Origin of the sequence: Streptomyces sp. NPDC001222 (assembly GCF_042896945.1) — a bacterium.
GTDB lineage: Bacteria > Actinomycetota > Actinomycetes > Streptomycetales > Streptomycetaceae > Streptomyces > Streptomyces gibsoniae.
Genome location: NZ_JBIAXT010000027.1, coordinates 57,672 through 115,342 on the forward strand (window position 1 = coordinate 57,672; position 57,671 = coordinate 115,342).

Genomic DNA, 57,671 nt, shown 5'->3' on the forward strand with positions numbered 1-57,671 from the left:
TGGTAGCAGGTTTCGGCGCCGACCAGGACGACGGCGAGGCGGGTGTCTTCGTCGTCCCAGAGCTCGCGGATGAATTCGAAGGCCCGGGTGTCGAGCCACTGGGCTTCGTCGACGACCAGGACGCGCGGGGTTTCCGACAGGGCTTCCTTGAGGATGGTTTCGCAGCGGGTGCTGTTAAGGGGGGTCTCGCCGGGCAGGTCGAGCTTTTTGTACAGGGCGGCGCGCAGGGCCTGGATTTTGGCGGAGCCGACTTTGATGCGCAGGGTGGTGTGGGGGGCGAGGTCGTCGAGGTGGCTGTTGACGGCGAAGGTCTTGCCCAGGCCGACGCCGCCGTGGACGCACATGATGGCGCCCTTGCCGGCGTCGGCGTTGAGGGTGGTGACAAGGTTGGCGTAGGTCTCTGCGCTGGCCTGGGTCAGCATGGCGCGGGCGCCGGGTAGACCCATGTAGTGGTAGTTGGGGCCGGCGGTCGGCTGGTTCTCGGGTGTGGTCGTCGGGTGGGTCACTCGGTGTCCTGGGGTTTGGGGCCGGGCCGGGGCTTGGTCCAGCGGGCGGAGTCGGGCTGGGGCCGGTTGAGGAGGTCGGGCCGGGCCTCGGCGTGCAGGTGACCTTCCGGTGTCTGCAACTGGCGTAGCTGGGCGGCTGCCTGGCTGGCGGTGAGCCGGTTGAGGGGTTCGGGCGCGGCGGCGACGCTGGTGGCGGCGTAGCGGGGTGTGGCGTTTTTGCGTGCTCGGCGGGCTTTGGCGGCGTAGCGGTCGGCTTCACGTCGGCGGGCGTTGTGCAGTGCACGGGCTTGGCGGGGGCTCATTTCGTCGCTGCGGAAGGCGGGGCCGCGGTAGGTGAGGGTGTCGGCGTCGTAGAGCTCGACGCGGTGGTAGTGGTGGGGTTCGTGGCGCAGGCGGACCATCTCGCCGGCGCTTGAGTGGCCGTGCATCCAGTCGCCGACGTAGTAGGCGCTTTTCCAGCGGACGCCCTTGCTGGTGATCTTCCGGGGTGGGCCGGCGTCGGTGACGGTGTAGGTGTGCAGGTCTGCGGGGTCGAGGGTGTCGATGGGGGTGAGGTCGGCGTGCCAGGCCTGGGCGGGGGTGCGCCGGTGGAGGCGGGCGATGGTGTGGTCGTTGTTCCACCAGTCCACCCAGTCGAGGACGATGGTGATGAAGGTTTCGTAGTCGAGGAGTTCGTGAAGGGCCCACAGGGGCTGGCCGCGGCGGTCGCGGCGGCTTCGGGGGGTGTGGGCGTAGCCGGGCAGTCCTTTGAACAGCATGTGCTTGGCGGCGCCGTTGATGGCTTCGACTGTGCCTTTGAGGTGGGGGCTGTAGGGCGGCAGGACGATCAGTTCGGTGCCGAACTTTTTGAACGCCTCGTCCACGCACTTGCCCAGGAAGTCGCGGCCGCGGTCGGTGCGGATCTTGCGGGGGATGCCGCCGAAGGGCCGGTGATGATCCGTGCAGAGGATGGCGTCGCGGGCGGCGGCCAGGATGGCGTCCTGGCTGGGCTGGTGGGGGGTGATGGCCAGCCCGCAGATGACGGCGGTGGTGTGGTCGATGAACCAGGTGATCCAGGGTTTGCGGCGGCGGCCGTCGACGTTGACGAAGACGCTGGCTTCGACGTGGTCCGTCTCCCAGACGTCGTTGCGGTTGCCGTGCGGGCGCAAGGCGTGCACGTCGTGTCGGCGGCGGGCGGCTTCGCCCCCTCTGAGGGCGGCGCGCTGGCCAGGCGTGAGTTCCCGGTCTACAGCGCGGTAGAAGGTTGCCTGGGATACGCGGGGTGGGCTTCCGAAAATGCCGTCGTCGACGAGTTCGCGGTAGGTGGCTGCCGCGTTGCCGTTCCATCGGGCCAGGGCTTCGTGCATGGCCGGGGTGAGGGTGAAGTGGCGGCGGCCTTGGGGGGTGTAGGTGCCGTTGTGGGTGGTGGCGTTGTCCATCCAGCGGCGCACGGTGCGCCAGTGGACGGTGAAGGCGGCGGCGACGGTACGCACGTCGTAGTGGGTCAGGCGTTCGGCATTACGCAGGCGCAGTAGGCGGCGTACGGCGGCGGCGCGCAGGGAGGTGGTGTCGTAGGGGCCGTCGGGTGGTGGTGTGGCGGGCACGCGTCGGGGTCTTTCTGGGGTGGTGGACGTCGGGGCGCGGGTGGGTCAGGCGGGGGCGAGGGTGAGCAAGCCGGCGCCGTAGGGCTTGCCGCGGCCGATGCCGGTGAGCAGGGCGTGGCTGAGTTGGTCGGGGTCGGTGATGGTGGCCAGGCCGTCGAAGCGGGTCAGTGCGTGCATGGGGCCGGGAGAGTGGGCTTGTTCGCCGGGCTTGTCGGCGCGGCGGCGTGCGCGGGGGAAGCGGGCAGGGGTGATGTCGGTGCTGGCCAGGGTGAGGCCGGCTTGGTGGGCGCGGCGCTGCCACCAGGCGAGGGCGTCGTCGCCGTAGAGCGCGACGATTTTCCGGCCGTGCTTGTTGTCGACGGGGTGGTGGTCGTCCAGGACGCGGCGGGCGGCGCTGGCGTTGGCGGTGATGCGGTAGCGCACCGCTCGGCCGGGGGTCAGGGCCTGGAACATGGGGTGCAGGGGTCGGGTTTCGGCCGTGCCGTAGTGGTGGGGCAGGCGGGTGAGGTCGGGCGGCTGGTGGGACTGGACGAGCAGGGTGGGTGGGGTGTCGTCGGTGGCGTCTTCCAGGCGGAAGAGCAGGCCGGCCTGCTGCCGGGGGTTTTCGCCGAGGTCGTCGGGGGCCAGGAGCATCACGCTCTTGTGCAGGCTGACGGCGTCGGCCAGGTCACGGCGGGCGGCCGGGCTACGGCGGTTGAGGCGGATGCGGGTCAGTGTCGCTGTGGTGGCGAGGGCGTCGGTTGGGGTGCTGGTCACGGGGTGGCGTCCTGGTGGATGTAGGCGGTCAGTTCGGTGAGTACGGGGGGTGGGGCGTACAGGGCGGCGGGCAGTTCTTCGGTGGTGTGCCAGGTACGGCGGGTCTTGTGGAAGCGTCGTGTGGGAGTGAAGTCGTGGGGGACGTCGGCGACTTCGCGTTCGCTGTGCGCGGCGGGTACGTGGGAGGGCGGGTGTTCCCAGACGAAGGCGACAGGCACGGTGGCGGTGCTCGGTGGTGTGGTGAGGCTGAGCGGGACGTGGTGAAGGAGTTCGCCGATGGGATCGGGGTGCGGGCCGCCGAGGACGAGGGGTTCATTGGGGAGGCAGGCGCGCCGGCCGAGGTAGGGGCCGAAGGCGGGTTGTTCGAGCCGCTTCAGGAGGTGTTCCAGGAGCGGGTCGGGTCCTTGGACGGCGAGGGTGAAGACGGCGTCGGCGAGGTAGACCCGTTCGGTGATGAGGGTGGACTTCTCGCGGGGGCGGTAGGCGCCGCTGCTGGTGCGCAGGCCCTGGCGGTGCGGGCGGCCGCCGCCGACGGTGTGGTAGTCGGTGTGCCGGGTGCCGGGGCGGTCGATGCGGACGGTGAACGTCAGGTCGGTGTAGGGGGTTTGGCCGGCGTCCGGGTCGGGGGCGAGGGCTTCGTTGCGGGGGCGTGCGTCGGCGGCGGCGAACAGGCCGATGAGGGCTGAGCGGGAGGGGAAGGGGAGGGTGTCGCGGTAGTGGAAGGCGGCGTGTTCTCCGAACGACATCAGCGGTGCGGCCAGGCGCAGCAGGATGCCGTTCATACGAGGGTCCCGGTGGGCAGGGCCGCGTTTTTGGTGAGGGCGTCGATGAAGTCGTCGAGGCCGGCGTGCGCGATGCCGAGGTGGTCGACGGGGCCGGGGTGCAGGGTGGCGTAGCCGCAGCCGACAAGGCGGCGGGTGCCCAGCAGCCGGTTCAGGGCGCCAGCATGCTCGGACAGGGCTGTGATGGCGGGAGCGGTGTAGCCGCCGCCGGGCGCGTGCTTGACGGGCTGTTCGAAAGCGCCGGCGTAGGAGACGGGGCGGCGGTCACGGATCGTGTAGTGGACCAGGTGGGGGTAGGTGTGCGGGGCGGTGGAGGTCTTCTTCGCGCCGGGCATGACGTCGATGAAGGCGTCGGCGAACAGGCCCAGCAGGTGCAGGGCCTGTTCGTGGTCGCCGTTTAGGTTGCGGGTCAGTTCGGTGAGGTTGACCGTGGCGTAGCGGTAGAGCAGGCCGGTGGTGAAGAACGCGGTCTGCAGGTGGGCGCTGCCGGCCTCGTTCGGGGCTGCCCAGTCCTCGACGGCGGTGAAGTAGTCGGGCTGGGGTGAGCTGGGATGGACGGTGAAGGCGGGCGCCATCTGTACGGCGCCGTCGACGTGGGCGTCGGGCACCTCGGCGAGCATGCGGCCGAAGAGGTTAATGGTCGCGGTGCGCCGGCGGATCACGGAAGCAACCCTGGGCGTGGGCAGGACGGCCTCCGCCTTGGGCTTCTTGCGGGTGCCCTTGGCCGGGGCGGTCTGTGCGGCGGTTTCCTTAACGAGGGCTTCTTCGAGGTGCGGGCGGTGTTCGGTGCACAGGTCGGTGAGGTCGTTGAGGACGTCGCGCGGCAGGTAGAGGGTGGCCGAGGTGATGCCGCGCTGGTTTTCCTCGGTCTTGAGGCCTTCCGTGGTGGCCGAGCGCACGATCTGGGTTCCGGCGAAGGCGGCCAGGTCGGTGGGCCAGCCGGCAGCGCGCAGGGCGTCGGCCACCCGCAGGGGCAGCATGCGGGTGCGGGCGGCGTGCTCGTCCAGGACGTCCTCCAGACGCAGGCGCACGGCCCGCTTCCAGGACTGCGAGGACACCAGGGCGCGGACCACGCCGCCCAGGTTCAGGGTCTTGGGCAGGTCGTCCTCTCCTCGGTTGAGGAGGGAGGCGGGCAACGGGTGCAGGATGTGGAAGTCGGCGTAGCGGGCGGGGGCGTAGGCGGTCATGTCACTGCTCCTTGGACGTCAGGGTGTGCAGGGTGAGGAAGTAGTTCTCGCGCCAGCGGGCCGCTATCTCGAGCTGGTCGTCGTCCCACCAGGCCAGGTCCTCCAGCAGGACGGCGAAGTCGAGGCGGGCGGCGCCGCGGCTGTTCAGGTGGCTGGTCAGCGTCCACAGCCGCGGGTGCAGCAGCGATGTGTCGAGCCGGGTGAGGGCTTTGACGCGGTTGGTCATGGTGGCCTCTTTGAAGCCGTAGCGGGCCACGGCGATGGCGAGGTGGGTGCCGAGATCGGGACGGCGGCGCCAGGGCCGCTCAGCCGTGCTCGCCGCCGGTGCCGAACTCGACGGGTCGGATGCTGGAGCCGTGTTCGCGGCCGGTGTGGTGGCGGCGTCCTGTTCCTTGCCGGGGGCGGGCTGCTCCGGCTGGTAGGGGCCTTCTTCGTGGGGCAGGTCGCGGTGCAGGGCGATGAGTGAAGCCACGGTGTAGTGGGCGCGGCGTGCTCCGAAGCCGGCGATGTGCCGGGTGAGGTGCTCTGGCATCCGGGAGCACTCTGCGACGGGCCGTCCGAAGCCCGAGTTGAGGTCGGCGCGGATGCCGTTGACCGCGCAGAGGGTGATGACCTGGCGGACGAAGTCGTCGTAGTGGGCGCGGCGTTGCGCGGTGGTGACGGGCATAGGGGCGGCAGCCTCCGATAAGGCGGCAAGAAAGAGTGGGCAGAGGGATGTGGTGAGGGAGGATCAGCGGCTGCGCAGGCACAGCTGGGCCAGGGCCGTGGCGACGGCTTCGGCGGCGCGGAAGTGCTGGGCTATCGCCGGGCGGGTGGCGGTGCGCAGGGCGTCGATGGCGTCCGCGGCGAACGCCGCGCGGGCGCTGCGGGCGGGTTCGTTCAGCAAATTCCAGAAGGTGGCCTCGGCGCGGGGCCAGTACAGGGTGCGGGCGCTGCGGGTCCAGGGCGGCAGGTGCCGGGGGCTGCCGGAGTTGGTGGTCTGCTTCCAGGCGTCCTGGGAGAGTCGGTCGAGGTGGGCGCCGATCTCTTCGGCGGCCTTGCGGCATGCGGCGATCCGCTCGGCCGCGGCCGGGTCGCATTCCTGCATCCAGGGCCAGATCGGCGGGGTCAGGGCCGTGTACCAGGTGCGGTTGGTGGTCTTGCCGTCCTGGTCGAATCCGTAGACCCGCACCCGCAGGGCGGCGCGCAGGTCGGGGGGCAGGTCGTTGAGGGTCGTGAAGGCGTCGGGTCGCTGGACGGTGTAGCGGCCTTTTCCGCTCTTTGCCTGGGTGCCCTTGCGGTCGTCCTCATCGCCCGCCAGCAGCAGCGCGTCCAGGTCGCGCCACAGGGCCCGGTCGGCGTCCGCGCGGCGTGGTCGGTGGCGTCGGGTGACCGGTTCGTCCGCATGGACGTGATGGATGAGGTACGGGTCGAGGGCCGGGAGTTTTTTCTGGGTGGCCCAGGTCAGGTAGGCGTCAGTCACGTGGCGTCCGTCCGGTGCCGGGATGAGAAGGACGGCATGTCGTGAGCGGCCGGTCAGCAGACGGCCCGGTGAGGACACCGGCGGCGGCGCGGTATCGGGGTCCGGGCCCTCGACGGGGTCACCGTCGTCGGGGTCGGGGTGGGGCAGCGGTTCCTCCCACGGGCAGTGGTCCACTGCGTCCGGCCAGGACGGGTCGGGCTTGGGGATGCCGGCCAGGAGGGTCTCGTACAGGGTCCGGCCCAGGGGGTGGAAGGACAGACTCGAGCGCAGTGGGCCGGCTTTGGCCCGGTTGAGGGAGCGGCCGCCTACGGTGCGCACGGACCATTGTCCGGCCGCGCCGTAGTAGTGGTGGATGAGCATGTGCCATAGCGCCTGGGCGCTGGGCACGGGCTGTGGGTCGCTGTCGGAGTGCGGGCTGAGCCAGGAAAGGTTGTTGCCCTCGGGGCGGCCGAAGACCAGCTTGTTGACGCCGGCGCGTTGCGGGCACTGGCTGGCCAGTCTCGGGTCTTGCAGGAACGGCCGCTCCGGGTGGAACAGGTCCCAGATGTAGTTGTCGAAGTAGGCGTGGACGGCGTCGGGGTCGAACCCGGCGGGATGCGTTAGTAACTCGCGGCGGCGGGCCGCCCACTGACGTGCCGTCACGCGTCGCTCTCTCCGTGCGTCCAGGCCGCTGATCCGTGCGGCCATCACAACGAGCAGGCGCAGGACGGCGGATGCCGCCGGCGGCACCGGCAGTGCCAGGTCCTTGATGAGGTGGGCGCGCAGCAGCACGTCCCGCCACCCCAACTCCTCCTGGCGCCCGTCCGGGAAGAGGACGGGAATACACGGTTCTTTGTCGGTCTCAAAATGCGGGGAAGACACACAGGATCCATTGCCGGGTGCGAACAAGAGAGGGATTTCGGGAAGGCTCGCGCGCCGGAGCGGGATTCTGCACAGGCCAAGACACCAGGGGCGCACCAGGGCGGCAGGAAAGGAAAGGAAGGGGCAGACGGTGCGGGCGCGGGCCGGGTCAGGCCACGCCGACGTGCCGCCCCTGCACCACGGGGGCACCAAGGGTGCGGTGCACACAGCGCAGCAGGCAGGGCGCGCGAGACCGGACTCGAACCTCAGTCCGGCTCCGCGTTTCCATATTAGCTATAGACGAGCAGCTTCCGAACCACATAGTCCAGCCGACAATTACCGGTCGGTGCCCCTTTTTTGAACGTAAGTCATTTCCGGACCGCACTCCTCAATCCGTGCCGACGGTGCGACAGCTGTCACTTCTCATTTCGATGTCACTGCCGGTTCTCGCTCAGATGTCAGGCATTCCTGTCTGATCCCAGCCGCGGCAGGGGGCATCGGATGAGAAGCCCTGGCGGCCTGGGATGAGAATTCGCGGGCCTTCTGTCTTCTGGCACCGCGCAGCTGCGTGCCCCGGGCAGGAAGGTCCGGCCTTCCTGCAACGGCGATGCCCGTGAAGGGGTTCGGGCAGGCGGCGGGAAGCGGGAAGCGGTTCAGTCTTCGGTGTGGACCAGTCCCAGGGCGCCGTCGAGGTGCAGACGGTGCCGGCCAAAGCGCACCGGCCGGGAAGGGTCGCCGGCGTCCTGCGGGAGCAGGACGAGGTCGGCGAGGAGGGCGTGGCTGCGCCAGGAGGCGGGGATGTGGTGGTCTCTTGTGCGGCCGGCGACCCAGGCGGCGGGGACGGGCAGGGTGTGCTGGAGGATCGTACGGATCTGGGCGGTGGTGGGTTTGCGGTGCTCGGGCAGTGGCCGGGTGCCGGCCGCGTCCAGAGTGAGGCGGCCGCCGGTCATGCGGTAGACGGGCAGGAGGCGGCGGGGCATGGCGCCCAGGCGGGTGGCGGCCTCGCGGGGGTGCAGGTTCTGGCGGTGCAGATCGGACAGCGAGAGGGTGTCGTGCCAGGCCGGGACCAGGTGCAGCAGGCTGTGGTGTTCCTCGGTGCGGGTGCGGGCCTGGTGCAGGGTGTGGCTGCGGCGCAGGGCGGCGTCGGTGCGGGCCAGGGCGTCGGCGTCTCCGTGTACGGCTTCCACGAGCTGCTGCACGTCGTCGGGCAGGGTGAGCGGCTGCTCGGGCCGTCGGGCGAGGTAGGCGGCGGTGGCGAGCGGCAGGAACGGGGAGTCCAGGGGGCGCCAGGCGGACGGCAGGAGGGTGCGGCCGCGATGGTCGGTGGGCTCCAGGACGATCAGGCGGGGGCGATCGCCGGACAGCCAGTCGGGCCGCTTGATGTGGTCGAAGCGCCACAGGCGGCCCAGGCGTTGCAGGAGGGTGTGCAGGGGCGCCAGGTCGCTGACCATGACGTCGACGTCGATGTCGAGGCTCATGTCCAGCAGACTGGTGGTGACGACCACCAGCCGCCCGGGGCGCTCGCCGGCTGAGGCCAGGGCGGTGCGGATACGACGGGTAAGAGCCTCGCGTTGGTGGCCGGGCAGGCGGGCGTGCAGCAGGAGCAGCTGGCCGTCAGGGCCGCCGTCCGGCCAGTCGAGGGCGGTACGCAGATGCGTGTAGGTGGTCTGGGCGTCGGCCATGGTGGCGCAGTACACCGCGGCGCAGCCGCCGGAGCGGGCGACGGGGGCGATCTCCTGAGTGATCCGCTCCAGGCGGCTCTCCCGGGCGGGTGTGTCTTCGGGGTCGGTGCAGGAGGGGTGGCGCACGGGGTGGAGACGGATGTCGGCGCGGCGGCGGTGGCGGTCGGCGTGGGCTTCGGCCGCGGCCGGGTCGATGCGGGTGATGGAGGCGTCCGAGGCTGCGGCGTAGAGCCAGCCCGGGTAGGGGGGCCGGCAGTCCAGGTGGGCTGTTTCGGGGTGCGGGTGGCCGGCGCCGTCGAGATAGCTGCGGACGAGTTGGCTGCTGATGTGGCCGGGCAGGGTCGCGGACAGCAGCACCACGGGGCAGCCCAGGGCGCCGAGCCAGTGCAGCAGCCGGGACAGTGTTTGCCGCATGTACGGGGGCAGGGCGTGGACTTCGTCGACGATGACGGTCCGACCGCACAGGGCCAGCAGGCGCAGGGCGCTGAAGCGGACCGGCAGGGCGGCCATGAGGGCCTGGTCGTGGGTGGCGACGGTGAACTGGGCCAGCAGGGCCCTGTCCCAGCCGCGCAGCCAGCCGTCGGGCACCGTGACGCGTTCTTCGGGCCGCTCCCCCGCAGTCGGCCTGCCCTCGTCGTCGTCGCCGTCGTCGCTGTCGGGCCAGTAGGCGTCGCTGGTGGAGGGTTCGTGGGCGGCCAGGCGGTGGTCGTGGTAGGCGGTGTTGTCGTAGCTGTGGCTGTGGACCAGGGAGACCGGGGCGTGCTCGGGATGGTGGGCCGCGACGTAGGCCTCGAGGAGGTCGTATGCGGCGTCGGTGGTGGCGATGGTCGGCAGCAGCCACAGGATGCCGGCCGTGTCACCGGAGGCGTTGAAGATCCGTGCTGCTTCCAGCGCGGTGACGCTCTTTCCTCCGCCGGTGGCGTCGGTGACCACCAGGATGCCGAGCCCCTTCTCGCCCACCGCGGCGGTGAGTTGCTCGATCACCGAGGCCTGCAGGTCGTTCGGCCGCTCCAGGCCGCCGTGGGCCTGGGTGAATGGCACCTGCGGCAGGGTGATGCGGGTCAGCCCGGACTCCTCGACCACGGCGGGGGCGTCCCGGACGGCCTGGGCGTAGTGCTCGTCGGCGCCGAAGGCGGGCGCCTGGGCCTTGGGCAGCCAGTAGTGGCGCTGGCTGGCCAGCCGGTCCGCGATGATGCCGATTCCGGTGATCAGCACGGCCGCCGGCACCGACACGTCCGAGGGCACCGCGGTGGCGCCGGTCAGGTGGCGCAGCAGGGCGAAGTAGCGGCGGCGCAGATCCTGCCAGGCCGGCCCGCCCAGGGCGAGGTTGACCCGGGAGGCTTTGGCCGCACCGTCGATGTCGACCTGCAGGAACCGGCCGTGGTGGCCGCCCAGGATCTGCGCGACGAGCACTCCGGGGCTGTCGGAGGTGTCCGCCGGATAGCCGGCCTCGGCGAGCAGATGCAGCGCACTGTGCATGGACGCCCGTTCATGCGGCAGACGCCGCCAGTTGCAGGTGTCCGCGTGCAGGGTGTCGCTGACCCGGGCCCAGGGATACGCCTCCTGTTCCTGGAACGCCGACAACTTGCCCAGATCGTGCAGGCCGGCGATGAACATCACCAGACAGCGCGCCTCGGCCAGGGTGAGCCCCAGCCCGGCGGCGATCAGCCGACGCTGACCGCGGGTCAAATACCGGTCCCAGACCACACCCGCGAGCGCCGCGACATCCAGCAGATGAAACAGCAGTGGATACACCGCCCACGCGCCGCGGTCGAACTTGCCCCACGGGGTCAGATCGATCCCGCCGCGCCGGGCATCCTCCCGCACTCCCACCGAATGCTCCCGCTCCGCTCTACGTCAACCCGCCCTGGAATCAGGGGTGTTGCACCTATCCTGCCGCATGCAGAGCATCTCCCCCGGTACGCATGCCTGGGAGGGCAGGGTGTAGCCTGCGATTCAGGTCTCACCGGTTTCCTCCTCTCGTGAGGGTGCGCCCCTGCTGGTCATCACGGGCCGCTCAGGAACCTGTGTTTCCCCACACGCGTGGGGATCAGCCGTACAGCAGGGCGGCCAGCTGGGCGATACGTGGCCCTCCCCACAAGGGTAGGGGTGTGCCTTTCTGGATCATGATGACGACGACGAGGCCGACGCCCTCCCCACACGCGTGGGGGTCGTTCCCACGACGTCGCTCTCAAGACCGTCCCGGTAAGGTCTCCCCCGCACGGGTGGGGGTCTGGCGACCTTTCCCCGGTCGACAACGATCGTCTTGGGATGCTCTCCCCACACACACGGGGGCTTCTCTCAGGCCTGGGATGCCGACCATGTGCAGCCGTCTTTCCTACACATGTGGGGGTCGTTCGTTCTCGTACATGCGTCGAGCCTTGATTCGGTCGCCCTCCCCACACACGTGGGGGTCTGTCCAGCACGCGGGGAAAGACGGGATACCAGCGGGCTGCCTCCCCACGTGCGTGGGGGTCAGCCGTCGGTGGTGAGAGTCTTTGCAGTGGCGGCAGGCTTCTCCTCCCGTACGGATGCCCAGCCGGGCTGTGGAGCGAGTCTCCCCGCATGCGTGGGGGGCCGTCGCCCCACTCCCACGACCAAGGACGTGAACGCGCGTCTTCCCCACATACATGGGGGTCTGTCGCGGATCGCCCTGGACGAGAACCGGCCCATGCTGTTTTCCCCACACTCGTGGGGGTTCATCGTTCCGGGGCTGGGCGCGCCTGACCGCCCAAGGGAATCCTCCCCACTCACATGGGGGTCTGTCCGGCCCAGACGACACCGCACCGACGCACCGACACTCTTCCCAACACGCGTGGGGGTCTACCTCCCGTCGTCGAACAGATTTTCCTGGGCCAGCGGTCTCTTCCCCACGTGCGTGAGGGTCTGTCCAGGGTGTTGATACTGCCGAAGGTCCGCTCGACGTCTTCCCCATACCCGTGGGGGTCTGTCGAACCCTTGACCGCGCACGGCGTCACGGGCGTGCAAAGCGCCCGCTCCAGGTCGGCGATGACCGGCAGAGTTGAGGTTGGCGGATGGTGACGAATTGCCGGTCGGGCAGGTCGGTAATGGGTGACGCAGGCCGGAGCGAACCCCGACGGAGGATCACGTGGGAGGCAGGGCACGGGCCGGGGCGACCTGGGACGACGCCACCCGCACGAGGACGCCAGGGCTTCCAGGGCCCCGACGGCTACGTTGCTGAGCTGAACGCCAATGACCTGCCTGGCAGCCACGGCGTCTGGTCGGTCTCCGCGTGGCTCATCCACCGGCTCGACTGGGCGCGGCATCACGACGGCCCGCACGGCTGACCGCGTCAGGGCGCTCCCACGATGACGACCGCCGTAGTGGATCCTGCCGCACAGGGCATCCCGCAGCTGCGGGACGGCGTGCTGTACATCCTCACCAAGAACGGCAGCCTTCACGCGATCCGCCTCGATGCTCCGCAACCCCATCAGCAGCAACCGCTGCCACAGAGCTGCCCCAACCAGCACCGCCAGCTCAGGTAAAGTGGTCAAATATGGTCCGCTGATCTTCAGACACGCAGGTCGCCAAGGGTCTTCCCCACACGCGTGGGGGTCAGTCCGCGAGGGACATCTCGATCCTCCACTGGCTGAAGTCTTCCCCACACGCGTGGGGGTCTGTCGACCTTTCCCCGGTCGACAACGATCGTCTTGGGATGCTCCCCCCACACGTGGGGGTCGTTCCCTTCGCCTCACCGGTAGGGATCCCAACAGCCCGGCTTCGCCACGCGCGTGGGGTCGTCCTACCCCGTAGGCCTTCTGCATCTTCTTCGCGATGCCTTCCACAAACGTGGGTTCACCCCGGTTTCCTCCCCCCGGCATACGGAGAAGAGTCGGTGAGGTCGTGGCTGGTACAGGCCTGGCGTTCTGCGCACACCGCGTTGCACGGACCCTTACTCTTCGTTTTCGTGTACCGGCTCGCCTGGGTGCTGCGGGAGCCCGTGGCTGCAGGGGCGGCTGCGGCGAGGCCGTCACGACTGCGGTAGGCGGGATGATGGGCGGCCGCTGGGGCCGGTCACGATCGCTTTTGCTCAGTTGCCGGTGTCACCCGTTTGACCGGCCTGTTCGATCCAGGCTTGCGGGATGAGTTTGCGGCCGCCGCGCCAGTTATGGCGTACCGATTCCTGGAACCACGGCTCGTCCAGGTTTGCGTGGTCGGAGACGATGATCTGGAGGTCGGGGGCGAGTTCGCGGGCCACATCGTGGATGAGGCGGAACAGGCGCGTGACGGCTGCCCGGTCCGTGTCGTCCTCGAGGGTTCCGGTGGCCTGGTCGACTTCCGAGCGGTACCAGACCTGAGTGGGCTGATCCAGCATCAGGATGCGCGGGACCGGACGGCCTTGCCGGGTGAAGAAGCGGTGCAGGGCGAGGTGAACGATGACGTGGTAACCGACCCAGTTCTCTCCGCTGCCGATACGGAAGAGGGGAGCTGGTCCCTGTTCCGTGTCGGTGACGACGGTCAGGCGGCTGAGGTCCAGTCGTACGCTCTGCCCGCTGTGTTCGAGCTGGAGCCGGTCGGCCCAGTCGGTCATGTCCTGGCTGATCGCAACGAGACGTGAGGTGAGCTGCTCACGTTCCTCGTTGGGGTCGAGTTCGGCCGTCAGCGCCTCGATCCGGGCCTGCGCGGTATCCAGCAGTTGCTTCAGCCGGGCAACTTCGTCGGCCGTGCTGGCGGGAAGCGCGGCGAGGCTTGCATGGATGCGGCCGCGCATGAAGTCGCGGCGGGAGGCGTCAGCAAGTTCCTCGGTAACGGCGCGAGCGGAGACGAGGGACTGCAGGGTGCTGTCGACGGTGCGCAGAGACGCCCGTAGTTCGTCGGCTCTTTCGTCCAGCTCGGTCAGAGCGGCACGTCGGGCTGGCCGGGCGGCCTCGACGCCCTGCAGCTGAGCGTCGAGTCGCTCAAGGCTGTGGTGGAGTTCTTGGGCCGTCGGATCAGGTTCGCTCATCGCTGACCCGCACAGGGCACAGACCGCGGAGGGGTCCTGGTCGCCTTCCGGTCGCACGCCGAGCAGGTTGAGGCTCGCCAGGCGTGCCGTCTGGGTGCGGACGGCGCCAGCGTAGTCGCTGGCTGAGTTGTCTTGTTGCAGGAGCAGTTCGCGTTCCGCGGCCACGCTTTTGAGGCGGGTGCGCAGTTGGTCGCGTTCTTGTTCGAGTGCGGTGCGGCGGGCGGCCGTCTGCGGATCGGCGGCCGCCGGCACGGGGCCGGCGGTCACCGCGGCGTGCAGGGCTGCCAGGGCTGCGATGCGCTCGGGCTGCTCCTCGGTTTCGACCATGCCGAGCGTGAAGGCTTCTCGCCACAGCGCGGCGAGTCCGGCCTGTGCCCGTTGCGCGCTCTGGAAGGCCTGCTGGTAGGCCGTGTCGGCGGCGCGCACCTCGCGCCGGGCCGCCGCGAGCTGGGCTCGCCTGAGTGCCTGGTCGCGGGGGACGGCACCAAGAAAGTAAGGGATGGTGTCTTTCAAGGTCTGGGCCATGAACTGCTCGCCCTGGCGGTGGAAGAGGAAGCCGGGGTCGGCGATCTCGCTCTGGCGCTGCAGGCAGAGCAGGGCGGCATGACCGATGTGGGCTTCCAGTGCCTGGCGGCTGGATCCGGCTGCAGGCTCGTGCAGATTCTCCTCGATGCCGATGCGGCGGCCGAGCTGCTCGCGGACCGCATTGGTGTCGGAGTTGACCTCGAGCTGCTCGTAGTCGAACGGTGCGAGGTCTGCGCCGAAGGCGAGCATGGCCTGCTGGGTGGAGGCTTTGCCGGCCTTGGGGGCGGGGCGGGCAACGAAGGCTCGGCCGCTGTCCAGTTGGAACAGAGCGGCGTACCAGGACACGGTGCTGGTGATGGGTCCCACCGGCATCTGCAGGGTGTCGCGTCCCAGGCAGGATTCGACGATCTCGAGCAGGGCGCTCTTGCCGGTTTTGGACTCGCCCGTCACGACGTTCAGGGCGCCTGGGGTGAATTCCAGGATCTGCCGGTCGCCTGTCTTGCTGTAGAGGATGATCGCGAGCAGTTGCACCCGGTCAGGGTGCCACGCCAAGGACGGCAAAAACAGTCGCCGGGCTGTCAGCTTTGGCGAGCCAGCGCCCTACCAGGCTGGCCTTGCGCAGCATGTGGTCGAGTTCGTCGGGCGTCTTGAATCCGCGTGGTCTGCGGTAGAGGGACCTCACACGGCCGTCGGGCTCGAGGGTCAGGGCGTGGTGGGCCAGGCCGAACCGGGTGCCTTCCTTGACGGGTTCGGCCAGGGCCTGGGCCCGGGCGGGGAACCCGGCCCGCAGGACGGGGTTCTTGCCGATCCAGGCGCCGAGGTGGGTTCTGGTCGAGGTGGGCAGGGCGTTGCGGGTGGGCTGGTGCAGGACCATGGGTGCGGTCACGAACCCCAGCACCCAGGGCATGGCCTGCTGCGTCTCTTTCTCGTGGCCCTGGGCGGCGCTGGCCAGGATGGCCGCCATCAGGGCCGGGTTGAGCATGACGGCGGAGATCGGGGAGCGATCACTCCATGCGGTCATGCTCATCTCCTCGTCGCGGTGGCAGAAGGAGGCGGCAGCGTCACGTGCCCACCTTCAGCAGGTTGGCGATGCGGGTCTCGAAGTCGGCGTGCCAGCCGATCTTGCCAGTGTCGGCGAGCATGTGTCGCTGACCGCGGGCGAAGAAAGGGTCGTTGTAGCGCGAGCGCACCGCGAGGCTGGTCTGGCCCAGGAGTTGCCGTAGCAATTCCTTGCCGGCGATCTTCTTCGCGTCGTCGTCCGCGTCGTCGTCTAGGGAGTCGAGCATCCACTCGAACTCACGCTCCCACTCGTCGACGAGCTCGTTCTCGAACCGGGTCAGCTCGGCTGCCCCGATGAGGTCTTCTTCGAGCCAGCGCACCGAGTGGGTGTAGGCGCGGTAGTAGTCCACGATCGCTTTTTGCAGGTTGCGCGGCGGGTAGGCCACCCAGTGCATCTGCTGCACGAACGGGTGCATGCGGTACTTCTGTTCGAGTTCTGGCGCATTGACGTCCGCGAGTTCCACCAGGGTGGGCAGGTTGTCGCGGGTGAACTGGTCTCGGATGTCGGCGATAGCCACCTTGGCGTCGCCGACGTCGATGCCGCGTTGCCGGCCCTGCAGCAGGGCGAGCGCCGTCTCGTCCCACCACTGCCAGACCATGGCCAGGAAGAGGTCCTCGTGCCCTGGTGGCAAGGCCCAGTGCAGACGTTCCTTGACCTGGGCGGCGACGTCCTGGATGTGGGGTGAGCGGTCGATCACCCGGATGCGGGAGATGAACGTCAATCTCTCCGCATCGCCCAGACTGAGGAACTGGGTACGGGCGGCCTCGGTCAGCTGGGCCGTGGACGTGCGGGCGACATGTTCCAGCAGGCGCGTGGCCTCTGCTTCATTGCGGCTGCGCGGGCACAGGGCTGCGACGGCCGTTCCCTCCGCAGCCGTCTCGGTCGTCACCAGAGCAAGCGCTGGGCCAGCGGGGTCGGACGGACAGGCTTCGTCCATCCACACCTTCAGCGTGCGCCACACGTCCGTTGCCGTATCGGTGAGCGAACGGTGCTGCCCGATGTGGTGCTTGACCTGGAGGAGTTCCGTGGCCGTCCCTTTTTGTTCCCACGCCACGTCGTCGTAAAGCTCCAGACTCAGCGCGGCATCGGGTCTGCTGGCCCCGTTCTGCAGCAGCTCGACCAGGGCCCACCAGGTCTGGTGCTGGTAACCGATGGCATTCGGAGCAGCGCTGTGAGAACCCTTTCCCATGACGTGCAGTCTCCCCCTGGCCCGGCACAGCGTCCACATGCCGCGCCAGCCCACCTATCGAATACATGTACGATATTGGGTGGGGTTGGCCCCGTCAATCCGGTCCGAGTTTCGGGTTGCTGTGGATGCGCAGCGACTGTTCGACGGGGCCCCTGGAGCCAACGGTCGTCTCTCGCGAAAGTGGCCGCAGTGGCCTGCTCTGGCGACAGGGCGCATGTCTCGCATCCGCTGAAGTGCCACCGAGAGCACGTATCTTCGCCTCCCCGGCCCTGCCCGCGGCAGGGCCGGGGCCGTCGTTTTCGACGCCAGTGTGCACAGCAAGGCCCGTCCGGACTCGGCCGCTTGCGACGCGTAGCAGAGCGTCTCGCTGAGATCAACTTCGAGACGTACGACGGCGAGGCCGACGCGCGAGGTCGCGATGTCCCGGTAGGCGAACAGGTGTCGTCGTCGATGTCCTGCCAGGTGGCGCCGGGGTAGGCGTGACCGCTGGGCCGATCGCCTGGGTCTGGTCGGCGATGATGCACGCATAGGCGGTGACTTTCGGTGTACTCGTCGGGGTATCCGGCTGGGACCGGCTTGCTGGGGAGAAACTGCGCCCGGAGACCCTCGGTAATGGCGCGGGCTTCGGGATTGACCAGCGTGAGCGGTCGGCCGCGCTCGTCACACGGGGGGGGCAATCTCCGAACCAGCTGCGGTGGTCGGTGCCGGAGACGAATAGGTCTCTGCTGACGGTCACCCGACAAATCCGATAACTCACCCACGTCCGCAGACACCCGCACCACCCCCGGGAGCACTGCAAAGCAGCGTACGCCCACGAGCTATCGCAACGGCATTTGGTCTAGACCGTTCTGTCACCCGAACGCCGGAGGATAGTATCCGGCGGCGCATGGGGAGGCTGCTGCAGCTTGTTCTGGGCGAGCAGCCGGCCCCCGCGCCTCTGGTGCCGTAACGCGTCGGCCTTCTGGCTAGCGTCCTCTCATGCCACGAACTGCACCGAGCCGAGCAGACCGCGCGCTCATGGCCTTGGCGGCACAGTCCGGTTTCCCGGTAAGCGCCAGTCAACTGGAGCGCTGGCGCCATCACGGCTTGATCCCGCGCCCTGTTGTCCGCCGCACGGCACGCGGAGGAAGTGAAGCGGACTACCCGGAGGGCACGGGTGAACTGGTCTGCGCTCTGGCACGGCATGCCGGCCCTGGACGCTCGCATGACGATCTGGCCCTGCTTGCCTTTTTCTCCGGAGCCGTCGTCCCAGAGATGGCGCTCAAGCCTGCCCTGGCCCGAGCCTTTTTCCAAAGCCGGGTGCGCCACGAGGAGCAGGTAGGGCAGGTTCAGGCGCAGGTTCCGCCGCAGTGGGCTGCCGAGATGGACAGCGAATACGAAGAGGCCGAGGCGGAAGCCAAGATCTCGCTGGCCGAGAACGGCAGGGCCGTACGCCAGATGCGGAACAATCTTCGTCGTCTGTCCGATCTCACCCACGCGACGCGGGAAGAGGTGGACGCGCGGTTGCTGGGCGTGCTGGTTGGCTTGGAGATGCGGGAACTGCCGGAGTCGGACCTGGCGTTCATGGCAGATTTGGCAGCAGCCTTGCACCTCGACTGTGATGTCGACGAGGACTGTCTTGCTGTGTGGGACTACGCGGCCGTCTGCCACGTCGCTCAAATGGGCCGTCAGGAGAGGACGTCGCCCGAGGAACGGGTCGAGAAGCTGGTACGCATCAGCCTTGGGGAACTGGCAGCCTTGCGAAAGGAAGTGTGCGACGACAGGGACCAGATATGGGCCCGGGCAACCGGCGGCCGCCAGACCCGCGCTTCGATGGACCAGCCGTGGCAGGCACGGGGCGCCGCTAGCGTCCTGATGGAGTGGATGAGTGCGCGGGAGGCTCATCCGCCAGGCTCCGTCCTGGCCGACCGATACTTCATCGAGAGCCTCTCGGACCTGGCGCTGCGCTGCTGGATCTCACAGGCCCGTGCACAGCTCGACGACAAGCCAGGAGAGGGACGTGCGGCATTCATTGCGCGGACCAGCCAGTGACGCCCTCCGGTACGGCAACGCAACCGTCAGGATCCGCACCGCAAGCGCGTATCCTGCCCAGGAGTCCCGTATCGGGTGGTTGGCGACTCGTGGTGATGACGAAAGCGTTTGCTCGGATGTAGCGGCGTGCCTCGGATAAGGTGAGCGCGTAACAGCCTGCCGATCCGCAATTGTGTCGCTTGCCTCACGCATGTGGGGGTCAGTCCGTCGGGTACAGCAGCTCAAACCAGCCCGGCCGGCTCTCCCACTGGTCACGAAGAACCTTCCCCACAGGCGTGGGGGTCTTTCCCTGTTCTGCTCCAGCAGGGACCGGCGGATACGGTCTTGAGCTTGTTCCGTTTTGACGGACACCCTCAGTGTGGTGGTCAGGCCACGAGGGCGGTCTCATAGTCGGCGGGGCTGCGGTAGCCGAGGCTGCTGTGCAGCCGGTGCAAGTTGTACCAGCCCTCGATGAAGTCGAAGATCGCGGTGCGGGCAGAGGCCCGACTGTGCCAGGCGTCGGTGCCGAGCAACTCGCGTTTGATGGTGGCAAAGAAGGACTCGGCGAGGGCGTTGTCCCAGCATTGCCCGGTGCGTCCGACCGATAGACGGATGCCCAACTCATCGGCCAGGGAGGCGAATTGCTGACTGGTGTACTGGCAGCCGCGATCCGAGTGGAAGATCACCGGATAGGCAGGGCGACGCCGCAGACAGGCCGATCGCAGAGCGTCGGCGACCAGGTCGGTCCGCAGGTGGTCGGCGGTGGCCCAGCCGACCACCCGCCGGGAGGCGATGTCGATGACCGTGGCCAGATAGAGCCAGCCCTCGTCGGTCGGAACGTAGGTGATGTCGCCGCACCAGCGGGTATTGAGTCCCGCGGCGTCGGGAGCGAAGTTGCGGACCACGAGGTCGGGCCGGAGGCTGGCTCGTGGATCAGGAACCGTGGTCACATGCCGTCGTCTGCGGTGCCGGCCCTCCAGACCGGCCGCTCGCATCAGCCGGGCAACCCGGCGGCGGCCACAGTCAGCACCGTCCTGCTTGAGCACGGCATGGACGCGCGGGGCTCCATAGGTTCCGCGTGAACGCTCGTGGACTGCGGCGATCTGCAGGGTCAGCTCGGCGTCCTGGACCGCACGGGGACCAGGCTTGCCGCTGCGGCGCGCGTAGAAGGCGGTGCGGGAGACCTTGAGCAGTTCACATGCGCGCTTGACGTTGTGACCGCCCTGCTTCTCCGCCTCGATGAACGGGTGCACCGTCACCGGGTCTCCTTCGCGAAGAAAGCCGTGGCCCGCTTGAGGATGTCGACGTCCTCGCGCAGTCGGCGGTTCTCCCGCCGCAAAGCTGCCAATTCCTCGCGTTCGCTGCTGGTCAGCCCATCCTTCTCGCCAGCGTCGACCTCAGCTTGGCTGACCCACAGCCGCACCGCGGTCTCGGTCAGGTCGAAGTCCTTGGCGACCTGACCGACCGAGCGGTCACCGCGTCGGCACAGTTCGACGATCTCGGCCTTGAACTCAGGCGTGAACGAGCGGCGAGGGCGTGGCTTCTTCTTCCCCATGCTCTCCATGATGGACATCCTTCCGGGGCAGGGCCCCTGATCTCGGATGTCCGTCAAAGCGGATCAAGCCCAGTCTTTCCTCACACACGTGGGGGTCTGTCCACCTTGCGGCAACGACTCATCCTGGCCCACGCGTCCTCCGACGCACGTGGGGTGCGTCCAGGGACATCCAGAGCACGGTGCGCCGGATGACGTCTTCCCCGCACGCGTGGGGGTCTGTCGTCGCTCTGGTCATCCTCGGTGGAAGTCCAACTGTCTTCCCCACCCGCGTGGGGGTCTGCCCACGCTACCGGTGTCCTGCCGGTCCTGCAGGTGGTCTTTCCCCACACGCGTGGGGGTCTTTCACTACAGACGAGCCGGAGCACTGTGCGTACGGGCTCCCACTCGGTGCCGACCCGTGCACTCGTCCCGACCCAAAACATGAGGTCAGGTACCTACTCCTATGGCCTTCTCACTTCAGTGCGCTGGGGATTCGCACACGATGTCACCAACATTTCTCATTCGATGTCACCGCTTCCGTGCTCTCGCCAGTAGAGATGCATGACATGCAAATGAGAACAAGCCGTGACACCGAAATGAGAAGTCGCACCTCTACGTACCGCGCCGCAAGACCGGCTCAGACCCCTACCGGCTCGCTGCTGGTGTGCGCTGCGACTGGACCCGCTTCCTCCAACTCGTCGAACACGCACTGCCACTGGGCCCCTCAGGCCTCGCCGACTTGGAGAAGGCGCTGACTCTGGTGCGCGGAAGGCCGTTCGGCGGCCGGCCGCTGCCCTGGGCCGAGCCCCACCAGCAAGAGATGACCACGCGGATCATCGACATCGCCCACACCGTGGCCACCTACCGCACCCCCCAAGGCCCCCACCACGACCTCACCGCCGCACGCCACGCCGTCACCACCGGACTCGACGCCGACGACACAGCAGAACTCCTCTACCGCGACTGGATGCGCATCGAACACACCGCCGGCAACCGCTCCGGACTACACACCGCCATCACCCGGGTCCAACACATCAACCAGGCGCTGGACTGCTCGCCGGAGATGGAGACCGAGCAGCTCATCAACGAGCTCCTCAACGGCTCGGGCACGGCGCCGCACAAGACTCTGTAGACACTGATACACAGAGCCGCACAGTGCGCACTACGGGCCGGGGACAACGTCCCGGGCCAAGTAGGCGAGCAGTTCGCTCAGAGCCGCCTCTGTCCCGCCTCAGTTGACCTGGTCCGAATCTCAGATGATCTACTCCGGTTCGCTCGTCGTGTCAGGTGATCTGGTTCCAGGTGTGGGAGCAGGCCACTGGGGGAAGCCGAGGGCCCGTCGGCGTCCCACCCCCACCGCGAGTGAACACCCGAAGAAGACGCCTGGACCAGTCACGGCTATGATCCGCATCTTCGAGCGAATGAGGACCTGGTGGGTATATTTCGGCGCGGAGAGCGTCGTGACGGGGCCGACCTGCCGCGCGATGGGGAGTTCACGTTCCTCTCCGAGGCGGAGGCTGCCCGATTGCGTACCTTCGTCCACGAGGCCTTCGCGGAGCGCGGCATCGAGGTAACGGTCGAACCGGGACGCGTGACCACAGACTCGGGTTGGCACTTCGGCCTCTCCAATCTCGCGGCGGTGTGCCACAACGACAGCCGCGGCCCCCGGAGCTGGCGGGCGCTGGCAGACGAACATGTCGACCGGGTCATCCGTTCAATGGATGGACCGCAGGCCCTCAGGGCCCTGCCGTGTGTTCGACCACGACTGTGGTCACCGCCGGGTCGGCCAGCAGCCGCCTTGCCTTCGCGCGGCAGCCGTTCATGCCCGAGGCGATCTCGGATTCGATCCGCACGACCTTCTGCCCGGCCTTCGCCGCCCATGCCGACAGGCGAGCGGTCTGCCGCTCCAGGTCCGGCCTCTGATCGTGCGAGGAAACACGGGCATACAGACCTACACCACCGGTCACGGAGGGTGAGGTGTTCGCGTCGATGTTCACCAGGATCGTGCGCGGTCCCACGCGTTCCGCAGGTACCGGCAATGTGCCCTCACGGAACCATCGATACGCGGTACGCGGGGCAATTCCCTGCGCACGTGCCCATTCCGTCAGGTTCATGCACAAGATCGTACAACACTCATGACATCATGGACACTTACCCGAGAGCAGGTTCTGACCCTCCCGGATGGCCTGCCGGCGGCTGACCACCACCCCCAGCACACGGTCTTGATCGTCGACACGCTCTACCAGTTCATCCACGACGCACACCCTGGCAGAGCCCACCGACAACGCCGCTTCCCGGCGACCCGTGGAGGGCGTTCCGAGAGCACCTGCACCAGGAGGTCGGACGCGGATGACGACAGTTGTCGTGCAAATACGACACCTATCGTGCTCAGGCTCAAGATGTTCACCACTTCGGGAGGCAGCAGGCACATTGAGGATTCGAACGGTGATGCTTCACGCCGTGGCGGTGCTCGGCCCCGCAGCGGATGAAAAACACGTTGGCCGGTCCGCCGCGGAGCTGCGACGATGCCCTCTGTTTCTCTAGCGGAGGACGTTTGTTCGTTTTCGTGTGTGCAGGATGCGGCGCCAGGCTGACCATCCCGCTGTCCCAGGTCGCACTGCCGGCCCATGCCCATCAGAAGTACGGGAACGGGATTCAGCTCCCGGTGCTCATGGAGTCGGGCACATTCGCCGTGGACCCGGAGCCCTGGGGGCCGCCGTGGCGGAGGTGGGATGAGATCGATCCAGACGAGGCGGCGGCCCGCGGTATCTACGCGCCGGTCCACGCCTTGTCCGAGGGCGCGCCCGGCCCCATCGTCATCGCACCTGGGGATACCCGCGGCACCACGCTCATACCGGAGAAAGCTGGCGGCTACTGCTGCGGCCTCGACTGGGGTGACGGCCCCAACATGGCCTGCGAGGCGTGCGGCCTGCCCGTGGCGAACCGGATCGACGACTGCTCACTCTGGCAGGCGGTCTGGCTCGCTCCGGACGCCGTGCGCCGCCTCCCCGTCGACAACACCGACACCACAACACTCTCCTGGGCGGAACTGTTGGTGGAGGGGAAAGGCACGCCCCCGTTCGAGCCGATCACCCGATGGGGCTCGCTGCTCGGGCTGGACCACTGGTGGTCATGGAGCCCGCAGTGGGAGGCGGCAGCCGGCCGGGCGCTCGCCCACCTGCTGGCAGCCTCGGATGGTCGGCCGGTGACGGTCCCGCACGGCCTGATCGCGGAAGTGTTCCAACGCGCCCTCGATGCCTTGCTGCCCGCGGGCCCGCCAGCGCGGCGCGCCGTCCTGGCCGGACCGGGACTGTCCGCCCCCGACCCGGACGCCGACATACTCCTCCTGCCGACCCACCCGCAGACCGCGCAGCCCTGGAGCCCGACCGGCCCGGCCGCATCGGCATACCCGGTGCCGCTGCCGTTCGGCGTGTGGATGTGGCTGGCCTTCCCCGAGCCACACCTACACCTCCCCGCGTCGGGCACCATGCCCGAGGGCGTTCTCCGCGACGACCCGCCCGTGCCGCGCCCCCATCACCTGTTCCGGGCCGACCCGGGAACCTTCCAGTACACCCTGGTCCGGCTGCCGGCCGTCCGCAGTCCGTGGCTGCGCGAGATCCTCGAGAACCTCACGCAGTACATGCGCACCGGTCTCTTCTAGTCGACGGGCAGGGGGGCGCCCGTACTCACTCTCCGAAACTGCCGTAATCGAACAGCGCCGGGCAGTGCTGCCTCCCGAAGTGGTGAACGGACGGCTGCACCTGGCAGCCGGGATCGTCTGGACGGTGGTGTGGTCGCGGGAACATCCCGCGGACCCCTCCAGCGTGCGCGTGTACCAGGACAGCCTCGGCCACTGGCACGCGTCCTTCGTCGTCCCGGCTCAGGTTGAGCCGCTCTCTGCGACCGGCCGCGTCCTGGGCGTAGAACTGGGGTGTGAAGGAGACCGCGACCACCACGGACGACACTTACGACCTCCCGCATGGCGAGCACGGCAGGCAGGCCGCGCAGCGGCTGGCGAGGTACCAGCGGATGAAGCGATCCCACTGCACTGCCAGAACAACGCCCCCACCTGGTGGCGCATGCGCCTCCACGCTCGAATTCAGGACACCGAACCCGCCACCGAAGCACACCTGCTGACGTTCTGGCCCGCACCCCAGACGCCACCAGTGGTTCACAAGGCAGCCAGCAAGATCTGACACAGAAGGGGTCCCCCGGCCGCGGCCGCATCGGCGCCCTTCCGGGCCGGTCAGTTCAGGCCCAGCGTGGACAGGGCGGTGGTCCAGTCGGTGACGATGGCCTGCTGCGCGCCTTCGAGGGTGACCTTGCCGGAGCAGACGGCGGTGTGCAGCTTCGTCTCCACCGGGTCCTTCTTGTTGTTGATCCCGCCGCCCTGCCTGTGGCCCGGGTCAGCCGGCTCCACCCAGAGGTTGCGGGCGTCGTTCGGGTCACCCCCGAGCTGCAGGGAGATCAGGTGGTCGTACTCGGCGTCTCCGAGGCTGCCCTTGTAGCCGTACGAGGCGGCATTCGCCCGCTTCTCCTTGCCGGTGATCGACTCCGGCGGCCGGATGTTCTTGGTGTAGCCGCCCTTGCGGCAGATCGTCGTGGCCAGGTTCGCCTGCGTCACCGCCGGAGAGATCGCGCCCGGGGTGCAGGTCAGGTCCTCGAGGGGCTCGCCGTGCTCGTAACGGTAGTGACAGCTGCCCGCGGGCGGCTGCTGCTGCACCGTGTACGTCCTCTGCGGCCCCGCACCCACCGGGATCTTCACCGCTCCCGCAGGTCCAGCAGTCTCGCGGGGCCTCTGCGCCGACGCTCCGCCTTTCCCCGAAGTGTCCGACGCGGACTGCGAACCGGACGAACAGCCTGCCAACAGCAGACAGGAGAGCAGCACCGGCGGCACCGCGCGACAGATGGAGCCCATGACAACCCCTCACGAACGAGCGACAACTGCGCACATGCTCCCACCACTCGAACGCCCTCCTACCGCACACCGCCGGGCGCACAGGTGCACGCCCGGCCACCCGAACACGCGCGCACCGCTGCGCGGCCGTGCTGGACGCTTCGACGACACCACCGTCACCGGCGTCGCCCAGGCCACCATCGACCACATGGTCCCCCTCGCCGAAGCCTGGCGCTCCGGCGCCGACACCTGGACCACGGACCAGCGCAAAGCCTTCGGCAACGATCTCGAAGACCCCCAGCTCCTGATCGCCTCGGAGTCGTCGAACTCGTCGAAGTCCGACAGCGGGCCCGCCACGGCGCCGCCGTCGCCGTGGGTATGCACTTCGCCGCCGAACTCGGGCGGCTGGCGGGCCGCTTGGACGACGCCACGGCCGATCGCCACCGTACGGTCCTCGAGGCCGTCGGGCTGCCGCTGCACTACCGCTACGACCAGTGGCCCAGGCTGCTGGAGGCCATGAAGGTCGACAAGAAGTCCCGCGGCGATCTGCTCCGCTTCATCGTGCTGGACGGCCTGGCCAGAGCAGGAGGGCCGTACCGTCTGCGCCTTGAGCGTGGTCAGCCACACCAGCCGCCACACCGCCGCGGGACTGCGCGACTTCGCCCCTGGACCGGATGCTCGCACGGCCGAACACATGGGCCAGGCGCTCACCGAACTCCGCTTGCGCCGCTGGCCACAGCCTCCGCAGCGGGAGTTCTCCCTCGACGCAAAAAGGGAGTTGGGACCGGAGTACCTGCGGTCGCCGGCGCGCGGACTGTCCGTACTCGCCGCGCTCGGCACCCCGGGCGGGATGACGCTCTCCGCCGTCGCCGAGGCGACCGCCCCGCCCTGCCGCCGGTCTACCGGGGCGCCGCGGACCGCAACGGGTCCCCCGAACAGCGGCCCCCTGTCGTTACTGAAGCCATTGGGCCGTTCGAAGGAGTTGAGGCAGCGAGACAGCCAAGAGTGTCACGGACCGTCAGCTGCATTTTTTCCTGCTCTCAGCGTGATTCCACGTTGGGACGGGGACGGCGTCCAGGCGCCCTCCCAGCATCAATGGCCCATACAAGGGAGAGTTACGGATATATCCGCGCTTTGTAACGCGAATCCTTTCCTCGGTCTGGTGTCGCCGTGGAGGGCCACAGTGTGGGGCCTCGGCACCGAGCCGGGAATTGCGGATAGCACGCCTGGCCCCGACCAGGGGCGGTGTGCACGAACGTGAGGTGACAGATTCATGTCTGTTTCTCGTACGACGGTCCGCCTGATCGCCACCTGTGTGGCTTCGGGCGCACTCGTCGGCGCGGCCGCCATGCCGGCCCTGGCCGCCGGAGCCGGCCATGACCGCGTCAACGGGAGGTACTCGCACAGCCACAGGAGCGACCACGACCACGACGGCCACTTCGGTGACCGGAACCGGGGCTGGGACCACGACCGGGACCGGGACCGGGGCTGGCACCACGACCGGGACCGGGGCTGGGGCCGGGGCTGGGACCGGGACCGCGACTGGCACCACGGCTGGGGCCAGGACCGGGGCTGGGACCGGGGCTGGCACCACGACCGGGACCGGGGCTGGGACCGGGACCGCGACCGGGGTGAGCGCCACGGCTGGGACCGGGACCGCGACCGGGGTGAGCGCCACGGCTGGGACCGGGACCGGGATCACGACCGCCTCCTCGGCCACCGCTAAGAAGCCGTTGTCGTACCGATCACGGTGAGCATGGGTTCGAGTGCAGCGACTCGACCAGGTGATCTTCCGGCTTGCTGGGCATGAAGGCAGGGCCTCCTGCACAGCTCGTGGGTGTCGAAGTCCATGAGTAACAGGAGGCCCTGGTGCCGCAGTCTTCCGTGCCGTTGCCCGCTGCGTCCAACTCGCCCGCCCGGTCGTGTGATTGCCTCGCGCACGTGTACGGCAACGCGGCCGATCGTGGCGAGCGTGTGCGACGCTACCCGTCGGACATGACCGACGCGGAGTGGACGGTGGTCCGGAACCTGCTTCCGGTGCCGGCCTGGATAAACGGCAAGGGCGGCCAGCCGGAGGGATACTGCCACCGGCAGATGATCGACGCGATCCGCTATCTCGTGGACAACGGGATCAAGTGGCGGGCGATGCCAGCGGACTTCCCCGCCTGGGACCGCGTCTACGCGTTCTTCCGCCGCTGGCGCGACCACCGCCTGATCGCCGAGTTCCACGACCGGCTGCGCGGCCGGGTCCGCCAGAGCGAGGGCCGGGACACCGAACCGACGGCCGCGATCGTCGACTCGCAGTCGGTCAAGGCAGCCGCGTCCGTCCCGGGCGCCTCCCGGGGCTTCGACGGGGCCAAAAGCATCAACGGCCGCAAGCGGCACCTGATCGTGGACTGCCTCGGTCTACTACTTATGGTGATGGTCACCCCGGCCGACGTCACCGACCGGGACGCCGCCTGCGGCATGCTGCCCCGCCTGCTGGCCCGCCACCGCACGATCCGGCTCGTGTGGGCCGACGGCGGCTACGCCGGCCGCCTCGTCGACTGGGCCAGGCAGACACTCCGCCTCACCCTGGAGATCGTCAAGCGCAGCGACGACATGTGCGGCTTCGTCGTACTGCCCCGACGCTGGTGCGTGGAGCGCACCCTGGGCTGGCTGATGCGCTCGCGGCGCCTGGCCCGCGACTACGAGACCCGGCCCGCCACCAGCGAAGCCGTCGTGCAGTGGTCGATGGCCATGCTCATGGGACGGCGCCTCGCCCGCCGCCGCACCTGATCACTCACTCCTGAGGGCATCGGAGGGTGAACAGACCCGGCCCGTGTTCAGCCAGCCAGCCCCGTTCGACCAGCCGCTTCGCCTTGACCCGCACACCCTCCACCTTCGCGGGCACCAACTCCAGGCCCAACCGAGAAGCCAGGTCCTTGGCCCGCAGTCCCTCCCCGTCACCGTCGGCCTTCAGCACCGCCAATAGCCTCCGGTACTCCGGAGCAAGCACCTGAACCGTGACACCCTCGCGCCACTCGGGGACCACCGACCCGGCTACAGGCTCCTTCACCACGACCGGAACCGGTGTCGCCCGGACCGGCTCCTGCGACACAGCACCCGCGGCCAGGGCCTCAGCCAGTTCCGCGAGCGCGACGACCCGCCGTTCCAGCACGACCTCCGCCTCCGCCAGCTCGGCCAGAACCCGATCCGCCTCGGCGCGCAGCTCCCCCACCCGGACCCGGGCAGCCGACTCCCGAGCCTCCAACAGCCCCATCACCGAAGGCACCTGCCTACCTCCCCGACAAAACAACACGACGTGTCGTTCCTGCCGCAGAACCGTCGACATCATGCCTGAGCAGGGAAAACGCAGCGATCACATTCGGAAAGACAACAGCTTCTGATAGGACTCCGTCAGGTCTGTCTCCCATCTACAGCGCCGAAGACCGCGACCACGCCGAGGCGGCGATCAAGACTGTTCACTCAGCTCTACGGGGCGAAGTTCCCCAAGGCCGTCAAGAAGATCACCGACGATCGGGACGAGCTGCTGGCGTTCTATGCCTTCCCGGCCGAGCACTGGATCCATTTGCGGACCACGAACCCGATCAAGTCGACTTTCGCCACGGTCCGGCTGCGGACCAAGGTCACTCGCGGCGCAGGCTCCCGCGCCGCTGCCCTGGCCATGGTCTTCAAGCTCGTCGAGTCCGCCCAGGCCCGGTGGCGGGCCGTGAACGCGCCCCACCTCGTCGCTCTCGTCCGCGCCGGCGCCCGCTTCGAACGCGGTCAACTCGTCGAACGCCCCGAACAACTCGCAGCATGACAGGCCCGCTAGCCAGGGCCTCCCTTGGCCGCAGGCCGTCGATCCGTCTTCAGGCGTAGCGCGCGAAAAGGGCCCGGAGGTATCCCTCCAGGCGCCTGGTCAGCAGGGTGGGGGTCAGATCGGCACGGCCCACCTCGCGCCACGGAACGGCGACCTTCTCGGCGTCCGGAGCGAAGGCCAGGGCGTCCAGCAGGCGCCAGTAGAGATGGGCGTCGCGATCTTCGGCCAGCGTCCCTCCCGCCGCTACGTAGCGGTCGGCGAAGCGCATGCCCGCGGAAGCCCCGTGCAGCAGAGCCAGGGCCGTCGAACAGTGGGCCACGTCCAGGTCGGCCGGCCCCCAGGAGGTCTCCACCCAGTCGACGACGCCGCTGATCCGCAGATCGTCGCCCTCGCCCATAAAGAGGACATTGCCGGGATGGAAGTCCCGGTGCAGGAAGCAGGCCCGGTACTCCGGGGGCTCGCGGCGGATCACGTCCATCGCCCGTTGCCACAGTTCAGGCTGATCGGTGTCTTCGGGCGGGCTCACCCGCTCGGGAGAGGTCCACGCCTGATACGCGCGCGGCCGTGCCTCGGCGGTCACTGGCAGCCGGTGGATGCGCAGCAACTGGTTGGCCAGCAGTTCGGCACGCCGGTCGGCCCCCTCATCGCCCAGGGGCACGGTCCCGGGCAAGAGGGACATCAGCAAGGACGGATGGTCGCAGTACTGCGCTGTCGCGTCCACGGCCACCAGCCTGGCCGCAGGCACATCCGTGCCGCCGAGCAGGCGCAGCACGGCTGCCTCGCGGGTCAGCAGTCCCTCCGCGTGCCGAACGTAGAAGGGCTTGACGAAAGACCGCAGGACCAGCGACCGTCGACCGCCCCGCCCGCAGATGTCCAGACGGTGCATTTCCGACGTCCATCCGCCACGCAACCGTACGACATTCTCGATGCGTTCTGCCTCGAACAGCCCCTTCTCCACCCAGGCACGCGTCGCGCCCCAACCCTGGTCCTCAAGATAGGTACTGATGTGCTCGGCTCCCTCGTCCGCAACCATGGAGGCAGGCTATCGATCTCATCGACGGACGCATTTAGCCCCCACCCACAACTCTTGACAATTGCTCTCTCCAATGAACGTGGGCGAGAGCGCCCGCAGGGATACTTACTTTTTTCACCTCCATACGGGGGCGCAGTATTCTGAGGGCATGACGGTCGAGCAGAGCCACGACCCCGGCGCCTGCAAGCAGGTGGACGAGGGCATCACCCGGGTCTTCCAGTTGCTCGGCAAGCGCTGGACCGGCCCGATCGTGGCCGTACTCGTCGAGCAGCCGGCCAACTTCGCGGCCCTGCGCCGCGCCGTTCCCGGCCTCAGCGAGCGGATGCTCTCCGACCGCCTCACCGAACTCGGCGCCGCGGGACTCGTGGTGCGCGAGGTCGACGAGGGCCCGCCGCTGCGGGTCTCCTACCGCCTCACCCAGGCGGGGGCCGCGCTGGAGCCCGCGCTGAAGGAACTCGGGCAGTGGGCGAGCGAGCATCTGCCGGGCGGCGGGCCCTGTACGGAGCCGTGCGTGGAGTGACGCCTCAGGCCGGCGGGGACGGCCCCGGCCGGGCCCGTCGGGCGCTTTTTGTCTCGTCACGCTGACACATCCCCACATCGCCCGGCGAGCCGGAACCAGCCCGCCGGCATCAGTCCTTGCCGGCGGCCACGCCGTCGTCTCGGTCTTCGCCGTGTACCTGCCGGGCATCAGTGCCTACCGCTGAAGGTCATGAGCAACGACCTACGTGACAGTCGAGCGCCGTACAGCGTCACGGCATGTCCGTGTGGCCGAACGCTCGTTGAGGGAGTGCGAGATGTACGCGGGGTGGGGCCGAGTCCGCGCTGCGTCTGGACGGGCAGATGTCCCCGCCCCGGTGAAGATGCCGAGGTCCGGGCGTCTCGCTCAGCATGAGACACCTTGAGCAGATACCTCGGATTGAGTGGGTCGACCCCGCCTGTGGCGAGACCGGACACGCTTGTTGTCCGCGGACGACAAGCGACACGACCCGGTCTCCTGCCGCGGACTACGAGACGGTGCAGGGCCGGATCGTGGACAATCGTGCGGAGGTCGGCACGACAGGTTCCGCGGCGGTGCCGCCGGCCCTGGACGCGGGCTGGACGTCGGACCGGATCCGGCCGGGCCAGCGGGTGCTGCTCCTCGGCATCGAGGCGAGCCGGTACGGCCCAAGGCGACGACATCGTCGCGATCCCCGGCGCCCGGCGCGCCAAGAGCCTCGAGGAGAACCTGGCCGCGGCGGAGTTGAGCCTGTCCCCCGAGGTACTCGTGCGGATCGACGCCATCGCCCCGCACGGGATCGCCGTCGGCGAGCGCTACCCCGTGCCCGCCACGGCCCAGGTCGACGGCTGACGTCACGGCCCCGCAGGGCCCTTTGAACTCTTCCCTGAACCGGGTTCGTACCCACCCCGGTCCGTGCGTCCTCGCCCCCCTCGCGTGCGCCATTCGGCTGAGCAATATCGGAGATGGATGAACGGCCCGGATCCAACATTCTTGTAGGCATGTATGACAGGAGCACCGACAATCCGGCGGGCCTGGCGGTTGGTCCATGACGGCCAAGCGGTTCGCCGCGACCGTCGTGGGTGGTGGCATCGGCGGGCTGGCCACAGCGGCCGCACTCGCACGTTGTGGCTTCGAGGTAACGGTCGTCGAACGCGCACCGAGCTTCGAGCCCGCGGGCTCAGGCCTGATGCTCTACCCGAACGGCGTTGCCGCCGCGGACGCCATCAGCGGTCGGCTCGGCCGGCGCATCCGCGAATCCGGGCATGTGATAAGGCCGGATGAGGAGCGGGTGCTGCTCAGCGCCTCCGGCCGGATCCTCGCGCGAGAGAAGATCGGCCGACTGGGTTGGCCCGACGGAACTCCGTCGATCTCCATCCTGCGCACAGCCGTACAGGAATCGCTGATCGACGACGTCTCCTCCGCCGGTGTCGAGGTCCGGATGGGTGCGGTGGTGTCCGACTACGCGACGGATGGCGGCCCGGTCTCCTTGCGATTGTCCGACGGCAGCACCCACTTCACGGACCTGCTGGTGGCCGCGGACGGGATCTGGTCGGCGGTGCGCGAGCAGATGCTCGCGGACGGACCGCCCCGGTACTGCGGTTACACATCGGTGCGCAGCCACACGCCGGGCAGTTGGCCATGGCCCCAGGGCTTCGTGGCCAACGGGAACGGCGTTCAGATATTTGCCGCTCCGGTTGCCGATGGCACGCTTTACTGGACGGCCAAGATCACCGCTCCACCCGGAACCTGGCGGCAGCTCGGCGCGGAAGCGGCGCAACGACGGTTGGCGGAGCTGATCGGCGGATGGCCCGCCCCGATCGTGCGGCTGATCACCAGCAGCGACCCCGCCGATGTCGCGGTCACGGACGTCCACGATCGTGACCCCGTATCTCGGTGGGTGGACGGCCGCGTGGTCCTGCTTGGCGACGCGGCGCATCCCATGGCCCCGGCCCTCGGACAAGCGGCGAACATGGCGCTCGAAGACGCCGTCGTCCTCGCGTCAGAGCTGCGCACGCACGTCGTGAGCGGCGGTCGCGGCGACTTCGACACCGCGCTCCGCGCTTACCAGCGGCAGCGCGTGGAACGCACCGCTCGGGTGGCGCTCCTTTCCCGCCGCCAGGGCCTACTGGACCAGGGAACGGGCAAAGTCCGGTCGCTTGTACGCAATACCGCCATGAGCCTGCGCGGGCGCAAAGATGCAGCGCTCCACGAGGTCACTCGGTGGGCCGTCCCCGCTTCCGCGGCGTAACCCCGTCGACGTTTCCAGACACACGGCCGGGAGGACACGATGAACTGGCCACGACGATCCGACCGGGATCCGGCCCGGCACGATGCCGACTCACAGGAGGGCTATGTCCTCGCCACCAGGCTCATGGCCGAACGCAGGCGGCCGGATCCGACCCGGAAGCCCGACCTGCCAGAACCATACGCGCCGGCGGATCTGATCCGCCTTTTCACCGAGGACATCCGCACCGTCATCGAGCGCGACCCGTCCATACAAACGTTCGCGGAAGCTCTCCTGCATCCGGCACTGCCCGCCCTGTGCGTCCACCGCGTGGCGCACCTGTTCCATAAACGAGGCGCTCGGCTGACCGCGCGCGCCCTGATGCTGTGTGCCCGGGCGCTCACCGGTACGGAGATCCATCCGGGTGCCACGTTGGGCCGCAGAGTACTTATTGATCACGGTGCGGCCGTTGTGATCGGCGAAACGGCGGTGGTGGGCGATGACGTCACCATTTATCACCAGGTCACCCTCGGAGCGGTCGGCTGGTGGCGGGATAACCGTAGGCTGCCCGGAGAACGGCGCCACCCGGCAATCGGCAGTGGTTCCGTGCTGGGCGCCGGCGCCACCGTCCTCGGACCGGTGGATATCGGCGACAGAGCGGTAATCGGGGCGCAAGCCCTCGTCCTCACGGATGTGCCCGCTGACACTCATGTGGTAACAGCGAAAGCGCCGCCAAAATCGCATGAGGCACTACCCAAGATGGCCTGGATGCCCTGATCGGGCGGCCTGTCCCTCGCCCTCTCGTCCTCGCCCCGGAAGAAGCGGAGGAAGCGTGCAAGCGGATTCGACGGTTCTTCTCGTGGGCGCCACTGACAGTACGGTGAGAAAGGCAAAGGAGCTGGGGCTGCATGTCGTCGTGCTCCAGCATCCCCAGAAACTTGCGGAGGCACCGTGCGAACTGGCCGACGTTGTCCGGGCCGTGGACTATACGGATTTGACCGCGCTGGAAACGACGGCCCGTGAGCTGTGGAACACAACAGGATTCAGCGCCGTTGTCTCCCTCACAGAGCCTGGCCTGGAAGGCGCGGGCTTGCTCAATGATCTCTTCGGTCTGGGCGGAACTGGGCTCGAGGTGGCCAGGCGCTTCAGGGACAAACTGGCCATGCGCCGTCGCCTGGTCGCGGCCGGCAACGGAGCGGCCACCGCTGCCGCGGCGCCGCTGGCGAAGCGACGTGACATCGATGAGTTCGCCGGCCAGCACGGTTATCCGTTCATTGTCAAGCCGACGAACGGCACGGGAAGTTACGGGGTGTTCCGGGTTACCGGCCCCGAAGCAGCGGACACGGCGTGGGGCACGGTGAGCGCGCTGAACGGGCATCCCATGGCCCGCACAACCATGCCATTTTCTGTCGATGGCTTCATGTTGGAAGAATACATCGACGGACCTCAATTCAGTGCGGAATCCTTCAGCTTCGACGGCCGTCATGTGCTGATCGGCATCACCGAGACGCATCTCGCCGCCGACAGTTTCGCGGCCTTCTCCCACGTCATGCCCAGCCGGCTGGATGACGCCGCCCAGGCCGGCGTGCTTGACGCCATGAGCCGTTTCCTCGATGCCATGGGGCTGCGAGACGGGCCCGCGCACACCGAGTTCAGGCTCAGTGAGCGAGGGCCGGTGGTAATAGAGTCGCACAACCGTTTCGGCGGCGGCGCCATCCATCAACTCGTGCGCGGTGCCTACGGAATCGATCTCGAAACCTACGCGCTCGGCCGGCCGTTCAGGCTGGTACCCGAGATTCCCCGGCCACCGCGGGCGCACAGCGCTGCCGCCGTTCGCTTCCTTGTCAGCGGCCCGGGACAGGTGGAATCCATAACGGGAGTAGAGGATGCGCGATCGGAGCCGGGTGTCCTGACGGCCCAAATGTGGGTGAAGCCGGGCGACACGGTCCGCCCGGTCGAGGATTCCTGGGACCGTCTGGGGCTGGTGGCCGCTACTGCGGTTACCACCGAAATGGCGGTCCGCCTTGCCGACGAAGTCCTCCGGGACACCATCCGGATCCAGGTGCGAGGTGAGGACGGCGTTCTGCGGCCCGCACGTATTGCCCTCCCGGACCACCTTCAGCTTGATCGAGCGCGGAACCCCGGGTGTTCACGCCCGGGAGGAAGCGCTTCTCCGGATCGCTCTGACCCGCGGGTGTCCACGGGTCTGCACTGTTGACCTCAGCCAGGTCGCCTCGGTTCTCGATGTAGTCCTTGATGATCTCCAAGGGTGCACCGCCGCACGAGGCGGCGAAGTACGAAGGCGACCAGAAGTGGTCACCCCACAGGTACTTTCGGATACGGGCCGGGAACTCCTGACGGAGCCGCCGGGCGGAGACGCCCACTACCTCCAAGCCCGGCCCCTCAGAACCGGGTCGAGTTGACCGTCATCCGGCACACGGTGAGTCCGCCGTCCGCATGGCCACAGCGGACTGATGCAGGCGACCGCCGAACGCGCGGACCCAGGACGGCCCGCCTCCTCCTTACGGGCCCAAGGAGATTTCAACGTTCCGGCGATCCAGTAGGTGTGCTGGTCGCAGCAGCCTCACGATGCCCCGACGTCTCGATACCAACGCAACGAAGCTCCGGTTGGCCGGGTGACCTCGACAAGTCGCCCTGAAGCACCGGAGCTTCGATGTGCCGCCCGTCTGCCACCGCCTGCCTGATCAAGTCGCCGGCGTTGGGAGGGCCGAGGCAGGCCGGCGCTGGAGGAACGGCTGCTCAGCCTGCCAGATCCGCGCTGCCGGCGGGGCGGCGTCACCCGCTCGTGACGGTGCTGCTGATCGCTTGCGCGGCCGTGGCGACGGGGGCGAGGCCGTTCGCGGCCATCGGGCAGTGGGCCGGCGAGGCGCCGCAGGATGTTCTGGCCCGGCTCGGGTCCCGCACCGCCACGGCATTCGCTCCGATAGATCTTCCCGGCGCTGACGTAGGCGCTGTCCACGACGTGCTCGCGCGGGAGCATCCCGCCGGGTCGTCGTGGATACGTGCGGTCAACTCGGCGTCCTGCACCGTGGAGACGGTGGTGGTGACATGGACGGCCACGTCGGGGCGTTCCGGAACACAGGTTTCCGTGAAGTGGACCCGATAGCCCCGCCACGCTGCCCCTCTTGACGCCGTAGCGCGCGTCGGGGTGATAGGCGAGGCGAACCGCAGCGAGGCCGGCGGGAGCGCCTTTTCCTCACGCCACCGCAGCGTTCCCCAGCCTTCACCGCAAGGGAACTGCACCCGTCTTAATCCGCGCCGGCCGAAAGATAGCGTTCACCGGAATCGGGAAACACCGCGACGATCGTCGCCTCAGACCATTGTGGCTGCCTGGACAGGATGCGGGCGGCATGTGCCGCCGCCCCCGACGATATTCCAGCGAGCAGTCCGGTGGCCTGGGTGATCTCCCGGCTCGTGCTGGCCGCTTCCTCGTCCGATACCGCGATCACCTCGTCGATAAGCGCCAGGTCCGTGATTTCCGAGACGTAGCCCGCCCCGATCCCGGGGATGCCATGTGGTCCCGCCTCGCCTCCCGAAAGGACGGCCGACCTGGTGGGTTCGACCGCGACCACGTGAACATCGCGTCGTTCCTTGAGGAAACGTGCGATCCCGGTCAGCGTTCCGCCAGTGCCGACGCCGCATACCAGCACATCCATTTCTCCCGCGGTATCCCGCCATAGCTCGGGGCCGGTGGTTTCATAATGGGCCAGCACGTTGGCGGGGTTGGTGTCCTGGTGTGGAAGCCAGGAGCCGGGTATGGATTTCTGCAGCTGCTCCGCGTATGCCCATGCGGCCAGCAGTCCGTCACCATGGGGCACGAACTTGATCTCAGCCCCTAGCTTGCGCAGTATCAGCTGCCGTTCCACGGTGGCGTTGTCCGGCATGACGATGATGCAGCGGTGACCATGCAGTCGGCAGAGCGCGGCGAGGGAGATGCCGGTGCTCCCGGACGAGCACTCGATGACCGTCCCCTCTGGCGGCAGCTCCCCCGATTGCTGGGCGGCACGGAACATGTAGAGCACCGCCCGGTCCTTGACGTTGGCGAGCGGGTTCAGCATCTCGAGCTTCGCCAGTGTCCGTACACCCACCGGGACGCCCGGCAGCCGATACTGAAGCAATGGAGTGCCGCCGACCAATTCCTCCATGGACTGGTAGATCCGGCCTTCCGGGCTCATGAGGCTCCCGCCCCCCGGGCTGCTGCCAGGTGCGCGGCCGCGGCCTGTTCCAGGTGGGTGATATCGCTGGAAATCGTGGCGAAGGTGTAACCACCCGTCAGCCACCGGGCCGCGCTCTCCCCGTCCAGGCAGTGGATGCCGCCGGCGATACCTGCGTGTCGTGCGGCTTCGGCAATGGCGGTCGCCGCTTCCAGCAGCGCCGGTTGCACCGCGGGATCACCGAAGTATCGTCCGCCAAGTGCTACGGAGAGGTCGGCCGGTCCCAGGTAGACGGCGTCCAGGCCCGGAGTCGCGCAGATCTTCTCCAGGTTGCTCATGGCTGCCATCGTCTCGATCATGACGATGCAGACCACGCCCTCGTCGATCTCGGCCGGGACATCACCGAGCCGGAACTGTGCCCGCACGGGGCCGGCCAGGCTGCGGGTTCCAGCAGGCCAGTGCCTAGTTGCCCGCACTGCGATCTCGGCCTGCTCCGGCGATTCGACCATGGGCACGATCACGCCACGCGCTCCGGTGTCCAGAGCGGCACCGATGGCAACAGGATCCACGGAAGGGACCCGGATCAGGCCCGCCGCGCGTTGTCCCGCGTCCACCGCCAGCATCGCGGCGCTCCACCCCGGCTGCGACAGCACCCCATGCTGGCCGTCGACCCCGATGTAGTCATAGCCGAGCCGGGCTATGCGTTCGACCGCGACAGGGTTGTCACACGCCATCCAGTAGCCGGCAAGCTGCTCGCGGGCGCGCAGCCGCCGCGCAAACGACTCTGGCGTCGCCATGTCTATTGCCCTCCCTCATCCCCGTCGTCGGCATGGATCGTGTAGCTGCGTTTGCCGTCCAGGCCGACAGGCACATCGCCGGTGACCGAGACCCGGTGCAGCAGCCGCCTGTGGCCGTCGTAGTCATCGACGCCGTAATGCTGCGTGCAGCGATTGTCAAAGATGAGCACGTCTCCCGGCCGCCAATTCCAGCGAACCTGGTTTTCCGGGCGCAGTGCGTAGGACTGCAGCACATCGATGATCGGCCGCGACTCCCGTAGAGTCATTCCCACCAGGCGCTGGGCGAAGCCGCCGAGGAACAGGGAGGGTTCGCCCGTCTCCGGGTGGATCCGGACGACCGGGTGCGCGGTCTCGAACCGCTTGGCAAGGAAGGCTCGGCGCACTTCGTCACCACGCTCGGTGCCCAGGCGCGGCTGTTCCGCCCGGTTGGTGTGCACTGCCCACAGCCGATCGGCGATCTCCCGCAACTCGGCGGGCAGATCCCGGTAGCCGGCCTCGCCGCTTGCTACCAGCGTGTCTCCGCCGTAAGGCGGCAGCACCACACTCCGCAGCGTGGTTCCCAGTGACGGGGTCTCGGTGAAGCTGATGTCGCAATGCCAGTGGTTGGCCCGTTGATCCTCCCCGTCCACGACGAGGACCTGCGGGCTTTGCTCGGCGGTCCGCATCAGCGGGTGCCGGTGGGTGAGCGGGCCGAATCGGCCGGCGAAGGCCAACTGCTGCTCGTCACTGATTTCTTGATCACGGAAGAACAGCACTTTGTAATCAAGGAACGCCTTCTTGATCTCGGAAAACAGCTGATCTGAGATCGTGGCACTCAAGTCGATACCGGTGATCTCGGCGCCTATTCGGCCGCCGATGCGCCGGATGTCGATGCCGCTCATTTTCTTAACCCCCGTTTCCTTCTCGAACCACGGGCCTGACGTTCAGGTCACGAGACTTCAACCGTCGCGCCGCATCTGAGATGAACTGCCGGCCGGGACCGCGGTCTGCTCATGCCATCCCCGCGCCAACGCATCCTCCAGGCCGTTCAGAACCGCGTACGCGTCGTGCACGAGCGTTCCGGAATCCGCCGACGTCATGTAGAGAACTCCGCCGAGCCCCATCTTCCCGCCGCTGTGCTCGTATTTCGGCATGGGCGTCCCGTCCGGGATCGTGAGTGCCGGCACGGTCTCAACGCTCGTGCCGGGAGTCACCAAAGACGGCCAATCGACCACGCGACTGTCCCAGACCAGGTCCTTCGACCACGGCTCCCCCACGGCGTTCGTGGCGAGAAGGGACAGCGTGCACGCGGCCCCCGTGGCGTCATGATGGGTGAACATGGAATCCGGCAGGTCGGCCGGGAGCCCGAGCAGCGCATCAGCCAGAATCCCGACCAGGTCACAGCCGTATACATGCTCTATTTGCGCAAGGATCGCGGCGCCGCCGAATCGCGCAGCGGACTCGATCAGCGCGAGCCCCCCGTCCTCCATCAGCTTGATCTCCGTGTGCGTACCACATGTCCGCAGCCCGAGAGCATCGACCGAGGCGCGAGCCACCGATTCGATCGCACGCTGCAGCCGTACCGGGAGTTCGCACGGCGCTATATTGCACAGCTCCATAAAGGGCGGGATCGTCGGCAGCCTCGACGTTATACAGACCGGGTGATAAACCCCCTCGATGACTATTCCCTCCACGCTCAGATAGTCACCGTAGCCGCTTTCGTCCTCCCACCATGACCGCGTCGTCCCCGGGATGATCTCCTCGGCGAGGAAATCATGCTCCGCACCCGGCACCTCCAGCATCAGGACGTTCGCCGCGTCCGCCGTCCTCATCACCGTCTTCGCCTCCTCCCACGCCGGCACGATCTGCTCCTCGGAGGAGATGACGAGCTGCGCGGTCGAGCCGGCGCCCCACGCCGCCTTCAGCAACAGCGGCGGCCGCAACTCGCGGAACGCCTGGCGCAGGTCCGCCGCCGAAGCCACCGTCCGGTACGCCGGTTGCGGCACCCCGGCCTTCGCCCATGCGGCCCGCATCAATCGCTTGTCGCGCGATGCCGCCGCCCCCGGCCCCGGACCGGGAAGGCCCAGCCGGTCGGCCGCCAGCGCCACCGGAACCACCGTGTACTCCGACAGGCCGCACAGCGCGTCCGCACCGACCCGGCCGGCCGCCTCCACGATCGCGTCGACCAGCTCGTCCCCCTTCAATCGCCGCTCATGGGCGGGGATGACCGAGGCGCAGAACGCCTCCGTCCCGGCCGGCAGCGGCTGGAACGCGAGCACGTGGATCTCTCCCCGGGCGGCCAGCCGGGGCAGTGCGAAATCAAGGGGCGGACCGGACCGGCTGTGTACCAGCAGGATGCGCTTTTTCACCGACTATTCCTTTACTCCGCAGAGAATGCTATGCGCATGGATCATCTCGGGAGGCCGCATGTCCGCCTCGTGACTGATCGTCTCTACGGAGGTGAAACCGCATTCCTCCATCCACTGCTTGTAGGTGGAGACCTTCTGCGGACCACCCTCGGCCGTGCTGCAGCCAAGGAAATATGCCGGAAAGAAATCTGCCTGGATCGAGTCCTTCACGTCCTCCGGGTAGGTCGGGACCAGGGCGTAGATCCGGCCACCGGGGTCCAGGCACTCGTACACGGCGCGAAGCACCCGGAATACGTTTTCCTTGCCGAGCTGATCCAGAAAATGCTTTACCAGGACGACTTCAAAGCCTTTGGGAAGGCCGTCGTACACGTCGCCGCCGATGAAGGAGCAGGATTCCTCGACACCGTGCGCGCGGAAGTTCTCCAGCGCGTCGTCCTGCTTCTCCGGAAAATCAAAGCAGGCTACCTGCAGGTTCTTGTCCGGATTGTACTTGCACGTCAGGATCGCACCCAATCCGGTATGCCCCGCGAGGTCGAGCACCCTGCTGCCGTACTCGATGTCGACGTTCTCGAAAAACCATGGGTCGATGAGGGACGTCGTCTGATCCATCATCGCGGACCATGCGCCACGGAGCTCATCGTGTTCGGCACACGCCTCGTAGAGGTTGCCATGGAACCCGAAGATCTCTTCCAGGCCCACCACCGTCCCCGTCCGCACGCTGTCGGCCAGGTGGTAGAGCTGCCGCAGACAGACCTCTTTGATCATGGTCATCAGGCGCATGGCCCGGGCGAACTCGTCATCGGAGAGGCGGGCGAGGCCGCTGGCCCGGTAGCCGCCGATGCTCTCGTCGTAGGTGACGAAGTCTTCCTTGACAAGCAGGTGCATCAGTTGCTCAATGGCGTCCGGCCGGACGCCGGCCACCGCGGCTATGTGTGCGGCCGACACCCCGGTACCATCATTTTCCCGGAGATGGTCCAGGACCCCGAGCTCATGGCAGGCGTACACGGTCATGAACCTGGTCGGGCCGACCGCAAGATCCCGGAACTGCTCCAGGACGTGCGCAGACCTCGCTAGTGGTCCCGCGGGCGTGGTCATTTCCCTATCGCTTTCCACTGCTCGGGATTTCCGGCGTCGGCGAACATGGTGACCACCAGCTCATCGGGGGGCAGCTCTGCGGCGATCTTGCGCGCGACCAGCCAGTTCGCCGAGGCGGACGTGCCGATCCGCGTGCCGGTCAGGCTGAAGAATTCCGCGGCACCCTCAAGTGCTTCCGGATAGGAGACCTGGTAGTGCGCGGCGACGTCATCCTCGTACGCCTTCACGAACGGCTGTTTGAGGCCGTATCCGAGTCCACCGGTGCCGCACAGCCCCTGAGGGGTCGCCGGAGCCCCGCCATGCCCGTAGGGGGATTCCGCCGGCGTGACGCCCACCGCCCGGACGTCAGGACTGATGGTGCGCAGCATGTTCAGCACTCCGATGAGGGTCCCGCCCGTACCGATGGCGGCGACCCAGGTGTGCGGCTTGCGGCCGTCCAGCTGTTTCACGATCTCTGTGCCCGTGGTCGCCTGATGGATGGTCAGGTTGGCGGGGTTGACGTGCTGGAACAGAAGCTGCCAGGAGCCGTCTCCGTCCGCGATCCGCAGCGCCTGCCTGATCGTGCCGAGGAAGCCCTCCTCCTGCGGAGCGATGTCCACCGTGGTCCCGCGGGACCGCAGCGTGTCCAACACGCTCTGCGACGTGAACGACGCCACGACCAGACGCAGGGGGATTTCCGCTTCCGCGCACAGATATGACAGCGCCAAACCCAGGTTCCCGCCCGAGTACTCCACCAACCGAAGATCCTCTGCCGGCCGGTCTCCGTGGCGTCTGATGGCATCACACACCAGCGCGTAGGCGACGCGATCCTTTACCGAGCCCGCCGGGTTTCCCCATTCGCACTTCGCGAGAATGGTCGCGCCACCGGGCTTCGACGGGACCTCGATGAGCGGCGTATCCCCGAGCCGCTCACGAAATCTGGCCAGCCCTGGATATCGTTCATGGATGGCGGCCACGCTCTGTAGCTCGGTTTCGGCGACCTGGCTGAACGGCTTCAGCAGTTCGTCCACCACCGGCGCCAAAATCTTCCGGACCTCGTCCATTAGAACTCCTCTCCGCCGTCTCGTTCACGCCGGCAGCTTCCGCTAGCGGGGATGACGGGCGCCTCGCATGCTTCACAGCATGCGCTGGGCGGAAAGGCCGAGCCATATCCCATATTGCTGACCCCCGGCTTGCCGCAGCCATCCCACGCCGGTTCGAGCGTTGCTCGAGCCGTGCTCGACCGGAGCGAGATTGCGGCGGCGCAGAATGTCGGTCGTGACAGCAGCCAGATGCCGGGCAGCGCCCGAGACCCACGACGGCGCCACCCGTGAATCTATAGAACGGGCAATCGAGTACATCTGGGAGAGGTATAGCGAGCCGGTCTCGCTGGACGAGCTCTCGAAGAGCGCCCTGCTCAGCCGCTTCCACTTCGCTCGAACATTTCGGGACATCACCGGTGTCACCCCCGGCCGGTTTCTCTCTGCGGTACGCATCTGTCAGGCAAAACGCCTGCTGATCAATACCTCAAGGACCATCACGGACATCTCGTCCGCCGTCGGATATCAGAGCCTGGGGTCGTTCACGAACTACTTCACACAGAGTGTCGGCATGCCACCGAGCCAGTTCCGTCACCTCGTGGAGGGCACCGTACTCAATCTCCTCCCGCCGGAGAACAACGTGCATTCGTCACGCGGCGCGGCGGCCGTGACGATTTCCTTTCCCAGCGGGTGCTCAGGCCTGCGGGTGTACGTAGGGATCTTCCCGTCCCCCATCCTCCAGAGCCCGCCTGTCGCCGCGAAGATCATCGATGGGGCCGACGGCCACCCCTTGCGCTGTGTACTGCCGAACGTCCCGCCCGGCACGTGGTTCGTCCATGCCGTCGCGGCCGCGCGTGCCACCGGCCTGGACCAACGCACCCCCCAGCTGCTGTTCGTGGACCGGCTCGATTCGGTGACGGTCGGGGCTCGTACGGCCCTTCGCGTATCGATGCGCTTGCGACCGAGCAGGCCGACCGATCCGCCGATCCTGCTCGCGCTGCCTGATCTGCGTTCGCTTCCCACGTCCCGTCCGGCCGCGGGCCAGGTCGGCTGAACGGCATGTCCGGTCGGCTGACATCGGCCTCGGACGCCGGCTCCATTTGCCGTCCGATCAAGATTTCGAGGTATACATGATCACCGCCGACGTACACCGGAACGTGAAGCTGCGAATCGGAGTCGGGTTCGTCCGGAAATTCCTGGACATCATGCTCGCCCCGCTGATGGTGATCCACTTCTCGCACCTGTACGGCGCGGCGACGGCGGGACTCATGACCCTCACGATCGCCGTCGCCGTCGTCGGGTGCACGTTCGTCGGCGGCCACATGTCCGACACCCTCGGCCGGCGCCCCACCCTCCTGCTCGGCGAGATCGGCAGCGCCGCGGCCCTTGTGCTGCTCGCGCTGGCGAACTCTCCATGGTGGCACTCGGGAACCGCGACCTTCTGCTGCTACCTGCTCAGCACCAGCCTCTTCGGCATCGCGGTACCCGCCAACGACGCGATGATGGTGGACGTATCCACCCCGGAGACGCGTGCGCAGATCTACACGATCAACTACTGGTCGATCAACGTGGCGTTCCTCCTGGGCTCCCTCGTGGGCGGCTTCGCCTTCGGCCGCTACTTCTTCTATCTGCTTGCCGGCGCCGCCGTGCTGGCGAGCGTCATCGCTGTCATCACCCTGGTCGCGATCAGCGAGACCGCGCCGCGCGGCCACGCCGGTGACGTGCAGGACCGTGGATGGCTGAAGACACTGCTGGGCGGCTACATGACGGCGCTGCGAGACAGCGTCCTCGCCCGCCTGGTCCTGTCCGCCCTCCTGATCCGGAGCGTCGAGATCCAGATCTCGTACTACATCGCCGTGCGCCTCAGCAATGAGTTCGGCCGGCAACAGCTGCTCGACATCGACGGGTGGCGGCCGACCGTCGACGGCGTCGAGATGCTCGGCATCCTCCGGGCGGCGAACACCCTCATCGTGGTCTGCCTGGCGCTGTTCGCCGCGTGGCTGTTCCGCCGCCTGTCCGACCGGCAGCGCATCTTCGGCGGCATCGGCCTCTTCACGGCCGGATACATGGTGTGGGGGGCGAGCAACGCCCCCTGGCTCCTGCTCGTGGCCGCGGTGGTGCTCACCATCGGCGAGATCATGTCGGTGCCGATCCGGCAGGTCCTGCTGGCCGATCTGGTGCCCGCCGAGGACCGGAGCAGGTACATGGCCGTGTACCAGATCAACGTGCAGCTGGGGATGATCGTCGCCTCGCTCTGCGTGACCATCGGCGTGCTGATCCCGGCGGCCGGGATGAGCGTACTGTTCGGGCTCTTCGGATTCGGCGCGATCCTCCTCTACCGGTCGCTCTTCCGCGAGCGCGACGCGCGCGCGGCCGCCCCGCACGCCCTCGTCGCCGAGGAAAGCGCGCAGAAGCCATGAGTACGGTCTGCGAGGCGAACGCCGCACCCACCCGCCGACGCGGAGGGCCGCAGGCGCTGAACGTCGTCGCCGGCGGCATCGAGATCCACCCGGGGCACGCATCGTCCGCCTGGGGCCCGCGAGCGTGGGCACACCGTCGTGACCGACGTCCTGGCCGCACGACGGACGGCGGCCCGCTCACCGCACAAGTGACTGGAGCGCAGCGATGACAGACAAGATCCTCATGGTGATGCCGTGGCGGGCGTACGTGCGCAAGGCCACCGAGGAGGGCCTTCGGGTCTTCTCCATCTGGGACCCGGACCGCATCCCGCAGGACCACCGGGACGAGGTCGCGCGGTACTCCGAGGAACTCCTGTTCACCGACTTCCGGGACGTCGCCGGGCTGCGCCGGCTGGTGGCCGAGACGGCCACGCGGCTGGGCGTCTCACATGTTCTGCACCTGGGCAACGAGGACACCCAGCTACCGGTCTGTGAGGAGGCGCACGCGCTGGGGCTCGCCCCGAATCCACCGGCGGCGCTGCGCGTCATCAACGACAAGACGGCGATGCGGCAGCTGCTGCGCGACCGCGGTCTCTCGCCGGTGCGGGCCACCGTGGCCGAATCGGCGCGGGAGGCCCGGGCGCTGCTGTCGGAGTTCGAACTGCCCGTCGTGGCCAAGCCGGCCCTTCTCTCCGGCAGCCGCGGCGTACGGCTCATCCACGAGGCGCGGGACATGGACGACTGGGAGGAGCAGCTCGCCGACCAAGGCTATGCGGGTCCCGTGCTGATCGAGGAGTACCTGCGCGGGCCCGAGTTCAGCGTCGAAACGCTGACCACGCAGGGATCCCACCACCTCGTGGGCGTCACGGCCAAGCGGAAGACGCCGCCGCCCGGCTTCACCGAGATCGGGCACGTATACCCCGCGTCCATGGCCGAACCCGATCGGGCGGCAGTCACCGACCTGGTCCTGCGGTTCCTGAGCGAGACCGGCTACCAGTTCGGCCCGGCGCACACGGAGGTCATCCTGACGCCGGACGGTCCAAGGATCGTCGAGTCGCAGACCCGCGCCCCGGGTGATCGGATCCATCGAGCCATCGCGCTCGCCTCCGGGTTCGACATCGAGGCGGCCATCTTCCGCGCGCTCATCGGCAAACCGATCCAGGTCGACACCGCCCACCGGGTGGGGTGCGTCTCCTTCTTCCAGCTCCGTCCCGGACGGCTCGTATCCGTGGAGGGGCTCGACGCCATCCGTGCGCTCCCCTTCGTGCACGAGCTGAAGTTCCCCTTCACGCCGGGCGACACGGTCCCAGAGATCAGGAACTCCGGAAGCCGGCACGGCCATGTCGTGATCGACGCCGCGTCCGAGCAGGAAGCGGACCGCCAGATCACCATGGTGCGCGGCCTGTTGCGCGCCACGACGGCCCCCGGCCCGTCGGACCCCTCCGGGAACACCCCACGAACCTAGCTAGCGCTGCGACCGGAAGGTTCGCCGGCTCGCGGCGTCCGGCACGGCACCAGACAGAACTCTGCTGACCCCAGGGCGTCGGGGGCGCGATCAGTGGCCCCCGACGGCCCCGTGACCCGGCGGCAGCACTGGGCCGTCCCAGTAGTGCGTTTCGAAGGCGCGGGTCATGGGCGGGCGCTCTGCGTTGTGAGCGGCCGCCGCGACATCTCGGCCGGAAGCCAGCGTCCGGTGGGGCTGCCGAAGCTCCGGTCGCCCGCGTCCCAGACCACCTCTCCTGCCCTGATCGTGGTCAGCACCTTGCCGGCCATCGTCCATCCCTCATATGCCGACCAGCCGCATTTGGCGTGTACGTCGTGCGCGGAGAGCATCCACGGATCATCCGGGCCGAAGATCGTCATGTCCGCGTCGGCGCCCGGCTCCAGGCGGCCCTTCCCCGGCAGGCGGAAAAGCGCTGCCGGCCTGGCCGCCAGGTGCTCAACGAGTCGCATGATCGCCATGTCGGAGGATTCGTCGAGCCACCGGCGGCGCATCCCGGTCCAGACGGCGACCGCGAGCTCCTGCACGCCGGGAATCCCGGGCGGAGCGTCCGGTATCGGCAGGAGCTTCTCCGCCATGGTGTGCGGAGCGTGGTCACTGCCCAGTGTGGCGACCTCGCCGCAGCGCAAGGCCGCCCAGAGTCGGTCCTGGTCGGCTGCGGAGCGGATGGCCGGCGCCAGGCGAGTACGCGCTCCGGTCCGCAGCGCGTCATGGTCGGTGAACGACAGGTGGTGCGAGGTCACCTCAAAGGTGAGTGGCAGCCCGTCGGCGTGCGCGGCCGCGAGCAGGTCGACCTCCTCCGCGCTGGACACGTGCAGGATGTGCGCCTTCGTTCCGTACCGGCGCACAAGCTCGATGACATCGGCCACGGCCGCGATTCCACCGCTGCGCGGCCGTGATCGTTCGTAGGCGGCGTAGTCCCGAAGCCTCCCCCGCACGCCGTCGAGCAGCGTGAACAGGGTGTCCCGCTCGGCGTGCAGCACCAGTCGCACGCCGCCGGCAGCGGCGGTGGCGAAGATCCTCTCCAGCTGGTCCCGGTCCCGCACGACCGTCGGCGCGGTCTGATGCCCGGCCATGAAGACCTTGGCACTGGTGGCGATCGCGGGGTCGAGGTCGGCGAGCAGTTCGGGTCGATCCGGGTCGGCGCCCAGATGGAACCGGTAGTCGACCAGCGATGACCCGGCCACCAACGCGGCCTTCGCCGCTATCGCGTCCGGCGACAATCCCGGAGGCTTCGTGTTCGGCATGTCGATGACAGTGGTGACGCCGCCCGCCACGGCGGCCCGGCTGGCGTGCTCCCAGTCCTCCTTGTGCTCCAGGCCCGGCGTGCGGAAATGCACATGTGAGTCGATCAACCCGGGCAGGACGTAAGCGTCGCCGGCATCGAGCCGTGGCACTCCCGGGCCGGCCTCATCGATGTCGGTGATGGCGCCGATTCGGCCCGCGGACACAACGACCGCGCCCGGCCGCACTCCCGTCGGCGTGACGAGGCGCCCGGTCACTACGAGGTCGGCACGTTCCCGGCTCAGCTCTCCCATGACTGCGCCACCAACTCTCGGCACAGATCATTGGTCGGGCCCATCAGGGCGACCGCGCGGGCATCAGCGATCAACCGGTTGAGCCGGTGATCGACGACGTAACCGGCAGAGCCGAGCATGCGGGAGACCTCAAGGCATATCTGCTCGGCGGCGGCGGAGGCGTGCAGCTTGGCCTGCAGCGTGGTCCGGCCCGGATCGTCCGACGATCGATGGCCCGCGCGCACGACGAAGGCACGCGCCGACTCCAGCAGTGTGCTGAGCGCGACCATCTGGTGCCGGACGGTCTGAGCCCGTGCCCCGTCGAGGCGGGCGTGGTGTCCGGCGGCGAGGTCGTACACCGCCTGGGCGATGCCGATCGACACCGCGCCGAGCGTCGCGCCGCTCTCCCGCACGCCGGCAATGATGGCCGTCGCGTGTCCGAGCGGTCCCAAGCGATCGTCGTCGGTGACCTCGCAGTTGCCGAGTTGGACGAAGCCCGTCGCGGATCCGCGCATGCCGACCAGTTTCAGGCTCAGATCGGGGATCAGTCCGGGGTTGTCGCCGCGCACGAGGAAGAAGGTCTGGCCGGCCGAGCCGTAGCTGCTGCGCGGGTCGTCCTGTGCCTCCGACGTCTGCACGAGCACGAGGTAGAGGTCCGCGACACCGGCGCCGGTGGTGAACGCCTTCGCGCCGCTCAGCAGCCATCGATCGCCCGGGAGTCGCTCGGCGGTGGAAGCCAGGCGCTTCTTGGCGGCACCCGCCCCTGTCTCGCTCCACGCCGAAGCGGCGAGGAACTCGCCCGAGGCCAGAGCCGGCAGATACCTCGCCTTCTGCTCGTCGGTGCCCCATTCGTCGATTCGCGCGCACACCGCGAAATGCTGGAACAAGATGATCGCCACGGACGGGTTCACCGTCGCCACCTGCTCCACCACCCGGTTGACAGCCGCGGCGTCACCCCCGGCGCCTCCGTACGCCTCCGGGACGGCGGTTGCGAGCAGTCCCGAAGCCCGCAGCTTCGACAGCGCCGACTTGTCGGGCTTGCCGATGACGGCGGTTTGAGCATCGGACTGGCGCAACATGTCCAGGAACGGCGGCGCGAGGGTGGGCCCGACCGTGCGGACGACGTCCTCTCTGCGAATCAGGCTGGAAGCGACAGACATTCTCCGAACTCCCTGGGTTGGAAACGGGTGAGCGATTCGGGGAAGAACGGGCCGTGGTACCGGACGGTCTTGTTGCCCACAGCGACCCAGGCGAGTTCGGTTCGGCCATCGCCGATCCGGGTGGTGGCGGTGACCGCCGTGCTTCCGCCGGTGGTCCGGATGTCCACCTGCCCGCCGAGACATCCCACGTCCCGTGCCGCGAGCCATGGAATCGTCTCCGGAATGCAACTCGCCGCCCCCAGGCAGACCGCGCCGGTCAGCGCCAACGTGGGATGCCAGCCGGGCACGGTGACGGCCCGAGCCGCTATCCGGCCGGCTCCGTCGGGAACGACAACCGCGATCTTGGGGAACGCGCCGTCGGGCGACCAGTCGAGCAACCGGGCCGCCGCCCCGCGAATCCGTTCCAGCCGGTCGAACAGGTCGGGCCCCCCGGCGAACAGTTCCGCGGCGTCGGTCACCCTGGCTTCCCGCGCCCCGACGAAGACGTACGGATTGCCGGAGGAGACCATGGAGACGGTCACTTTCTCGTCTTCCAGGTCGAGAGTCGTCTGCGGCTCCTCCCGCAGCAGCAGACCTGCCACCGGGACCGGGGGCGTGTGCAGGAAGTACATCGTGCATCTGGCAGTCTCTCGGTCGGCCTCCTCGGTCTCGCACACGAGGTGATCGCCGTTGTTGAGGACGTGCACCCGGACCCGGTCCCCGGGGCCTTGCCGGGGAAGCATCCCGGACCGCCCGGCGGCCATCACGGAGCACAGCACAGAGTGCCCGCATGAGCCGCGCAGATCGAACCGCGCCAAACCGTCCGGTAGCGCCTGGATGAAGCGGTAGTCGAGATCGAACAGCGGATGCGACGAAGGCTCGATCAGCGCGATCTTGAGTATGTGCGCCCCGCCGGCCAGAACCAGCCGCCGGCGGACCTCGGTGAGGGCCTCGAGGAGCGGCCCCCTCTCTCTCGGAAACTGCCGCGCGTCGAGGACGAGTGTGGGGCAGGGACTCCCGGACGCATAAGCGATGTGACCGATCACGCGACCATCGCTCCCATCGCGGCTCCCGCCCGTGCGCCCGGCCGGAACCGCTCCCGCCACACTTCGTGCACCAGCAGGGCCCATATCGTCAGCGCCGCGGTGTCGTCCGGACGGTCGGCCTGGGCATTGAAAAGGTTCCCTACGGCGCCGGGGTCGATCTGGCCCGCAGAGCGCAGCCGGCTCGCGCCAAGCATGTCCTGGGCGAAGTCCCATAGCGGCTGACCAGGGGCGAGCATCGCGGTGAGAGGCAAGGTGAAGGGCTGCTTCGGGCGGTTCAGGACGTCCTCCGGCAGCAGTCCGGAGGCGGCGGAGTAGAGCGCCCGCTTGACCTGGCCGCCGCTGATGCGCATGCGGTCGGGCAGCGCCCGCCCGAAGGCGACGATGTCGCGTTGGCAGTACGGCAGCCGCACCTCGACCGAGTGCGCCATGCTCAAGTGATCCACGCGGCGCAGGTGATACGCGGGCAGGCGGTATTCCATTTCGAATGCGGTGATCCGTCCCAACGGATCGTCGCCGTCGTTGCGAAGGAGATGGCTCGCCCTCTGGGGAAGCGGTGCCGCCAGGTCCACCTCGGCGGCGTAGTCCTTGGTGTAGAGCAGGCCTCTCAGCCGTGCGGGGGCGACGGCGAGGGCATCCCAGTACGCGGCACGCCACTGTCCGGGGGCCTCCGCCGCCGCGCGCATCCGGTCGTAGCCGCCGAAGACCTCGTCCGCGCCGTCGCCGGTCAGCGCGACCTTGAAGCCGGCGTCCCGTACGGCGCGAAACAGGGCATAGGTGCTGAGCGTGATCGGGTCGGCGTTCGGCTGACCCAGGTGCCACACGACGTCCGCCACCAGGTCGGGGAAGGTGGCCGGATCGATTTCCACTTGGTGGTAGACCGCCCCGGTCCGCTCCGCGATCTGGCGCGCGTACCGCCGCTCGTCTCCGGGCCAGGAGCCCTTGTAGGAGAGATTGAAGGTGTGAAGGTCGCTGCCGTCCTCCGCGGCGAATGCCGTGACCAGGCCGGAGTCGAGCCCGCCGGAAGTGATCGAGGCGAGCGGGACGTCGGCCACCCGGAGCCGGCGCACCTCGTTCCGAAGCAACGCGCGCAGTCGGCTGGGTGTGTCGTCGCCGGGCGACGGGCCGGGCCGGGGCGGGTTCCGACGGAAGACGCGCAGCCCCGAGGCCCGGTCGCAGACCGCTGTGGTCGCCGGCGGCAACACCTTGATGTCGGCGAACATCGTCTGCTCGCCGAAGGGCGTCTTGGTCGCGAGGTATGCCTCCAGACCCGGCGCCCAGGCGGTGCTCGACACCGCGTCAAACGCGAGCAGGGCGGGGATCTCCGAGGAGAAATGAAGCGCTCCCGATGCCGGATCCCACCGGTAGTACAACGGCTTCATGCCCATGTGATCGGTGGCGAGCACGAGCCGTGGCTCGGTGCGCTGGTCGAGGACGGCGATCGCGTACATGCCGTCCAAGTGCTCGGTGAAGCCGTCGCCGTACACGTCGTACAGCGCCGGGAGGATCGACCCGTCGCAGCGATCGGGAAAGGTGTAACCCCGCGCGCGCAGCCGCTGTCGGAGCTCGTCGTGGTTGTAAATCTCTCCGTTGAAGACGATTCTTATTCGACCGTCCAGAAGCTCGTACGGCTGCTGGCCGCCGTCCAGATCCATAATGGCCAACCGGTTGTTCCCGACGGACCACATCGCGTCGTGCACGCTGCCCTGGCCATCGGGGCCACCGTGCCTCTGAAGCGCGCCGACCGTCTGAAGTTCGCGTGGGGTCACCACGCCATTAAAGTGACCAAATATCCGACACATCGCCCGACTCTCGCCTGTGTGAATTAATTGGAACTGGACTATCAGGACCGATGCGACGGTAGGTCGAATTCGTCTCCTGGATCAGCGTGAGGCTTCTGCCGGTTTTGCTCTTACCGAGAAGGGAACCGGTCCTCGTTCATCCCATGCATTGCCCCAAGTTGACCAGCCCGACCTAGAAGCGGGCTGGAGCGCCGGTCCGGCAGGAGATGCGTAGAATCCCTCGCGCATCACCGGGTTCCTCCGAGGATGTTCCCGGCCTTCAGGCTGGAGAGGAATCGGACTCCTGCGGAGCAGGGTGTACAGCACGAACAGGATGCCCGACAGCGCATTGAGGCGGGCGGGCCCGCTCCCCGCGTGCCCGCTGCTGTACGGCGCCCGGGCTCACCGCACGGTGAGCCCGGGCGCCGTGCGCTGCTCGGCCTCGCGTTCGGCGGTGTACTGGTCGCGGTAGTAGCCCTGCTGAGCGAGGAGTTCGGTGTGGCTGCCGCGCTGGACGACGTGCCCCGCGCGCAGCACCACGATCTCGTCGGCGGACTCGAGGCCGCAGAGGCGGTGGCTGACCAGGAGCAGGGCCCGGTCGCCCGCCGCGGCCAGGGTGTCGCGGAGCAGGGCGTCGGCCGTCCGGGGATCGACGGACTCGGTGGGTTCGTCCAGAACGAGGACGCGGGGATCGGCGAGCAGGGCCGCAGCGAGCGCCAGTCGCTGGCGCTGGCCGCCCGCCAACTCGGCCGCGTCGTCCCGTACTTCGGTGTCCAGGCCGCTCGGCAGGGCACGGACCCACGCGGCGGCACCCGCCTGCTCGAGGGCGGACCACAGCTCGGCGTCTTCGGCGTCCGGTCGGCCGACCCTGAGCACGGAGCGGACCGTGCCGGCGAAGACGTAGTGCTCCTGTGTGAGCCCGCACACGAGAGCGGGCCGCAGCTGCCGGCCCGCTATCCGCTCAACCGGCACACCGTTCAGCGTCACCTGTCCCGCCCTGGGGCGGACGAACCCCAGCGCGGCGGCGAGCACGGTGCTCTTGCCCGCGCCGCTCGGCCCGACCAGGGCGATCTTGCGCCCCGGGGTCAGTGACAGGCCGAATCCGCTCAGGGCCGCCCGGGAGGCTCCCGGGGGCACCACGGTGACCTCGTTGAACTCCAAGGTGAGAGGGCCCGCGGGCACCGTGCGCGGGTGCGCGGGTTCGGGCACGGGCGGGCGGGCGCGCAGTACTTCCCGCAACCGCCGCAGCCCATGGCCGAGCTCACCGAACCGCTCCGCCGCAGCCTGCACGGGAGTGCTCGTCTCCACGGCGGCGAGCGCGGTCAGGGTGAGGACGGCGACGGTGACCGGGCCGAGCCGCCCGGCGTCCTGGGCCCTCGCGGCGAGCACCGCCACCGCGCCGGTCGTCACCAGCCGGACCAGGAGCCCCGCGGCGCCGGCGGTGGCCCCGCGCAGCGCCACCGAGCGTTCCAGCCGTGCGACGGTCCGCGCGGCGGCGCGCTCGCGCTCGGTGGCGGCGGCCGACGCCCCGCAGACCGCGAGGTCCTCGGCCCCCTCGATGATGTCCACGCTGCGCACCGCCAGCGTGCCGCGGGCCCGCACCAGGCGTACCCGCGCCTGGTCCAGGGCGACAGCCGCCGCCACCGGCAGCAGTACCGATCCCACCAGCAGGCCGCAGCCCAACGCGGCACCGGCCGCAGGCAGTTGCAGCCAGACCCAGGCGGTGACACCGGCGCCGACCGTGAGCGCCGCGAGTCCGGGCAGTACCACCCGGATCACCAGGTCCTGCACCGCCTCCACGTCCGCGAGCAGCCGGGTGAGCAGGTCGCCGCGGCGGAACGCGGGCTGCCCGGAGGGGGCCAGCGGCTCCAGGGCGTCGAAGAACCGGCCGCGCACCCGCTCCATGATCCGCAGCGCCGCGTCATGTCCGGCCAGCCGCTCGCCGTAGCGCAGCGTGCCGCGCACGATCGCCAGGGCGCGGACCGCGACCACCGCCAACGACAGGGCGGCGAGCGGGGGTTGCTCGGAGGCCCGGCAGATGAGCCAGGCAGCGGTGGCGGTCAGGGCCACCGCCGACGCCTCGCACAGCGCAGTCGCGAGGGCCGCGAGGACCAGGCGGGTCCGTAGCAGTGCGGGGGCTGAACGCCTCACCATGTCGGCTGTCCTTCCAGCAGGCGCGGCTGGACGTCGACCGAGCCGTGAGCGGCGTGGAACACCGTGTCCGCGTGTTCCATGACCCGGGGGCGATGGGTGACCACCAGCACGGTGGTGCGCTCGTTCCCGGCGAGGGCGCGCAGGGCGTCGAGCACCCGCTGCTCCGTCTCCCCGTCGAGACGCGCGGTGGGCTCGTCGAGGAGCAGCAGCGCCGGCTTGCGCAGCAGGGCGCGGGCCAGCGCGATCCGTTGCCGTTCACCGGCGCTGAGCACGGCGCCGCCGTCGCCGAGCGGGGTCGCCGGGCCGTCGGGCAGCGCCGCCACGAAGTCGGCGGCCCCCGCCGCGGCCAGCGCCTGCCACACCTCTTCGGGGCCGGCGTCGGGGCGGCCGAGGCGGACGTTGTCCGCGAGGGACATGGCGAACAGGTGCGGCCGCTGCGGCACCACCCCGAGCGCGTCGGTCCACGCGGCGCCGGGGACGTACGGCAGCGGGTGGGACCCGATGCGGATCTCGCCGTCGAGCGGTGTGAGCTGGCCGGCGAGGGTGCGCAGCAGTGTGCTCTTGCCCGCGCCGCTGGGCCCGGTCAGCGCATGGCAGCGGCCGGGTTCGAGCGTCAGCGACACCTCGGTCAGCGCGGGAGGGCCGCCCGGGAACCCGACCGTCAGGCGGTCCAGGACGACAGGGGTCCGGGCCGGGCTGGGCATGGGCACCGGGTGCGGTCCGGACGCGGCGGGCCGCGTCGGCACGGGGGCGGCCGCCCTGATCCGGCGGGCTTGGTCGAGTACGGCCCGGCCCTCCTGGCTCGCATGGAAGCGCAGCGCCAGGGAGCGCAGGGGGCGGTACGCCTCGGGTGTGAGCAGCAGGACGGCGAGGCCCGCGGTGAGCGGCATGTCCCCGGCGAGCAGCCGGAAGCCGACCGGCACCGCGATCAGGGCGACGGCCAGGGTGGTCATGGTCTCGAGGACGAAGGACGACAGGAACGCCTGCCGCAGGGTGGCCATCGTGACCACCCGGTGCTCGGTACAGGCCGCGCGGATCCGCCGGGCCGCGTCGTCCTGCCGCCCGAACACCCGCAGGGTGGTGAGTCCGCAGACCGCCTGACGGAAGCGCTCGCCCAGGCGCAACAGCACGTTCCAGTGCCGCTCGGTACGCGCCTTGGTGTGCAGTCCGACGACGGCGAGCACCAGCGGGACGAAGGGGAGGGTGATCAGCACGGTGAGCCCGGAGGGCACATCGAGGAGCAGCAGCGTGCACACGACGGCGGGCGGCACCACGACGGCATGCGGCAGCACGGCCACAGCGCCCGAGACGTAGCCGTCCAGCGCGTCCGCGCCGCGCGTCAGCACGGCCACCACGGCGGCGGGCGGCGGACCCGCGCCCCGGATCCGGCCCCGGCCCGCGGCCTCGACCAGCTCTCCGCGCAACGCCTGCTGCACCCGCGTCGCCTCCCGCGCCGGATACCAGCGCTCCCACCAGACGAGCCCGCACCGGGCCGCGACGACCCCGGCGATCAGGGGCATCGGCACCGTGGCGAAGGCCTCGCGGGAGCCGCCGTCGAAGAGGGCGGCGAGTACCTGGGCGAGGAGCAGCGACTGGGCGACGACCAGCGCGCCGCCGAGCGCCGCACCGACCGTGCACACCAGGAGGAACACCTTCACGCGCGGTTGGATCCGCACCAGTTCGGGGTCGAGCGGTCCGTGCTTCATGCGTCCCCCGGGGCGTCAGTGGAAGGCGGGTGACGTGGACCGGTCCGCGGGTGCGCGCAGCAGCCACCACATCCGCAGTTGTACGGCGATCACCAGCACCAGGACCGGGCCCGCGGTCCATGTGATCAGTGCCAGTGCGGTGTTGTCCGCGGCGAGGTCCTGGACTGCGACGGCCCGCACTCCGGACCGCGCGGGGGTCGCCAGATACGGGTACTTGGCGGCGAACACGGCGATCGGCGCGAGCCCCACCGCGACGGCCGTGGCTGCGTACGCCCGCCAGGGCTGTCCGGCGGACAGCGCGCGGACGGCCGGCGGCAGGGCGAGCACGGCGAGCGCGAGCAGCAGCAGCGCGAGGGCCGGCCGGTGCAGCGCCGCCCCGTTGGTGTGCCCGCCGGCCCAGGAGGCGAGGCCGGTCAGGGCGACGAGCAGGCAGCCGACGCCGCACAGCCGCCGGGCGAGCACGGTGGCGCGGGCGGCGACCGCCCCGGTGGTGCGGGCGGCCGTGAAGGCGCAGCCGTGCGCACCGAGCAGCGCGACGGCACTCACCCCGCCGAGCAGGGCGTACGGGGTGAACGCCGCGCCGCTGCCCAGGACATGGCCGCTGCCGTCGAGGTCGAGCGACCCGGCGACGGCGACCAGGAATGCTCCCCAGCCGAACGCCGCCGCCGCGCCGGCCGCGCAGATCACGCCGTCCCACCGCCTGCGCACGGTGGCCTCGGGGTGCCGGCTGCGGAGCATCACGGCGCTGGTGAGGACCAGTGCGCCGGTCATGGCCAGCAGGGCGAACGGCGCGGCACCGACCAGGAGTTGGGTCTCCAGGCCCGGCACGGTGCCCACCAGGATGCCGAGGGAGACCAGCAGCCAGGACTCGTTGGCGAGCAGGAACGGGCCGAGGCCGCCGAGCACCTGACGGCGTTCCCGGTCGCCACGAGCCGTGAACAATAGGGTCGAGCCCACTCCGTAGTTGGTTCCGGCGAGCGTCAGATAGCCGGCGAACAAGGCGATGAACCCGATGGTCCACAAGGTCGGGTAACTCATGGCCGGTGTTGCTCCTTTGCAGCGTGAGATGCGGGACGAAACGAGCCGGGACGGAGTCGGCGATCGCCGTGATCGGCAGGCTCCAGGGCCTGTCCGGCGGATCTTGTTGCGGTCGCGGCCCGCTGCGGAGCAGCTGATGTAACTGCGGCACGCACATCTGCCGCGTTGTCGTCGGTTGTCGACGCTCCGCGTGGACGCCCTCCTCCGCCTTGCAGCTGCACGCACCAGACCCCGCTCACCAGTACAGAAAGGCGCGGGCCACCATGGTGCGACCTGATCCGCCGGACAGGCTCTAGAGCAGGACGCTGTCGCGCTCGTCGTCGAGTGTGCCGCCGGGATCGGGGCGTTCGCCGGAGCCGGACTCCTGTGCCCATAGATCGGCCTGCGCGGGGCCGCGCATCGCCGCTTTGCCGAGCAGCCACCAGTCGAGGATCAGCAGGGTCGTGACGATCGCCCCCAGCACCACCAGGGAGACGGTCAGTTGGGTGGTGGTGAGCGAGGGAGTCAAGGCCTGTCGGGTGGTGAGGATGTCGTCGATGACGAACGGCTGCCGGCCGATCTCGCGTACCAGCCAGCCGGCGATGTTCGCCACGAAGGGCAGCACCATGGCGATCCGCAGCACTCGATGCAGCGGCTTTGACGTGAGCATCCGGTCGCCGCGCAGTGCGATCAGCGTCCACAGGGAGACGAGTAGCAAAACGAATCCGACGGCCATCATCGTGTAGGCGCTGAACTGCACCAGTGGCCCCGGCGGCAGCCCGGCATCCCCGAAACGCTCCGTCAGCTCCCGCTGGAACGCGGCGATCCGGTCACTGTTGCCGTCCAGCAGCGCCTGCTTGATCGGCTGCTGCACGCCGATCCGCTCGATCTGCATCGCACCGCTGCCGCCGACCAGCATGGCGCCCCAGAAGCCCGCGTGGGCGCCCATGCGCATCGAGTGCCGTACGAACGTGTCGTCGGCCCGGCCACGCCCGCGCAGCAGCACCGAGACACCGAGCATGAAGAATCCGCCGACCGCGGCGGCCCCGCCGGTGATGTGCAGGATGGCGATCCACGCATTGGGGTTGGTGAACAGGGCGAGCGGGTCGGTCAGTTGGAGGGTGTTGTCGCGCATCTCGTACGCGACGGGGTTGTTCATGAAGCCGTTGGCCAGCAGCGCCCAGATGACGGAGAGGTATGCGGCCGCGGCGACGATCCAGATGCAGGCCAGATGCGCCTTCGCGGGCAGTCGCTGCCAGCCGAAGATCCACAGCGCGAGAAAGGTCGACTCCACGAAGAACGCGACCACAGTCTCCACGGCGAGCGGCGCGCCGAACACTCCGGCGCCCATGTTCTCCAAGCCCGACCAGTTGGCGCTGAGTTGGTACTCCATGGCGATGCCCGCGCCGATGCCGACCGCGTAGTTGATGACGTAGAGCG

43 protein-coding genes and 4 pseudogenes (2 of these 47 cut by a window edge) are annotated in these 57,671 nt (G+C 68.8%); 15 read left to right on the forward strand and 32 right to left on the reverse strand.

Going from position 1 to position 57,671, the window contains the following annotated elements; translation table 11 throughout:
- The 8 genes from ACFY2Z_RS29820 to cas3 all read right to left on the reverse strand — a co-directional run.
- A protein-coding gene (locus tag ACFY2Z_RS29820) for an AAA family ATPase (RefSeq protein WP_390747182.1) crosses the window boundary here: on the reverse strand, positions 1–506 show its 5' portion. 364 nt of this gene lie to the left of the window's left edge; only the first 506 of its 870 coding nucleotides appear in the window; it begins with the start codon at positions 504–506; the stop codon falls past the left edge of the window.
- Complete coding sequence (locus ACFY2Z_RS29825) at positions 503–2,089, reverse strand: Mu transposase C-terminal domain-containing protein (RefSeq protein ID WP_390747183.1); 1,587 nt, start codon at positions 2,087–2,089, stop codon at positions 503–505. The genes ACFY2Z_RS29820 and ACFY2Z_RS29825 overlap by 4 nt, the downstream gene beginning before the upstream one ends.
- 45 nt (positions 2,090–2,134) lie before the next feature.
- Positions 2,135–2,845: a type I-E CRISPR-associated protein Cas6/Cse3/CasE gene (gene cas6e, locus ACFY2Z_RS29830; protein ID WP_390747184.1), complete on the reverse strand. Its 711-nt coding sequence runs from the start codon at positions 2,843–2,845 to the stop codon at positions 2,135–2,137.
- Positions 2,842–3,627, reverse strand: coding sequence for a type I-E CRISPR-associated protein Cas5/CasD (gene cas5e, locus ACFY2Z_RS29835; RefSeq protein WP_390747185.1), 786 nt, complete (start codon positions 3,625–3,627; stop codon positions 2,842–2,844). Before cas5e ends, cas6e begins: the two co-directional genes overlap by 4 nt.
- Positions 3,624–4,814, reverse strand: a complete 1,191-nt coding sequence (gene cas7e, locus ACFY2Z_RS29840) for a type I-E CRISPR-associated protein Cas7/Cse4/CasC (RefSeq protein ID WP_390747186.1) — start codon at positions 4,812–4,814, stop codon at positions 3,624–3,626. Before cas7e ends, cas5e begins: the two co-directional genes overlap by 4 nt.
- A gap of 1 nt (position 4,815) precedes the next feature.
- Entirely contained in the window at positions 4,816–5,481 is a 666-nt protein-coding gene (locus ACFY2Z_RS29845) for a type I-E CRISPR-associated protein Cse2/CasB (protein ID WP_390747187.1), read from the reverse strand.
- Positions 5,482–5,544: 63 nt separating this feature from the next.
- Complete coding sequence (gene casA, locus ACFY2Z_RS29850) at positions 5,545–7,344, reverse strand: type I-E CRISPR-associated protein Cse1/CasA (protein ID WP_390747188.1); 1,800 nt, start codon at positions 7,342–7,344, stop codon at positions 5,545–5,547.
- 425 nt (positions 7,345–7,769) lie between these two features.
- Complete coding sequence (cas3, locus tag ACFY2Z_RS29855) at positions 7,770–10,631, reverse strand: CRISPR-associated helicase Cas3' (RefSeq protein ID WP_390747189.1); 2,862 nt, start codon at positions 10,629–10,631, stop codon at positions 7,770–7,772.
- Between the two features lie 1,496 nt (positions 10,632–12,127).
- On the opposite strand from cas3, the gene ACFY2Z_RS29860 reads away from it, so the two are divergent.
- Complete coding sequence (locus ACFY2Z_RS29860; protein WP_390747190.1) at positions 12,128–12,304, forward strand: hypothetical protein; 177 nt, start codon at positions 12,128–12,130, stop codon at positions 12,302–12,304.
- A 545-nt stretch (positions 12,305–12,849) separates the two neighbouring features.
- On the opposite strand, the gene ACFY2Z_RS29865 is transcribed toward ACFY2Z_RS29860, so the two are convergent.
- From ACFY2Z_RS29865 to ACFY2Z_RS29875, 3 genes are read right to left on the reverse strand one after another with little or no spacing between them, the layout of a single operon-like run.
- The gene (locus ACFY2Z_RS29865) at positions 12,850–14,820 is read right to left on the reverse strand and encodes a DUF3732 domain-containing protein (protein WP_390747191.1); all 1,971 of its coding nucleotides are present in this window, start codon (positions 14,818–14,820) and stop codon (positions 12,850–12,852) included.
- Positions 14,821–14,824: 4 nt separating this feature from the next.
- Complete coding sequence (locus ACFY2Z_RS29870; RefSeq protein WP_390747192.1) at positions 14,825–15,310, reverse strand: three component ABC system middle component; 486 nt, start codon at positions 15,308–15,310, stop codon at positions 14,825–14,827.
- Positions 15,311–15,350: 40 nt separating this feature from the next.
- A complete protein-coding gene (locus ACFY2Z_RS29875) occupies positions 15,351–16,538 on the reverse strand; it encodes an ABC-three component system protein (protein ID WP_390747193.1) in 1,188 nt (395 codons plus the stop codon).
- Between the two features lie 1,017 nt (positions 16,539–17,555).
- Between ACFY2Z_RS29875 and ACFY2Z_RS29880 the strand changes: the two genes are divergently transcribed.
- Positions 17,556–18,569, forward strand: coding sequence for a hypothetical protein (locus tag ACFY2Z_RS29880; protein WP_390747194.1), 1,014 nt, complete (start codon positions 17,556–17,558; stop codon positions 18,567–18,569).
- Between the two features lie 365 nt (positions 18,570–18,934).
- Here the strand turns inward: ACFY2Z_RS29880 and ACFY2Z_RS29885 are convergent, their stop codons facing one another.
- Together ACFY2Z_RS29885 and ACFY2Z_RS29890 are read right to left on the reverse strand one after the other, a co-directional pair.
- On the reverse strand, positions 18,935–19,807 hold the full coding sequence (locus tag ACFY2Z_RS29885; RefSeq protein WP_390747195.1) for an IS3 family transposase: 873 nt from the start codon (positions 19,805–19,807) through the stop codon (positions 18,935–18,937).
- Positions 19,804–20,103, reverse strand: a complete 300-nt coding sequence (locus ACFY2Z_RS29890) for a transposase (protein ID WP_158101146.1) — start codon at positions 20,101–20,103, stop codon at positions 19,804–19,806. The genes ACFY2Z_RS29885 and ACFY2Z_RS29890 overlap by 4 nt, the downstream gene beginning before the upstream one ends.
- A 592-nt stretch (positions 20,104–20,695) precedes the next feature.
- Between ACFY2Z_RS29890 and ACFY2Z_RS29895 the strand changes: the two are divergent.
- Positions 20,696–21,214 (forward strand): annotated as a pseudogene (locus ACFY2Z_RS29895) (bacterial transcriptional activator domain-containing protein); the annotation flags it as partial.
- Positions 21,215–21,818: 604 nt separating this feature from the next.
- Here ACFY2Z_RS29895 and ACFY2Z_RS29900 read toward each other — a convergent pair.
- Positions 21,819–22,196 carry a recombinase family protein gene (locus tag ACFY2Z_RS29900; RefSeq protein WP_390747196.1) on the reverse strand — a complete coding sequence of 126 codons (378 nt, stop codon included), beginning with the start codon at positions 22,194–22,196 and terminating at the stop codon, positions 21,819–21,821.
- A 440-nt stretch (positions 22,197–22,636) separates the two neighbouring features.
- Here ACFY2Z_RS29900 and ACFY2Z_RS29905 point away from each other — a divergent pair, with 440 nt between their 5' ends.
- Positions 22,637–23,743, forward strand: a complete 1,107-nt coding sequence (locus ACFY2Z_RS29905) for a hypothetical protein (RefSeq protein WP_390747197.1) — start codon at positions 22,637–22,639, stop codon at positions 23,741–23,743.
- 585 nt (positions 23,744–24,328) lie between these two features.
- On the opposite strand, the gene ACFY2Z_RS29910 is transcribed toward ACFY2Z_RS29905, so the two are convergent.
- On the reverse strand, positions 24,329–24,847 hold the full coding sequence (locus tag ACFY2Z_RS29910) for a hypothetical protein (protein WP_390747198.1): 519 nt from the start codon (positions 24,845–24,847) through the stop codon (positions 24,329–24,331).
- A 471-nt stretch (positions 24,848–25,318) separates the two neighbouring features.
- Between ACFY2Z_RS29910 and ACFY2Z_RS29915 the strand changes: the two are divergent.
- From ACFY2Z_RS29915 to ACFY2Z_RS29925, 3 genes and pseudogenes are all read left to right on the forward strand, one after another.
- Positions 25,319–25,561, forward strand: a pseudogene (locus ACFY2Z_RS29915) (3-dehydroquinate synthase); the annotation flags it as partial.
- Positions 25,562–26,252: 691 nt separating this feature from the next.
- Complete coding sequence (locus tag ACFY2Z_RS29920; RefSeq protein ID WP_390747199.1) at positions 26,253–26,705, forward strand: hypothetical protein; 453 nt, start codon at positions 26,253–26,255, stop codon at positions 26,703–26,705.
- A 269-nt stretch (positions 26,706–26,974) separates the two neighbouring features.
- Positions 26,975–27,757 carry an IS5 family transposase gene (locus tag ACFY2Z_RS29925; RefSeq protein WP_390747200.1) on the forward strand — a complete coding sequence of 261 codons (783 nt, stop codon included), beginning with the start codon at positions 26,975–26,977 and terminating at the stop codon, positions 27,755–27,757.
- Between the two features lie 4 nt (positions 27,758–27,761).
- Here the strand turns inward: ACFY2Z_RS29925 and ACFY2Z_RS29930 are convergent, their stop codons facing one another.
- Positions 27,762–28,241, reverse strand: a complete 480-nt coding sequence (locus ACFY2Z_RS29930) for a hypothetical protein (protein WP_390747201.1) — start codon at positions 28,239–28,241, stop codon at positions 27,762–27,764.
- Between the two features lie 152 nt (positions 28,242–28,393).
- Between ACFY2Z_RS29930 and ACFY2Z_RS29935 the strand changes: the two are divergent.
- Positions 28,394–28,784: pseudogene (locus ACFY2Z_RS29935) on the forward strand (transposase); the annotation flags it as partial.
- 49 nt (positions 28,785–28,833) lie between these two features.
- On the opposite strand, the gene ACFY2Z_RS29940 reads toward ACFY2Z_RS29935, so the two are convergent.
- Positions 28,834–29,817 (reverse strand): phosphotransferase family protein, encoded by a 984-nt coding sequence (locus tag ACFY2Z_RS29940; RefSeq protein ID WP_390747202.1) that lies wholly within the window; start codon positions 29,815–29,817, stop codon positions 28,834–28,836.
- 148 nt (positions 29,818–29,965) lie between these two features.
- On the opposite strand from ACFY2Z_RS29940, the gene ACFY2Z_RS29945 reads away from it, so the two are divergent.
- The 4 genes from ACFY2Z_RS29945 to ACFY2Z_RS29960 all read left to right on the forward strand — a co-directional run bounded on the left by ACFY2Z_RS29945 (position 29,966) and on the right by ACFY2Z_RS29960 (position 34,758).
- Positions 29,966–30,337, forward strand: a complete 372-nt coding sequence (locus tag ACFY2Z_RS29945; RefSeq protein ID WP_390743458.1) for a winged helix-turn-helix transcriptional regulator — start codon at positions 29,966–29,968, stop codon at positions 30,335–30,337.
- 1,024 nt (positions 30,338–31,361) lie between these two features.
- Complete coding sequence (locus tag ACFY2Z_RS29950; protein WP_390747203.1) at positions 31,362–32,564, forward strand: FAD-dependent oxidoreductase; 1,203 nt, start codon at positions 31,362–31,364, stop codon at positions 32,562–32,564.
- 39 nt (positions 32,565–32,603) lie between these two features.
- Entirely contained in the window at positions 32,604–33,317 is a 714-nt protein-coding gene (gene epsC / locus ACFY2Z_RS29955; protein ID WP_390747204.1) for a serine O-acetyltransferase EpsC, read from the forward strand.
- 82 nt (positions 33,318–33,399) lie between these two features.
- On the forward strand, positions 33,400–34,758 hold the full coding sequence (locus ACFY2Z_RS29960) for an ATP-grasp domain-containing protein (RefSeq protein WP_390747205.1): 1,359 nt from the start codon (positions 33,400–33,402) through the stop codon (positions 34,756–34,758).
- 31 nt (positions 34,759–34,789) lie between these two features.
- Here ACFY2Z_RS29960 and ACFY2Z_RS29965 read toward each other — a convergent pair.
- The 7 genes and pseudogenes from ACFY2Z_RS29965 to ACFY2Z_RS29995 all read right to left on the reverse strand — a co-directional run.
- Positions 34,790–34,924, reverse strand: a pseudogene (locus ACFY2Z_RS29965) (transposase); the annotation flags it as partial.
- Positions 34,925–35,809: 885 nt separating this feature from the next.
- Positions 35,810–36,736, reverse strand: a complete 927-nt coding sequence (locus tag ACFY2Z_RS29970; RefSeq protein ID WP_390747206.1) for a PLP-dependent cysteine synthase family protein — start codon at positions 36,734–36,736, stop codon at positions 35,810–35,812.
- Positions 36,733–37,512 (reverse strand): HpcH/HpaI aldolase/citrate lyase family protein, encoded by a 780-nt coding sequence (locus ACFY2Z_RS29975; protein WP_390747207.1) that lies wholly within the window; start codon positions 37,510–37,512, stop codon positions 36,733–36,735. The genes ACFY2Z_RS29970 and ACFY2Z_RS29975 overlap by 4 nt, the downstream gene beginning before the upstream one ends.
- 2 nt (positions 37,513–37,514) lie before the next feature.
- Entirely contained in the window at positions 37,515–38,393 is an 879-nt protein-coding gene (locus tag ACFY2Z_RS29980; RefSeq protein WP_390747208.1) for a TauD/TfdA dioxygenase family protein, read from the reverse strand.
- A 57-nt stretch (positions 38,394–38,450) separates the two neighbouring features.
- On the reverse strand, positions 38,451–39,860 hold the full coding sequence (locus ACFY2Z_RS29985) for an acetyl-CoA carboxylase biotin carboxylase subunit family protein (RefSeq protein WP_390747209.1): 1,410 nt from the start codon (positions 39,858–39,860) through the stop codon (positions 38,451–38,453).
- Between the two features lie 3 nt (positions 39,861–39,863).
- Positions 39,864–40,871 carry a methyltransferase gene (locus tag ACFY2Z_RS29990; protein WP_390747210.1) on the reverse strand — a complete coding sequence of 336 codons (1,008 nt, stop codon included), beginning with the start codon at positions 40,869–40,871 and terminating at the stop codon, positions 39,864–39,866.
- 80 nt (positions 40,872–40,951) lie between these two features.
- Complete coding sequence (locus ACFY2Z_RS29995; RefSeq protein WP_390747211.1) at positions 40,952–41,998, reverse strand: PLP-dependent cysteine synthase family protein; 1,047 nt, start codon at positions 41,996–41,998, stop codon at positions 40,952–40,954.
- A 214-nt stretch (positions 41,999–42,212) separates the two neighbouring features.
- On the opposite strand from ACFY2Z_RS29995, the gene ACFY2Z_RS30000 reads away from it, so the two are divergent.
- The 3 genes from ACFY2Z_RS30000 (at position 42,213) to ACFY2Z_RS30010 (ending at position 45,838) form a co-directional block, all read left to right on the forward strand.
- A complete protein-coding gene (locus ACFY2Z_RS30000) occupies positions 42,213–43,028 on the forward strand; it encodes a helix-turn-helix transcriptional regulator (RefSeq protein WP_390747212.1) in 816 nt (271 codons plus the stop codon).
- A gap of 103 nt (positions 43,029–43,131) precedes the next feature.
- Entirely contained in the window at positions 43,132–44,394 is a 1,263-nt protein-coding gene (locus tag ACFY2Z_RS30005) for an MFS transporter (RefSeq protein WP_390747213.1), read from the forward strand.
- Between the two features lie 205 nt (positions 44,395–44,599).
- A complete protein-coding gene (locus ACFY2Z_RS30010; RefSeq protein WP_390747214.1) occupies positions 44,600–45,838 on the forward strand; it encodes an ATP-grasp domain-containing protein in 1,239 nt (412 codons plus the stop codon).
- Positions 45,839–46,002: 164 nt separating this feature from the next.
- Here the strand turns inward: ACFY2Z_RS30010 and ACFY2Z_RS30015 are convergent, their stop codons facing one another.
- From ACFY2Z_RS30015 to ACFY2Z_RS30050, 8 genes are all read right to left on the reverse strand, one after another.
- Complete coding sequence (locus ACFY2Z_RS30015; protein ID WP_390747215.1) at positions 46,003–47,412, reverse strand: dihydroorotase family protein; 1,410 nt, start codon at positions 47,410–47,412, stop codon at positions 46,003–46,005.
- Entirely contained in the window at positions 47,400–48,551 is a 1,152-nt protein-coding gene (locus tag ACFY2Z_RS30020) for an acyl-CoA dehydrogenase family protein (RefSeq protein WP_390747216.1), read from the reverse strand. The genes ACFY2Z_RS30015 and ACFY2Z_RS30020 overlap by 13 nt, the downstream gene beginning before the upstream one ends.
- Positions 48,530–49,576, reverse strand: a complete 1,047-nt coding sequence (locus ACFY2Z_RS30025; RefSeq protein ID WP_390747217.1) for a PrpF domain-containing protein — start codon at positions 49,574–49,576, stop codon at positions 48,530–48,532. The genes ACFY2Z_RS30020 and ACFY2Z_RS30025 overlap by 22 nt, the downstream gene beginning before the upstream one ends.
- Positions 49,573–51,375 carry an asparagine synthase (glutamine-hydrolyzing) gene (gene asnB / locus ACFY2Z_RS30030; protein ID WP_390747218.1) on the reverse strand — a complete coding sequence of 601 codons (1,803 nt, stop codon included), beginning with the start codon at positions 51,373–51,375 and terminating at the stop codon, positions 49,573–49,575. The genes ACFY2Z_RS30025 and asnB overlap by 4 nt, the downstream gene beginning before the upstream one ends.
- A 381-nt stretch (positions 51,376–51,756) precedes the next feature.
- Entirely contained in the window at positions 51,757–53,508 is a 1,752-nt protein-coding gene (cydC, locus tag ACFY2Z_RS30035) for a thiol reductant ABC exporter subunit CydC (RefSeq protein WP_390747219.1), read from the reverse strand.
- Positions 53,502–55,214 carry a thiol reductant ABC exporter subunit CydD gene (gene cydD / locus ACFY2Z_RS30040; RefSeq protein ID WP_390747220.1) on the reverse strand — a complete coding sequence of 571 codons (1,713 nt, stop codon included), beginning with the start codon at positions 55,212–55,214 and terminating at the stop codon, positions 53,502–53,504. The genes cydC and cydD overlap by 7 nt, the downstream gene beginning before the upstream one ends.
- Before the next feature lie 15 nt (positions 55,215–55,229).
- Positions 55,230–56,252: a cytochrome d ubiquinol oxidase subunit II gene (locus tag ACFY2Z_RS30045; protein WP_390747221.1), complete on the reverse strand. Its 1,023-nt coding sequence runs from the start codon at positions 56,250–56,252 to the stop codon at positions 55,230–55,232.
- A gap of 292 nt (positions 56,253–56,544) precedes the next feature.
- A protein-coding gene (locus ACFY2Z_RS30050; RefSeq protein ID WP_390747222.1) for a cytochrome ubiquinol oxidase subunit I crosses the window boundary here: on the reverse strand, positions 56,545–57,671 show its 3' portion. 166 nt of this gene lie beyond the right edge of the window; the window shows 1,127 of its 1,293 coding nt (coding positions 167–1,293); the start codon falls outside the window, past its right edge; its stop codon occupies positions 56,545–56,547.

Coding starts and splice junctions, on each gene's coding strand:
- cas5e (WP_390747185.1), bottom strand. CDS start 3,627: ATGAACGGCATCCTGCTGCGCCTGGCCGCACCGCTGATGTCGTTCGGA.
- cas7e (WP_390747186.1), bottom strand. CDS start 4,814: ATGACCGCCTACGCCCCCGCCCGCTACGCCGACTTCCACATCCTGCAC.
- ACFY2Z_RS29845 (WP_390747187.1), bottom strand. CDS start 5,481: ATGCCCGTCACCACCGCGCAACGCCGCGCCCACTACGACGACTTCGTC.
- ACFY2Z_RS29860 (WP_390747190.1), top strand. CDS start 12,128: ATGACGACCGCCGTAGTGGATCCTGCCGCACAGGGCATCCCGCAGCTG.
- ACFY2Z_RS29870 (WP_390747192.1), bottom strand. CDS start 15,310: ATGACCGCATGGAGTGATCGCTCCCCGATCTCCGCCGTCATGCTCAAC.
- ACFY2Z_RS29875 (WP_390747193.1), bottom strand. CDS start 16,538: ATGGGAAAGGGTTCTCACAGCGCTGCTCCGAATGCCATCGGTTACCAG.
- ACFY2Z_RS29880 (WP_390747194.1), top strand. CDS start 17,556: ATGGCCTTGGCGGCACAGTCCGGTTTCCCGGTAAGCGCCAGTCAACTG.
- ACFY2Z_RS29890 (WP_158101146.1), bottom strand. CDS start 20,103: ATGGGGAAGAAGAAGCCACGCCCTCGCCGCTCGTTCACGCCTGAGTTC.
- ACFY2Z_RS29900 (WP_390747196.1), bottom strand. CDS start 22,196: ATGAACCTGACGGAATGGGCACGTGCGCAGGGAATTGCCCCGCGTACC.
- ACFY2Z_RS29920 (WP_390747199.1), top strand. CDS start 26,253: ATGTCTGTTTCTCGTACGACGGTCCGCCTGATCGCCACCTGTGTGGCT.
- ACFY2Z_RS29925 (WP_390747200.1), top strand. CDS start 26,975: ATGACCGACGCGGAGTGGACGGTGGTCCGGAACCTGCTTCCGGTGCCG.
- ACFY2Z_RS29930 (WP_390747201.1), bottom strand. CDS start 28,241: ATGGGGCTGTTGGAGGCTCGGGAGTCGGCTGCCCGGGTCCGGGTGGGG.
- ACFY2Z_RS29940 (WP_390747202.1), bottom strand. CDS start 29,817: ATGGTTGCGGACGAGGGAGCCGAGCACATCAGTACCTATCTTGAGGAC.
- ACFY2Z_RS29945 (WP_390743458.1), top strand. CDS start 29,966: ATGACGGTCGAGCAGAGCCACGACCCCGGCGCCTGCAAGCAGGTGGAC.
- ACFY2Z_RS29950 (WP_390747203.1), top strand. CDS start 31,362: ATGACGGCCAAGCGGTTCGCCGCGACCGTCGTGGGTGGTGGCATCGGC.
- epsC (WP_390747204.1), top strand. CDS start 32,604: ATGAACTGGCCACGACGATCCGACCGGGATCCGGCCCGGCACGATGCC.
- ACFY2Z_RS29970 (WP_390747206.1), bottom strand. CDS start 36,736: ATGAGCCCGGAAGGCCGGATCTACCAGTCCATGGAGGAATTGGTCGGC.
- ACFY2Z_RS29975 (WP_390747207.1), bottom strand. CDS start 37,512: ATGGCGACGCCAGAGTCGTTTGCGCGGCGGCTGCGCGCCCGCGAGCAG.
- ACFY2Z_RS29980 (WP_390747208.1), bottom strand. CDS start 38,393: ATGAGCGGCATCGACATCCGGCGCATCGGCGGCCGAATAGGCGCCGAG.
- ACFY2Z_RS29990 (WP_390747210.1), bottom strand. CDS start 40,871: ATGACCGTGTACGCCTGCCATGAGCTCGGGGTCCTGGACCATCTCCGG.
- ACFY2Z_RS29995 (WP_390747211.1), bottom strand. CDS start 41,998: ATGGACGAGGTCCGGAAGATTTTGGCGCCGGTGGTGGACGAACTGCTG.
- ACFY2Z_RS30010 (WP_390747214.1), top strand. CDS start 44,600: ATGACAGACAAGATCCTCATGGTGATGCCGTGGCGGGCGTACGTGCGC.
- ACFY2Z_RS30015 (WP_390747215.1), bottom strand. CDS start 47,412: ATGGGAGAGCTGAGCCGGGAACGTGCCGACCTCGTAGTGACCGGGCGC.
- ACFY2Z_RS30020 (WP_390747216.1), bottom strand. CDS start 48,551: ATGTCTGTCGCTTCCAGCCTGATTCGCAGAGAGGACGTCGTCCGCACG.
- asnB (WP_390747218.1), bottom strand. CDS start 51,375: ATGTGTCGGATATTTGGTCACTTTAATGGCGTGGTGACCCCACGCGAA.
- cydC (WP_390747219.1), bottom strand. CDS start 53,508: ATGGTGAGGCGTTCAGCCCCCGCACTGCTACGGACCCGCCTGGTCCTC.
- cydD (WP_390747220.1), bottom strand. CDS start 55,214: ATGAAGCACGGACCGCTCGACCCCGAACTGGTGCGGATCCAACCGCGC.
- ACFY2Z_RS30045 (WP_390747221.1), bottom strand. CDS start 56,252: ATGAGTTACCCGACCTTGTGGACCATCGGGTTCATCGCCTTGTTCGCC.